At 60.8% G+C, this 57671-nt stretch carries 53 protein-coding genes (2 of these 53 only partly in view); 26 read left to right on the top strand and 27 right to left on the bottom strand.

All coding sequences use genetic code 11. The annotated features are described in order from the left end of the window. The 4 genes from BLV67_RS04140 to BLV67_RS04120 form a co-directional block, all read left to right on the top strand. Positions 1-2792, top strand: the 3' portion of a protein-coding gene (locus BLV67_RS04140; RefSeq protein WP_065929048.1) for an efflux RND transporter permease subunit. The gene continues 370 nt to the left of window position 1, outside the view; 2792 of the gene's 3162 nt are visible here — the last part of the coding sequence; the start codon falls outside the window, past its left edge; the stop codon is at positions 2790-2792. Then, positions 2789-4246: an AdeC/AdeK/OprM family multidrug efflux complex outer membrane factor gene (gene adeC, locus BLV67_RS04135; protein ID WP_065929047.1), complete on the top strand. Its 1458-nt coding sequence runs from the start codon at positions 2789-2791 to the stop codon at positions 4244-4246. The genes BLV67_RS04140 and adeC overlap by 4 nt, the downstream gene beginning before the upstream one ends. Before the next feature lie 172 nt (positions 4247-4418). Next, positions 4419-5669, top strand: coding sequence for an OprD family porin (locus tag BLV67_RS04125; RefSeq protein ID WP_056857453.1), 1251 nt, complete (start codon positions 4419-4421; stop codon positions 5667-5669). An 83-nt stretch (positions 5670-5752) separates the two neighbouring features. After that, positions 5753-6640 carry a polysaccharide deacetylase family protein gene (locus BLV67_RS04120; RefSeq protein ID WP_069786278.1) on the top strand — a complete coding sequence of 296 codons (888 nt, stop codon included), beginning with the start codon at positions 5753-5755 and terminating at the stop codon, positions 6638-6640. Positions 6641-6673: 33 nt separating this feature from the next. On the opposite strand, the gene pcaC is transcribed toward BLV67_RS04120, so the two are convergent. From pcaC to pcaR, 11 genes are all read right to left on the bottom strand, one after another. After that, the gene (gene pcaC, locus BLV67_RS04115; protein WP_056857455.1) at positions 6674-7072 is read right to left on the bottom strand and encodes a 4-carboxymuconolactone decarboxylase; all 399 of its coding nucleotides are present in this window, start codon (positions 7070-7072) and stop codon (positions 6674-6676) included. A 10-nt stretch (positions 7073-7082) separates the two neighbouring features. After that, on the bottom strand, positions 7083-7874 hold the full coding sequence (gene pcaD / locus BLV67_RS04110) for a 3-oxoadipate enol-lactonase (protein ID WP_069786277.1): 792 nt from the start codon (positions 7872-7874) through the stop codon (positions 7083-7085). A gap of 10 nt (positions 7875-7884) precedes the next feature. Beyond that, complete coding sequence (locus BLV67_RS04105) at positions 7885-9249, bottom strand: 3-carboxy-cis,cis-muconate cycloisomerase (protein WP_069786276.1); 1365 nt, start codon at positions 9247-9249, stop codon at positions 7885-7887. 9 nt (positions 9250-9258) lie between these two features. Next, entirely contained in the window at positions 9259-10554 is a 1296-nt protein-coding gene (locus BLV67_RS04100; RefSeq protein ID WP_065929041.1) for an MFS family transporter, read from the bottom strand. A gap of 191 nt (positions 10555-10745) precedes the next feature. Then, the gene (pcaG, locus tag BLV67_RS04090) at positions 10746-11312 is read right to left on the bottom strand and encodes a protocatechuate 3,4-dioxygenase subunit alpha (protein ID WP_069786275.1); all 567 of its coding nucleotides are present in this window, start codon (positions 11310-11312) and stop codon (positions 10746-10748) included. Between the two features lies 1 nt (position 11313). After that, positions 11314-12018 (bottom strand): protocatechuate 3,4-dioxygenase subunit beta, encoded by a 705-nt coding sequence (gene pcaH / locus BLV67_RS04085; RefSeq protein ID WP_065929040.1) that lies wholly within the window; start codon positions 12016-12018, stop codon positions 11314-11316. Between the two features lie 17 nt (positions 12019-12035). Continuing rightward, a complete protein-coding gene (gene pcaF / locus BLV67_RS04080) occupies positions 12036-13238 on the bottom strand; it encodes a 3-oxoadipyl-CoA thiolase (RefSeq protein WP_176727916.1) in 1203 nt (400 codons plus the stop codon). Then, the gene (locus BLV67_RS04075; RefSeq protein WP_065929038.1) at positions 13235-14014 is read right to left on the bottom strand and encodes a CoA-transferase subunit beta; all 780 of its coding nucleotides are present in this window, start codon (positions 14012-14014) and stop codon (positions 13235-13237) included. Before BLV67_RS04075 ends, pcaF begins: the two co-directional genes overlap by 4 nt. Further along, positions 14014-14871, bottom strand: a complete 858-nt coding sequence (locus tag BLV67_RS04070) for a CoA transferase subunit A (RefSeq protein ID WP_017137230.1) — start codon at positions 14869-14871, stop codon at positions 14014-14016. The genes BLV67_RS04075 and BLV67_RS04070 overlap by 1 nt, the downstream gene beginning before the upstream one ends. 295 nt (positions 14872-15166) lie before the next feature. Beyond that, positions 15167-16507: a 4-hydroxybenzoate transporter PcaK gene (gene pcaK / locus BLV67_RS04065; protein ID WP_065929036.1), complete on the bottom strand. Its 1341-nt coding sequence runs from the start codon at positions 16505-16507 to the stop codon at positions 15167-15169. A gap of 143 nt (positions 16508-16650) precedes the next feature. Beyond that, complete coding sequence (gene pcaR / locus BLV67_RS04060) at positions 16651-17493, bottom strand: pca regulon transcriptional regulator PcaR (RefSeq protein ID WP_065929035.1); 843 nt, start codon at positions 17491-17493, stop codon at positions 16651-16653. A gap of 502 nt (positions 17494-17995) precedes the next feature. Here pcaR and BLV67_RS04055 point away from each other — a divergent pair. Both BLV67_RS04055 and BLV67_RS04050 read left to right on the top strand, forming a co-directional pair. Then, positions 17996-18196: a hypothetical protein gene (locus BLV67_RS04055; protein ID WP_003189295.1), complete on the top strand. Its 201-nt coding sequence runs from the start codon at positions 17996-17998 to the stop codon at positions 18194-18196. Positions 18197-18530: 334 nt separating this feature from the next. Beyond that, on the top strand, positions 18531-20006 hold the full coding sequence (locus BLV67_RS04050) for an inorganic phosphate transporter (RefSeq protein WP_056857464.1): 1476 nt from the start codon (positions 18531-18533) through the stop codon (positions 20004-20006). Positions 20007-20231: 225 nt separating this feature from the next. Here the strand turns inward: BLV67_RS04050 and ccoM are convergent, their stop codons facing one another. The 3 genes from ccoM to BLV67_RS04045 form a co-directional block, all read right to left on the bottom strand. Further along, positions 20232-20348: a cytochrome c oxidase subunit CcoM gene (gene ccoM / locus BLV67_RS33465; protein ID WP_017137226.1), complete on the bottom strand. Its 117-nt coding sequence runs from the start codon at positions 20346-20348 to the stop codon at positions 20232-20234. 143 nt (positions 20349-20491) lie between these two features. Continuing rightward, positions 20492-20653 carry a hypothetical protein gene (locus tag BLV67_RS32880; RefSeq protein WP_099485822.1) on the bottom strand — a complete coding sequence of 54 codons (162 nt, stop codon included), beginning with the start codon at positions 20651-20653 and terminating at the stop codon, positions 20492-20494. A 101-nt stretch (positions 20654-20754) separates the two neighbouring features. Beyond that, positions 20755-21240, bottom strand: coding sequence for a lipocalin-like domain-containing protein (locus BLV67_RS04045; RefSeq protein WP_083221715.1), 486 nt, complete (start codon positions 21238-21240; stop codon positions 20755-20757). Between the two features lie 158 nt (positions 21241-21398). Between BLV67_RS04045 and BLV67_RS04040 the strand changes: the two genes are divergently transcribed. The 3 genes from BLV67_RS04040 to BLV67_RS04030 all read left to right on the top strand — a co-directional run bounded on the left by BLV67_RS04040 (position 21399) and on the right by BLV67_RS04030 (position 24010). Beyond that, positions 21399-22271 (top strand): LysR substrate-binding domain-containing protein, encoded by an 873-nt coding sequence (locus BLV67_RS04040; RefSeq protein WP_069786273.1) that lies wholly within the window; start codon positions 21399-21401, stop codon positions 22269-22271. Positions 22272-22361: 90 nt separating this feature from the next. Next, positions 22362-22832 carry a RidA family protein gene (locus BLV67_RS04035; RefSeq protein ID WP_065929033.1) on the top strand — a complete coding sequence of 157 codons (471 nt, stop codon included), beginning with the start codon at positions 22362-22364 and terminating at the stop codon, positions 22830-22832. Further along, positions 22829-24010: an aminotransferase class V-fold PLP-dependent enzyme gene (locus BLV67_RS04030; RefSeq protein ID WP_069786272.1), complete on the top strand. Its 1182-nt coding sequence runs from the start codon at positions 22829-22831 to the stop codon at positions 24008-24010. Before BLV67_RS04035 ends, BLV67_RS04030 begins: the two co-directional genes overlap by 4 nt. Here the strand turns inward: BLV67_RS04030 and BLV67_RS04025 are convergent. Continuing rightward, positions 24007-24348 carry an aspartate-semialdehyde dehydrogenase gene (locus BLV67_RS04025; RefSeq protein WP_065929031.1) on the bottom strand — a complete coding sequence of 114 codons (342 nt, stop codon included), beginning with the start codon at positions 24346-24348 and terminating at the stop codon, positions 24007-24009. The genes BLV67_RS04030 and BLV67_RS04025 overlap by 4 nt on opposite strands. A gap of 217 nt (positions 24349-24565) precedes the next feature. Between BLV67_RS04025 and rapA the strand changes: the two genes are divergently transcribed. Next, positions 24566-27412 carry an RNA polymerase-associated protein RapA gene (gene rapA, locus BLV67_RS04020; RefSeq protein ID WP_065929030.1) on the top strand — a complete coding sequence of 949 codons (2847 nt, stop codon included), beginning with the start codon at positions 24566-24568 and terminating at the stop codon, positions 27410-27412. Between the two features lie 160 nt (positions 27413-27572). Here the strand turns inward: rapA and BLV67_RS04015 are convergent, their stop codons facing one another. Then, entirely contained in the window at positions 27573-28919 is a 1347-nt protein-coding gene (locus BLV67_RS04015) for a spinster family MFS transporter (protein ID WP_069786271.1), read from the bottom strand. Between the two features lie 251 nt (positions 28920-29170). On the opposite strand from BLV67_RS04015, the gene BLV67_RS04005 reads away from it, so the two are divergent. Further along, positions 29171-29536 (top strand): YkgJ family cysteine cluster protein, encoded by a 366-nt coding sequence (locus BLV67_RS04005; RefSeq protein WP_065929028.1) that lies wholly within the window; start codon positions 29171-29173, stop codon positions 29534-29536. 138 nt (positions 29537-29674) lie between these two features. After that, entirely contained in the window at positions 29675-31939 is a 2265-nt protein-coding gene (locus tag BLV67_RS04000) for a putative bifunctional diguanylate cyclase/phosphodiesterase (RefSeq protein ID WP_069786270.1), read from the top strand. A 379-nt stretch (positions 31940-32318) separates the two neighbouring features. On the opposite strand, the gene BLV67_RS03995 is transcribed toward BLV67_RS04000, so the two are convergent. Then, positions 32319-32621 (bottom strand): DUF2288 domain-containing protein, encoded by a 303-nt coding sequence (locus tag BLV67_RS03995; RefSeq protein ID WP_069786269.1) that lies wholly within the window; start codon positions 32619-32621, stop codon positions 32319-32321. A gap of 341 nt (positions 32622-32962) precedes the next feature. Here BLV67_RS03995 and BLV67_RS03990 point away from each other — a divergent pair, with 341 nt between their 5' ends. From BLV67_RS03990 to BLV67_RS03970, 5 genes are all read left to right on the top strand, one after another. After that, a complete protein-coding gene (locus BLV67_RS03990) occupies positions 32963-34090 on the top strand; it encodes a branched-chain amino acid ABC transporter substrate-binding protein (protein WP_017137213.1) in 1128 nt (375 codons plus the stop codon). Positions 34091-34319: 229 nt separating this feature from the next. After that, on the top strand, positions 34320-35243 hold the full coding sequence (gene livH, locus BLV67_RS03985) for a high-affinity branched-chain amino acid ABC transporter permease LivH (RefSeq protein ID WP_017137212.1): 924 nt from the start codon (positions 34320-34322) through the stop codon (positions 35241-35243). Further along, complete coding sequence (locus BLV67_RS03980) at positions 35240-36493, top strand: high-affinity branched-chain amino acid ABC transporter permease LivM (protein ID WP_056857477.1); 1254 nt, start codon at positions 35240-35242, stop codon at positions 36491-36493. The genes livH and BLV67_RS03980 overlap by 4 nt, the downstream gene beginning before the upstream one ends. Next, positions 36490-37257: a high-affinity branched-chain amino acid ABC transporter ATP-binding protein LivG gene (gene livG, locus BLV67_RS03975; RefSeq protein WP_069786268.1), complete on the top strand. Its 768-nt coding sequence runs from the start codon at positions 36490-36492 to the stop codon at positions 37255-37257. Before BLV67_RS03980 ends, livG begins: the two co-directional genes overlap by 4 nt. Position 37258: 1 nt before the next feature. After that, positions 37259-37960 carry an ABC transporter ATP-binding protein gene (locus BLV67_RS03970; protein ID WP_017137209.1) on the top strand — a complete coding sequence of 234 codons (702 nt, stop codon included), beginning with the start codon at positions 37259-37261 and terminating at the stop codon, positions 37958-37960. A 49-nt stretch (positions 37961-38009) separates the two neighbouring features. Here BLV67_RS03970 and BLV67_RS33085 read toward each other — a convergent pair whose 3' ends face one another. After that, the gene (locus BLV67_RS33085) at positions 38010-38387 is read right to left on the bottom strand and encodes a hypothetical protein (RefSeq protein ID WP_176727915.1); all 378 of its coding nucleotides are present in this window, start codon (positions 38385-38387) and stop codon (positions 38010-38012) included. Then, positions 38324-39301: an MFS transporter gene (locus BLV67_RS03965; protein WP_176727914.1), complete on the bottom strand. Its 978-nt coding sequence runs from the start codon at positions 39299-39301 to the stop codon at positions 38324-38326. Before BLV67_RS03965 ends, BLV67_RS33085 begins: the two co-directional genes overlap by 64 nt. 223 nt (positions 39302-39524) lie before the next feature. Between BLV67_RS03965 and BLV67_RS03960 the strand changes: the two genes are divergently transcribed. From BLV67_RS03960 to BLV67_RS03945, 4 genes are read left to right on the top strand one after another with little or no spacing between them, the layout of a single operon-like run. Then, positions 39525-39833, top strand: coding sequence for a BufA1 family periplasmic bufferin-type metallophore (locus BLV67_RS03960; RefSeq protein ID WP_069786267.1), 309 nt, complete (start codon positions 39525-39527; stop codon positions 39831-39833). 23 nt (positions 39834-39856) lie between these two features. After that, complete coding sequence (gene bufB / locus BLV67_RS03955; protein WP_069786266.1) at positions 39857-40744, top strand: MNIO family bufferin maturase; 888 nt, start codon at positions 39857-39859, stop codon at positions 40742-40744. Beyond that, positions 40741-41517, top strand: a complete 777-nt coding sequence (locus BLV67_RS03950) for an HvfC/BufC N-terminal domain-containing protein (protein WP_069786265.1) — start codon at positions 40741-40743, stop codon at positions 41515-41517. The genes bufB and BLV67_RS03950 overlap by 4 nt, the downstream gene beginning before the upstream one ends. Further along, positions 41514-41999, top strand: a complete 486-nt coding sequence (locus BLV67_RS03945) for a DoxX family protein (RefSeq protein WP_065929020.1) — start codon at positions 41514-41516, stop codon at positions 41997-41999. The genes BLV67_RS03950 and BLV67_RS03945 overlap by 4 nt, the downstream gene beginning before the upstream one ends. On the opposite strand, the gene BLV67_RS03940 is transcribed toward BLV67_RS03945, so the two are convergent. Next, positions 41990-42904, bottom strand: coding sequence for a LysR family transcriptional regulator (locus BLV67_RS03940; protein ID WP_065929019.1), 915 nt, complete (start codon positions 42902-42904; stop codon positions 41990-41992). The genes BLV67_RS03945 and BLV67_RS03940 overlap by 10 nt on opposite strands. Positions 42905-43008: 104 nt before the next feature. On the opposite strand from BLV67_RS03940, the gene BLV67_RS03935 reads away from it, so the two are divergent. The 3 genes from BLV67_RS03935 to BLV67_RS03925 all read left to right on the top strand — a co-directional run bounded on the left by BLV67_RS03935 (position 43009) and on the right by BLV67_RS03925 (position 46097). Beyond that, on the top strand, positions 43009-43608 hold the full coding sequence (locus BLV67_RS03935; RefSeq protein WP_065929018.1) for a short chain dehydrogenase: 600 nt from the start codon (positions 43009-43011) through the stop codon (positions 43606-43608). 97 nt (positions 43609-43705) lie between these two features. Next, positions 43706-44377 carry a COG3650 family protein gene (locus tag BLV67_RS03930; RefSeq protein WP_069786264.1) on the top strand — a complete coding sequence of 224 codons (672 nt, stop codon included), beginning with the start codon at positions 43706-43708 and terminating at the stop codon, positions 44375-44377. 106 nt (positions 44378-44483) lie between these two features. Continuing rightward, a complete protein-coding gene (locus tag BLV67_RS03925; protein WP_065929016.1) occupies positions 44484-46097 on the top strand; it encodes an NAD(P)/FAD-dependent oxidoreductase in 1614 nt (537 codons plus the stop codon). Between the two features lie 75 nt (positions 46098-46172). Here BLV67_RS03925 and BLV67_RS03920 read toward each other — a convergent pair whose 3' ends face one another. After that, entirely contained in the window at positions 46173-47267 is a 1095-nt protein-coding gene (locus BLV67_RS03920; RefSeq protein ID WP_069786263.1) for a PLP-dependent cysteine synthase family protein, read from the bottom strand. Between the two features lie 215 nt (positions 47268-47482). Here BLV67_RS03920 and nhaA point away from each other — a divergent pair, with 215 nt between their 5' ends. Both nhaA and BLV67_RS03910 read left to right on the top strand, forming a co-directional pair. Then, complete coding sequence (gene nhaA / locus BLV67_RS03915; protein ID WP_065929014.1) at positions 47483-48658, top strand: Na+/H+ antiporter NhaA; 1176 nt, start codon at positions 47483-47485, stop codon at positions 48656-48658. Between the two features lie 212 nt (positions 48659-48870). Further along, entirely contained in the window at positions 48871-50493 is a 1623-nt protein-coding gene (locus tag BLV67_RS03910; protein ID WP_065929013.1) for a methyl-accepting chemotaxis protein, read from the top strand. Positions 50494-51200: 707 nt separating this feature from the next. Here BLV67_RS03910 and BLV67_RS03905 read toward each other — a convergent pair. The 6 genes from BLV67_RS03905 to dinG all read right to left on the bottom strand — a co-directional run. Next, positions 51201-51665: an outer membrane lipoprotein gene (locus tag BLV67_RS03905; protein WP_056857494.1), complete on the bottom strand. Its 465-nt coding sequence runs from the start codon at positions 51663-51665 to the stop codon at positions 51201-51203. Positions 51666-51927: 262 nt separating this feature from the next. Further along, on the bottom strand, positions 51928-52575 hold the full coding sequence (gene pdxH, locus BLV67_RS03900; RefSeq protein ID WP_069786262.1) for a pyridoxamine 5'-phosphate oxidase: 648 nt from the start codon (positions 52573-52575) through the stop codon (positions 51928-51930). A gap of 28 nt (positions 52576-52603) precedes the next feature. Next, a complete protein-coding gene (locus tag BLV67_RS03895; protein ID WP_069786261.1) occupies positions 52604-53776 on the bottom strand; it encodes an OmpA family protein in 1173 nt (390 codons plus the stop codon). 143 nt (positions 53777-53919) lie between these two features. Beyond that, on the bottom strand, positions 53920-55065 hold the full coding sequence (locus tag BLV67_RS03890; RefSeq protein WP_069786260.1) for a serine hydrolase domain-containing protein: 1146 nt from the start codon (positions 55063-55065) through the stop codon (positions 53920-53922). A gap of 82 nt (positions 55066-55147) precedes the next feature. Next, complete coding sequence (locus BLV67_RS03885) at positions 55148-57445, bottom strand: beta-galactosidase (RefSeq protein WP_069786259.1); 2298 nt, start codon at positions 57443-57445, stop codon at positions 55148-55150. Between the two features lie 98 nt (positions 57446-57543). Next, a protein-coding gene (dinG, locus tag BLV67_RS03880; protein WP_069786258.1) for an ATP-dependent DNA helicase DinG crosses the window boundary here: on the bottom strand, positions 57544-57671 show its end. The gene runs 2017 nt beyond the window's last position; 128 of the gene's 2145 nt are visible here — the last part of the coding sequence; the start codon falls outside the window, past its right edge; it ends in the stop codon at positions 57544-57546.

The raw sequence follows: 57671 nt of genomic DNA, 5'->3' as shown, positions 1-57671 counted from the left end.
AGCAGGGTATCCGCGTGACCAAGTCGGTGAAGAACTTCCTGATGGTGATCGGTCTGGTGTCCGAAGACGGCAGCATGACCAAGGACGACCTGTCCAACTACATCGTGTCCAACATCCAGGACCCGATTTCCCGTACGGCGGGTGTCGGTGACTTCCAGGTGTTCGGTTCGCAGTACGCCATGCGTATCTGGCTGGACCCGGCCAAGCTGAACAACTACCAGCTCACGCCGGTGGATGTCAGCGCCGCGATCTCCGCGCAGAACGTACAGGTGGCTACCGGCCAACTGGGCGGCCTGCCTGCCCTGCCCGGCACACAACTGAACGCCACAATCATTGGCAAGACCCGCCTGCAGACAGCTGAGCAGTTCGGCAACATTCTGATGAAGGTCAATACCGACGGCTCACAGGTGCGCCTGAAAGATGTCGCCCGTATTGAACTCGGTGGTCAGAACTACAGCATCGCTGCGCAGTTCAACGGCAAGCCGGCTTCCGGTATGGCGATCAAGCTGGCTTCGGGCGCCAACGCCCTGGACACCGGCAAGGCCATCCGCGCCACCGTGGCGTCGCTGGAACCGTTCTTCCCGCCCGGCATGAAGGCGGTGGTGCCGTATGACACCACCCCAGTCGTTACCGAATCGATCTCCGGGGTAGTCGACACCCTGGTCGAAGCGATCGTGCTGGTATTCCTGGTGATGTTCCTGTTCCTGCAGAACTTCCGCGCCACCATCATCACCACCATGACCGTACCGGTCGTACTGTTGGGTACCTTCGGGATCCTGGCCGCGTTCGGTTTCACCATCAACACCCTGACCATGTTCGGCATGATCCTGGCCATCGGCCTGCTGGTGGACGATGCCATCGTGGTGGTGGAAAACGTCGAACGGGTAATGGCTGAGGAACACTTGTCGCCCAAAGAGGCGACGGTCAAGTCCATGGGCCAGATCCAGGGCGCCCTGGTGGGTATTGCCCTGGTACTGTCGGCGGTGCTGTTGCCGATGGCGTTCTTCGGTGGTTCCACCGGTGTGATTTACAAACAGTTCTCCATCACCATCGTTTCGGCCATGGCGTTGTCGGTACTGGTTGCGCTGATCTTCACCCCGGCGTTGTGCGCCACCATGCTCAAGCCGATCGATCCGGAAAAGCACGGCCAACCCAAGCGTGGTTTCTTCGGCTGGTTCAACCGCACCTTCGACCGTGGCGTACTGAGCTACGAGCGCGGCGTGGGCAACATGATCAGGCACAAGATTCCTGCGTTCCTGGTGTACGCGCTGATCTTCGCCGGCATGATCTGGCTGTTCATGCGCATTCCTGCAGCGTTCCTGCCCGATGAAGACCAGGGCGTGATCTTTGCTCAGGTGCAGACGCCGGTCGGTTCCACGGCTGAGCGTACGCAAAAAGTCATCGACGACATGCGTGCGTATCTGCTCAACGACAAGGAAGGCGAACCGGGCGAAGGCAAAGGCGTGAAATCGGTGTTTACCGTAAACGGCTTCAACTTCGCCGGTCGTGGCCAAAGCTCGGGCCTGGCCTTTGTGATGCTCAAGCCGTGGGGCGAACGTGACGCCTCCAACTCGGTGTTCGAGATCGCCAAGCGCGCCCAGGGCTACTTCATGCAGACCTTCAAGGACGCCATGGTATTTGCCATCGTGCCGCCGTCTGTACTGGAACTGGGTAACGCCACCGGCTTCGACGTGTTCCTGCAAGACCAGGGCGGTGTCGGCCACGATAAATTGATGGCGGCGCGTAACCAGTTCCTCGGTATGGCAGCACAGAGCAAGATTCTGGCAGGCGTGCGCCCCAACGGCGTGAACGATGAGCCGCAGTACGAGCTCACCGTCGACGACGAGAAGGCCAGCGCCCAGGGCATCACCCTGTCGAATATCAACCAGACCCTGGCGATTGCCTTGGGTGGCAGCTACGTCAACGACTTCATCGACCGCGGTCGGGTGAAGAAGGTGTATGTGCAAGGTGACGCCGCCAGCCGCATGTCGCCTGAAGACCTGGACAAATGGTACGTGCGCAGCGACTCCGGGAAGATGGTGCCGTTGTCCTCCATCGCATCGGGCAAGTGGATTTACGGTTCGCCGAAACTGTCGCGCTACAACGGTGTAGCGGCGATGGAAATCCTCGGCACCCCGGCGCCGGGCTACAGTACCGGTGACGCCATGACCGAAGTCGAGCGTATTGCCAAGCAACTGCCGGCAGGTATCGGCTATGCATGGACCGGCCTGTCGTATGAAGAGCGTCTCTCCGGCTCCCAGGCGCCAGCGCTGTACGCCTTGTCGCTGCTGGTGGTGTTCCTCTGCCTCGCGGCACTGTATGAAAGCTGGTCGATCCCGATCGCGGTCATCCTGGTAGTGCCCCTGGGGGTTGTGGGCGCATTGATGGCGACCAGCTTGCGCGGGTTGTCCAACGACGTGTTCTTCCAGGTGGGCCTGTTGGTGACGGTGGGCTTGGCGGCGAAAAACGCCATCCTGATCGTGGAGTTTGCCAAAGAGCTCCACGAACAAGGCAAAGGCATCGTCGAGGCGGCTATCGAAGCGTCCCGCATGCGTCTGCGGCCGATCATCATGACCTCCATGGCGTTCGTCCTCGGCGTATTGCCACTGGCAATCTCCACCGGCGCGGGCTCAGGTAGCCAGCATGCAATCGGTACCGGCGTAATTGGCGGTATGATCACAGCGACGGTCCTGGCGATCTTCTGGGTACCCCTGTTCTTCGCGACCGTTTCGGCTGCGGGCGAACGCAAAAAGAAAGACACTACTGAAACTCCTAAAGAGGCTGGCCAATGAGCAAGTCGCTACTTTCCTTAGCCGTCACCGCATTCGTGCTCAGTGGCTGCTCGCTGATCCCTGACTACCAGCGCCCTGAAGCGCCGGTAGCAGCCCAGTTCCCGCAGGGGCCGGCGTACTCGTCGGCCCAGGCGCCGGGCCAGGCCGCTGCCGAGCAAGGCTGGAAGCAGTTTTTCCATGACCCTGCCCTGCAACAGCTGATTCAGACCGCGTTGGTGAACAACCGTGACCTGCGTGTCGCGGCCCTGAACATCGACGCCTATGCGGCGCAGTACCAGATCCAGCGTGCCGACCTGTTCCCGGCGGTTTCGGCCACCGGCAGCGGCAGCCGTTCGCGTACCCCGGCCAAGCTGTCGCAGACCGGCGAATCGAGCATCTCCAGCCAGTACTCGGCGGGCCTGGGTATCAGTTCGTATGAGCTGGACCTGTTCGGTCGCGTGCGCAGCCTCAGTGAAGAAGCCCTGCAAAAGTACTTCGCCACTGAAGAAGCACGGCGCAGCACCCAGATCAGCCTGGTGGCCAGTGTGGCGAATGCCTACCTGACCTGGCAGGCCGACAAGGAACTGCTCAAGCTGACCCAGGACACCCTCGGCGCGTTCGAGCAGAGCTTCAAGCTGACCTCGCGCAGCAACGAAGTCGGCGTGGCCTCGGCCCTCGACTTGAGCCAGGCACGCACCTCGGTGGAAAACGCCCGTGTTCAATTGGCGCGCTATACGCGTCAGGTGGCCCAGGACGAAAACAGCCTGACCCTGTTGCTGGGCACCGGCCTGCCGGCCAATATCGCCAGCAAGCCACTGTCGGATGACCTGCTCAGCGAAGTGCCGGCCGGGTTGCCATCCGACCTGCTGCAACGTCGCCCTGACATTGTGCAGGCCGAGTACAACCTCAAAGCCGCCAACGCCAACATCGGCGCGGCCCGTGCTGCGTTCTTCCCGAGCATCAGCCTGACCGCCAGCGCCGGTACCGCCAGCCCTACCCTGGGTGGCCTGTTCAAAGGCGGTTCGGGCACCTGGTCGTTTGCTCCGCAGATCAACATCCCGATCTTCAACGCCGGTAGCCTGCGCGCAAGCCTGGACTACTCGAAGATCCAGAAAGAGATCAACGTGGCCAACTACGAGAAGGCCATCCAGACCGGCTTCCAGGAAGTCTCCGACGGCCTCGCCGCCCGTGAGACCTACAAGCAGCAGCTGGATGCCCAACGTGGCTTCGTCGCGGCCAACCAGGATTACTACCGCCTGGCCGAGCGTCGCTACCGCATTGGTGTCGACAGCAACCTGACCTTCCTCGACGCCCAGCGCCAACTGTTCAGTGCCCAGCAATCGCTGATCACCGACCGCCTGGCGCAGCTCAACAGCGAGGTCAACCTGTACAAGGCCCTCGGCGGTGGCTGGAACGAGCAGACGGCCAAGAACGAGCCGTTGAAAGAAGAAGCACCGGCGCTGAAGTTGTTCTAACAGCAGCGCACTGAACAAAAACCGCTTCCCTCACCGGAAGCGGTTTTTTTATACCCGCCAACTTGCGTTCGATCATCGCCCACAACCCGCTCTCCCCCACTTTCATCGCCCCCGCACCGCCCCGCACCATGGCCCGCACCTGCATAACCCCAATAACAACAGGTCCAACACCATGAGCACGTTCCGCCCGCGCCAGCTATTGCTGGCAACCGCTGTCGCCAGCCTTGCCCTGCCCGTCGTCGCTGAAGAGCACGGTTTTCTCGAAGACGCCAGCGCCAACCTCAACCTGCGCAATTTCTTCTTCAACCGCAATTACACCAACCCGACCAAAAGCCAGGGCGGCGCGCAGGAGTGGACGCAAAGTTTCATCCTCGACGCCAAGTCCGGCTTCACCCAGGGCACGGTGGGTTTCGGTGTGGATGTGCTGGGCATGTACTCACAAAAGCTCGATGGCGGGCGCGGCACCGGTGGCACCCAGCTGTTGCCGCTGGACCGCGACGGCCGCCCGGCGGACAACTTCGGGCGTCTCGGGGTCGCGTTCAAGGCGCGGATCTCCAAGACCGAAGTCAAGGTCGGCGAATGGATGCCGGTGCTGCCGATTTTGCGCTCGGACGACGGCCGCTCCCTGCCGCAAACCCTGCGTGGCGGGCAGATCACTTCCAGGGAAATCGACGGCCTGACCCTCTACGGCGGCCAGTTCCGCGCCAACAGCCCGCGCGACGACAGCAGCATGACCGACATGTCGATGGTCGGTAAAACCGCCTTCACCTCCGACCGCTTCAACTTCCAGGGCGGTGAATACGCCTTCAACGACAAACACACCCAAATTGGCGTATGGAATGCCCAACTCAAGGACATCTACAGCCAGCAATACATCAACCTGACCCACAGCCAAGCTGTGGGCAGCTGGACCCTGGGCGCCAACCTCGGGTTCTTCTACGGCAAGGACGACGGCAGCGCCCGCGCAGGCGAGCTGGACAACAAGACCTGGTCCGGCCTGTTCTCCGCCCGTTACGGCGGCAACACCTTCTATGTCGGCCTGCAAAAACTCACCGGCAACAGTGCCTGGATGCGCGTCAACGGCACCAGCGGCGGCACCCTGGCCAACGACAGTTATAACTCCAGCTACGACAACGCCCAGGAAAAATCCTGGCAAGTGCGCCACGACTACAACTTCGCCGCACTCGGCATACCGGGCCTGACCTTGATGAACCGTTATATCAGCGGTAGCAACGTGCATACCGGCACCCTCACCGACGGCAAGGAGTGGGGGCGCGAGAGTGAAGTGGGCTACACGGTGCAAAGCGGCACCTTCAGAGACCTGAACGTGCGGTGGCGCAATTCCACGATGCGCAGGGACTACAGCAACAATGAGTTTGATGAGAACCGGTTGATCGTCAGCTATCCGATAAGTCTGCTGTAAACCGGCGTCGGACTTACTGTATGGTGCGCGCCTGCCGCTGCTGATCCGCCCAGCAGCGGCCTCTATTCGAGCACATGCACACCATGAAATCCTTCGTCATGCTGGTCCTGGCCCTGAGCCTTTGCGGCTGCATCGGCGCACCTGTCGTTCTGACGCCGCAGACCGAACAACGCCTGCAAACCCAGGCGCCGATCCGCTTCCTGTTGACCTTCGATGACGGCCCCAGCGCCTCTGGCTACAACAACCCCAGCCGCTCCGTGATTGCCGACCTCGCGCATAACCCGGTGCTGCCAGGCATCAAGGCGGTGTTTTTCCTGCAGACCGAAGCGTCCCGCTCCGGTGGCAGCCCGCGGGGTCGCAAGACCATGGCGCGCGAATACGCCGCCGGGCATGTGCTGGCGTTCCACACGGCCACGGCGTTTCACACCAACCATCGCTGGCTCAGTGATGCCGAGCTGGAAAGCACCCTCACCGAGGGCGCAGCCGACATTGCCTCAATCACCGGCACCGCACCGACGCTGGTACGCCCGCCGTTCTGGAACTATGACAAGCGCACCTTCGCCGCTTACCAGCGCCATGGCATGCAGGTATTGCTCACGGACCTGAGTGCCAATGACGGCAAGATCTGGGGGTTCAATGCCAGCCCACGCCGGCGGGCGAATTTGTATCGGCAACTGTCGGTGGTGCGCGAGCGCATTGCCGTGGGCGAACTGCCGACGGTGGACGGTGTGATACCGGTGGTGGTGACCTTCCACGATATCAATCGCTACACCGCCAGGCATATGCAGGAATACTTGCAGATCCTGATGGACAGCGCGCGGGTCAACGGCATGAAGGTCGCTGCCGAGCCGTTCTACACCGAGCATGCCGGGCTGGAACGCGCGGCATTGGCGCGCACGGTAAAGGATGTGAATGAAGCCGTGCATTTGCCGGGGGTGTGGAATTGGGTGTGGGATGCGGACTCACACTGACCTTGCACACACAGAAGGCTCCCACATTCAGGCTCAATCCTGCTGGCGTGACTCCACGCCCAGTTCATCCCACACCGACTCGGCCAGGTGGAACGTCGCATTCGCCGCCGGTATGCCGCAGTAGATCGCGCTTTGCATCAGCACTTCCTTGATCTCGGCGCGGGTCACGCCGTTGCTGGCGGCCGCGCGCAGGTGCAGCTTCAACTCTTCACTGCGGTTCATACCGATCAGCATGGCGATGGTGATCAGGCTGCGGGTATGCCGCGGCAGGCCGGGGCGGGTCCAGATATCACCCCAGGCGTGGCGGGTGATCATTTCCTGGAACTCGCTGTTGAACTCGGTCAGGGCATTGAGGCTGCGGTCGACATGGGCGTCGCCCAGCACTTCGCGGCGCACTTGCAGGCCATCGGCGTAACGTTGTTTCTCGTCCACAAAAAGCTCCTTAACGGGCCAGCAAAAATTCCACGACACGCTGGCTGAACGCCGCGCCGGCTTGTACGTTGGACAGGTGCGCCGCGTAGAACTCGGCGTACTCGGCGCCCTTGACCTGGTTCTGGATAAAGCGGCTGCCGGCCGGCGGCGTGACGGCATCTTCGGTGCCGGCAATCGCCAGGGTCGGCACTTTGATCCTGGACAGATGCTCGCGCAAATCCGCATCACGTACGGCCGCGCAGTTGGCGGCATAACCTTGAGGCGATGTGGCGGCGAGCATGTCAGTGATCTGCTGGGCCTGGTGCGGGTTGGCGGCGGCGAAATCGGCGGTGAACCAGCGTGCAATCGACGCATCGCGCAATGCAACCATGGCCGCCGCGCCGTCGCGCAGCACCATCTCGATACGTGGGTTCCAGATTTCCGGCGTGCCGATCCTGGCGGCGGTGTTACACACCACCAGACGCAGCAGACGATCACCTGCGTGAATGCCCAGCCACTGGCCGATCAGGCCACCCATCGACAGCCCGCAAAAATGCGCGCGTTGGATATCCAGCGCATCCAGCAGCGCGATCACGTCATGACCCAGTTGCTCAATGCTGTACGGGCCCTCGGTGACCAGGGATTTGCCATGCCCACGGGTGTCGAAACGCAGCACGCGAAAGTGCTTGATGAAGGCCGGGATCTGGATGTCCCACATATGCAGGTCGGTGCCCAACGAGTTGGACAGCACCAGCACCGGCGCGCCCTCAGGCCCGTCCAGTTGGTAATGCAATGGGCCATCGGCCAGTTGTACAAAAGCCACAGCGGTCTCCTTACGCGGTCAATGCAAAATGGTCGGTTACGGCGCGGGTGACCCAGGTGTGGGCCTGGCCCAGGTAATGGGCCGGATCGAGCAGGCGGTCCAGCTCCGCCGCCGACAACTCGGCGGTGACCTGCGCTTCATCCGCCAGCACTGCGCGCAGATGGCGCCGTTCGGCGACGGCGCGTTTACAGCATTGCTCCAAAAGATGGTGAGCGGTCTCACGGCCCAGGCGTTGGGCAAGCACGATGCTCACGGCTTCGGCCAGCACCAGGCCTTGGGTGAGGTCAAGGTTGCGCGCCATGCGCTCGGGGTCGACCTCCAGGCCTTGGCTTACCAGCAGCGCCTGTTTCAAGGCACCCGACACCAGCCGGCAAATCTCCGGCAGGGTTTCCCACTCGGCGTGCCACAGGCCCAGGCTGCGCTCATGCTCCTGGGGCATGGCGCTGAACATCGTCGCCACCAGCCCCGGCATGCGGGTGGCCGCGCTGATCAATACGGCGGCGCCCACCGGGTTACGCTTGTGCGGCATGGTCGACGAGCCGCCCTTGCCGGGCGCCGATGGCTCGAACAGCTCCGCTGCTTCGGTCTGCATCAACAGGCTGAGGTCGCGCCCCAGCTTGCCGAGGCTGCCGGCGATCAGGCCGAGCACGCCGGCAAACTCCACCAGCCGATCACGTTGGGTGTGCCAGGGTTGCTCGGGCAGGCCCAGTTGCAACTCCGTTGCCAAGGCCTGCGCCACCGGCATGGCGTGCTCACCGAGTGCCGCCAGGGTGCCGGATGCACCGCCGAACTGCAGCACCAGCAAGCGCGGCTTCAACTCGGCCAGGCGTTGGCGACTGCGCGTCACCGCGCCCAGCCAACCGGCGATTTTCATTCCGAGGGTGACCGGCGTCGCATGCTGCAACCAGGTTCGCCCAGCCAGGGGCACGTCGGCATAACGCTGTGCCTGCACAGCAAGCACCTCGCCCAATTGCGCCAGGTCCGCTTCAATCAGCGCCAACGCCTGGCGCAGTTGCAACACCAGCCCGGTGTCCATCACATCCTGGCTGGTCGCCCCCAGGTGCACGTAACGCTCGGCGCCTGCATCTTCAGCGGCAATCAACTTGCCCAAGGCCTTTACCAGTGGAATCGCCGAATTCCCCGCCGAGGCAATCGCCTCACCGAGGGCGTCCACATCGTAAAGCGACGCCAGGCACGCCTGGGCAATCGGCGCGACGGCAGCTTGCGGAATCAACCCGACCCGGGCCTCGGCCCGGGCCAGCGCCGCTTCGAAATCCAGCATGCCCTGCAAACGTCCCTGGTCGCAGAACACTTCGGCCATGCTGTCAGCGGTGAAGTAAGCGTCGAACAGTTGATTGCTCGTGCGCAGTGTCATAACTCATCCCTAGAGGTCGTGGTGTAGATAAGCCGCCTGTTTGGGCAGACGCAGACTGAACAGGAAGGCGACCGCCATCATCGCGGTGACGTACCAGTAAAAGGTATTTTCCATGCCGATGGATTTCAGGCTCAGCGCGACAACTTCAGCCGAACCACCGAAAATCGCATTCGCCACCGCATAGGCCAGGCCCACACCCAGTGCGCGCACCTGCGGCGGGAACATCTCGGCTTTGACCAGGCCGCTGATCGAGGTGTAGAAGCTGACGATCGCCAAGGCCAGGGTGATCAGCACAAAGGCCAGGAACGGGCTGGTGACGGTTTTCAGGGTCAGCAGGATCGGCACGGTGAACAGCGTGCCCAGGCCTGCGAACCACAGCATCGAATTACGTCGACCGATCTTGTCGGCCAACATGCCGAACAGCGGCTGCATGCACATGTACAGGAACAGCGCGCCGGTCATGATGTAGCTCGAGGTCTTGGCGTGCATGCCCACGGTGTTCACCAGGTATTTCTGCATGTACGTGGTGAAGGTGTAGAAAATCAGCGAGCCACCGGCGGTGTAGCCCAACACGGTAATGAACGCTTTGCCGTGGTCGCGGAACAACGCGACGATGCTGCCGGCGTCTTTGTCTTCACGCATTTCCTTGCTGGTGGTTTCTTTCAAGGTGCGACGCAGCAGCAGGGAGATCACCGCAGCAATGGCGCCGATCACGAACGGAATGCGCCAGCCCCAGGCGCGCAGTTCTTCTTCGCTGAGGATCTGTTGCAGGATCACCACCACCAGCACCGCCAGCAATTGGCCGCCGATCAGGGTCACGTATTGGAATGAGGCAAAAAAGCCGCGCTGGCCCTTGAGTGCCACTTCACTCATGTAGGTCGCCGTGGTGCCGTATTCGCCCCCCACCGACAGGCCCTGGAACAGGCGAGCCACCAGCAGCAGGGCCGGCGCCCAGGCGCCGATATCTTTGTAGGTGGGCAAAAAGGCGATGACCAGGGAACCGGCGCACATCATCAGCACCGAGATCATCATCGAATTTTTACGCCCGTGCTTGTCGGCCACTCGGCCAAACAGCCAGCCGCCAATAGGGCGCATCAGGAACCCGGCGGCAAATACACCGGCGGTGTTGAGCAGTTGGACCGTGGGATCGTCCGAGGGGAAAAACGCCGGGGCAAAATAGATCGCGCAGAAGGCATACACATAGAAGTCGAACCATTCGACCAGATTGCCGGAGGAGGCCCCGACAATCGCAAAAATCCGTTTGCTGCGTTCTTCTCCGGTGTAGTGACTCGTTGTTGTTGTCATGTTTTTTTACTCAGTGGGAACGGTTATAGCCTAGACATACTTTGCAACAACCATGTTCCGCAAGCAGACTTTTGGTGATCGTTCCCACGCTCTGCGTGGGAATGCCGCCGGGGACGCTCCGCGTCCGCTCTGTAAATCGTGACGCAGAGCGTCACAGGATGCGTTCCCACGCGGAGCGTGGGAACGATCACTCAATAGTCGAAGAACACCGTTTCCTTGTCTGTGCCCCGCAAAATCACATTCCACTGATGCACACCCTGAGCATCCGGCTTGGCAATCAACGTGCCGCGACGTTCAGCCGGCACACACGCCAGCAACGGGTCATCGCCATTCAACGCTTCACCGTCAAAATAAATCCGCGTCAGCAGGTGTTTCACCAAGCCACGGGCAAATACCAGCACCACCAGATGCGGCGCCTGGGTCGTGCCTTGCAGGCCCGGCACACTGCCCGGCTTGATGGTGGTAAACCGAAAACGCCCTTCGGCGTCCACCGGCACCCGGCCGAACCCTTCGAAGTTGGGATCGACGGCCTTGGCCTGCTCGTCTTCGGGGTGGTCGTACTTGCCGGCGGCATTGGCTTGCCAGACTTCGAGCATGGCGTCGTTGACGACATCACCGTTGCCGTCCACCACTTGCCCGCTGATTGCCACGCGCTCGCCCAAGGTGGCCGGCACGGTCAGGTCTTCGCGGTTCAGCCAGGTCAGGCCGATATGGTAATACGGCCCGACGGTGTGGGACGTGGTCGCATTAAGGGTCATCTCATTTCTCCATCGGCGTGGCGTCGCGGCCGCGCAAAACGATGTCCCAGCGATAGCCGAGGGCATAGGACGGAACGGTTTTTTCCAGATCAAAACGCGCGATCAGGCGCTGCTTGGCGCTGGTGTCCGGCACGCAGTTGTAGATCGGGTCGTATTCCAGCAGCGGGTCGCCGGGGAAATACATCTGCGTGACCAGCCGCGTCAGCACGCTGGGGCCAAACAGCGAGAAGTGAATATGCGCCGGGCGCCACGCGTTGTGGTGGTTGCCCCACGGGTAAGCGCCGGGTTTGATGGTCTGGAACTGGTACCAGCCGTCGGCGTCGGTGACGGTGCGGCCGGTGCCGGTAAAGTTCGGGTCCAGCGGCGCGTCGTGCAGGTCGCGTTTGTGGTTGTAGCGACCGGCGGCGTTGGCCTGCCAGATCTCCACCAGAATGCCCGGCACCGGCAGGCCGTTTTCATCCAGCACACGGCCGTGGATGATGATGCGCTCGCCCTGGGGCTCGCCTTCGTGCTGGGCGGTGAGGTCGTTGTCCTTCTCGTTGATCCGCTCGGCGCCGATGGTCGGGCCGGTTATTTCCGACAAGGAGTGCGGCAGAAACACCAATGGCTGGGACGGCGAACGCAGGTTCGTCGACTGGTAGGCCGGGTGCAGGTAATCAGGTTGGGTGCCCGCTTGCGGGCGCCGGTAACCGGGCTTGTCACTCATGGAGCAATCCTCTCTTATTAGACGCGTTCAATCGCCAGGGCCAGGCCTTGGCCGACGCCCACACACATGGTCGCCAGGCCTTTGCGGCCGCCGGTTTTCTCCAACTGATGCAGCGCCGTCAGCACCAACCGCGCGCCGCTCATGCCCAGCGGGTGGCCAAGGGCGATGGCGCCGCCATTCGGGTTGACCTGTGCGGCATCGTCGGCAATCCCCAGTTCACGCAGCACCGCCAGGCCTTGGCTGGCGAAGGCTTCGTTGAGTTCGATCACGTCAAAGTCGGTGACCGCCAACCCCAGGCGCTCCACTAGTTTGCGCACCGCCGGCACCGGGCCGATGCCCATCACACGCGGCGCAACACCGGCGCTGGCCATACCCAATACGCGGGCGCGGGCGGTGAGGCCGTGCTTTTTGACGGCTTCGGCAGAGGCCAGAATCAGCGCCGCCGCACCGTCATTCACGCCCGACGCATTGCCGGCGGTGACGGTTTTATCCGGGCCATTAACCGGCTTGAGTTTGGCCAGGGCCTCCAGGGTGGTGTCGCGTGGATGCTCGTCGTGCTCCACCAGGGTTTCGCCTTTTTTATGGGCGACGCGCACCGGCACGATTTCTTCAGCAAAGAACCCTGCGGCTTGTGCGGCAGCGGTGCGTTGCTGGCTGCGCAGGGCGAAGGCGTCCTGATCGGCGCGGGACACGTTGTAGTCGTCGGCGACGTTATCGGCGGTTTGCGGCATCGCATCCACGCCGTATTGGGCCTTCATTAACGGGTTGATAAAGCGCCAGCCGATGGTGGTGTCTTCCAGCTTCATGTTGCGTGAAAACGCCGCGTCAGCCTTGCCCATCACAAATGGCGCACGGGACATCGACTCGACGCCACCGGCAATCGCCAGCTCCATTTCGCCGCTGGCGATGGCGCGAAAGGCCGTGCCGATCGCGTCCATGCCCGAGGCGCACAGGCGGTTGAGGGTCACGCCCGGAATGCTGTCCGGCAAGCCCGCCAACAGCAACGCCATACGCGCGACGTTGCGGTTGTCTTCACCGGCCTGGTTGGCGCAACCAAGGAATACTTCGTCGACCGCGTTCCAGTCCACCGACGGGTTGCGCTCGATCAGCGCCTTGATCGGCAAGGCTGCCAAGTCATCGGCGCGCACCGTGGACAAACCACCACCGAAACGGCCGATGGGCGTGCGGATGGCATCACAGATAAAGACGTCGCGCATCAGGCTTCTCCCGGTGCTTGGCCGTGGGCAGCGGCAGTGCGCGCTTCGAGATCACGCAGGGCAGTCAGCTCAACGTCGGTCGGCTCGGCGGTGGTGCTCACGTGGTCGGCAAAACGAACCGCCCAACCAGTGGCCGCCACCACTTGCTCACGGGTGACGCCAGGGTGCAGCGCGGTGACCACGAACTCATGGCTGCCCTCCTCCGGCTCCATGATGCACAGGTCGGTAATAATCCCTACAGGGCCGGCGCCAGGCAGGCCCAGGCGTTTGCGTGAGTCACCGCCTTCGCCGTGGCCGACCGAGGTAATGAAGTCCAGCTTGTCGACAAACGAGCGCGCCGACTGCTTGAGGATGATCAACACGCTCTTGGCGGAGCCGGCAATCTCCGGCGCGCCACCGGCACCCGGCAGGCGCACTTTGGGTTGGTGATAGTCGCCCACCACGGTGGTGTTGATATTGCCGAAACGGTCGACCTGGGCGGCGCCGAGAAAGCCGACGTCAATGCGCCCGCCTTGCAGCCAGTAGCGAAAAATCTCACCGGTCGGCACTACCGTGTCGGCGGTTTCCGCCAGTTCGCCGTCACCGATGGACAGCGGCAATACGCTTGGCTTGGCGCCAATCGGGCCGGATTCGTAGATCAGCACCACGTCCGGCGACGAGGTCAGGCGTGCCAGGTTGGCGGCCTTGGAAGGCAAGCCGATGCCGACAAAGCACACCGAGCCGTTCTTGAGGCGGCGCGCGGCGGCGACGGTCATCATTTCATTGGTCGAGTAAGCCATTACTTGGCCTCCTGCGCGTGGGCCAGCTTGGCCTGGAATTCACTGAAGTCAGCGGTGCCGTGGATGTATTCGTCGATCCACGCGGTAAAAGTCCCACGGTCACGGGCGATTGGGTCCCACGCCTGATAGAAACGATTGTCGCGCTCGTTGTAGCCGTGGGCGTAGGACGGATGTGCGCCACCGGGCACGTGGCATACCGCGGTCAGGGCCCAGGTCGGCAATACGCAACTGTTCATCGGCGCATTCAGGTCATCGACGATTTCTTCGACGGTGACGATGCAACGCTTGGCCGCCAGAGCCGCTTCCTTCTGCACGCCGAGAATGCCCCAGAGCAGCACGTTGCCCTTGCGGTCGGCCTTTTGTGCGTGGATCACGGTGATGTCCGGGCGCACCGACGGCACCGCCGCCAGCACTTCGCCGGTGAATGGGCAGGTCACGGTCTTGATCAGCGGGTTGACCTTGGGCAGGTCGGAGCCGGCGTAGGCGCGCAGCACCGCAAACGGCAGGCCGGAGGCACCGGCGACGTAGGCATTGGCCAGGTCGGCGTGGCTGTGTTCTTCGATCTCCAGCGGCTGCGGCCATTGTTTTTCGACCGCATCACGCAGGCGATGCAGGGAACCCACGCCCGGGTTGCCGCCCCAGGAGAAAATCAATTTGCGCGCGCAGCCGGCACCGATCAACTGGTCGTAGATCAGGTCAGGCGTCATGCGCACCAGCGTCAGGTCTTTCTTGCCCTGACGAATGATTTCATGACCCGCTGCCGTAGGGATCAGATGGGTGAAGCCTTCGAGGGCGACGGTATCGCCGTCGTTCACGAAGCGCTTGACCGCATCACGCAGGGTGAGAATTTCAGCCATGGGGTTGGGCTCCCGGTGTTGATCGAAAAAGGCGCTGAAGTGGCGCCGAAGTGCTTGAAGATTAAGCCGGGCAAATGGGCCAAACAATCCGATAATCGACTCAGCGTTCGATTATCGAACAGATTGTTGTCTAGCTAATCTTTTGCCAAAACTCGATCAGTCTGAGGGTTTGGCTTATGTGGGAGCTGGCTTGCCTGCGATGCAGACACCTCGGTCTGTCAGGTAAACCGTGGTGATGCAATCGCAGGCAAGCCAGCTCCCACACAATTTAGCGCCCACTTGAATCGCGCGGGTATCAGGTAGCATCCGCATGGCTGACCATGCCCTTGATCACCACGGCGGCCGTGGCCAACGCCGCCGGAATCACCAGCGCCGTCAGCACCTGCTCGAAGTTCCAGCCCAGGCCCAGCAAGGTGGCGCCCATCCACGCGCCGAGGATCGCGCCGAAGCGGCCGATGCCAAGCATCCACGACACACCGGTGGCGCGGCCCTGGGTCGGGTAGAAGCGTGCAGCGAGGGACGGCATGGCCGATTGCGCGCCGTTGACGCACATCCCGGCGATCAACACCAAGGTCGCCAATAGCGTGATATTGCCCAGACTCTGCCCCACGGCGTAGGCAAACACCCCGGCCAGCAGGTAGAAGGTGCCGATGACCTTGTGAGGGTTGAAGCGGTCCATCGCCCAGCCCACGCCGACGGCACTGAGCACGCCGCCAAACTGGAACAACGCGCCGATAAAGGCGGCCTGTTCCATGCTGGCGCCGCTGTCGCGCATCAGGGTCGGCAGCCAACTGGTCAGCAGGTAAACAATCACCAGGCCCATAAAGTAGGTGAGCCACAGCAGCAAGGTGCCGGCGCTGTAGGTGCCGGAGAAAATCACCGCAAACACGCTGCGGGCCTTGACGGTTTTTTGCTCGGGCACGCTGAAGCTGCTCGCCTGGGCAACAATCGTGGGTTCAATGGGAGACAAGGTTTTACGCACCTTGTCGGTGCCGCGATTGCGCACCACCAGGTAACGCGCCGATTCCGGCAGCCAGACCAGCAGCACCACCGCCAGGATCAACGGCAGGATGCCGCCGATCAGCAACAGGCTATGCCAGCCGAACGCCGGGATCAGCTTGGCCGAGATAAACCCGCCGCCGGCCATGCCCAGGTTGAAACCGCAGAACATGCTGGTCACCAGCAACGATTTGTGGCGCTCGGGGGTGTATTCGGACAGCAGCGTCGTGGCGTTCGGCATTCCCGCGCCCAGGCCCAGCCCGGTCAGAAAGCGCAGCACCAGCAGTTGGTCGACGTTAGTGCTGTAGGCCGAAGCCAGGCTGAATGCGCCAAACACCAACACCGCACTCACCAGCACCACTTTGCGCCCGAAACGGTCCGCCAGCGGGCCGGAACCGAGTGCGCCGAAAACCATGCCGATCAGCGCGGCGCTCATCACCGGGCCGAGGCTGGCGCGGTCGATACCCCAATCCTGGGACAACGCCGGCGCAATAAAGCCCATGGCGGCGGTGTCGAGGCCGTCGAGGAAGACAATCAGGAAACACAGGATCACCACACGCCACTGGTAGCGCGACAGTGGCTGGGCGTTGATAAAGGACTGCACGTCCAGGGTGGTACCGACAGAAGGCTGATTCATTATTTTTATTCCACACCGATGGCGGGCTAACGACCTGGGGTCGTCATTATTATTGGCGGCTCTTCAGAGCGCTGCCGCACAGTAATAAGTCGGGGGAAACAGCGTCAATTGATCAAGCCGGGATCTGTGCGGTCACCGAACACTTAGGCAAACAGTTGCGCACTCAGCTCGCGGCTGGCGCTGAGCATGCTCGGCAGGAAACGCTGTTCCAGCTCGCTGCGGCTGACGCGTCCGGCGTGGGTGCTGACATTGAGCGCGGCCAACACCTGGCCGGACGCGTCGTACACCGGCACGGCGATGGAGCGCAGGCCCTGCTCCAGCTCCTGATCGACGATGCACCAGCCCTGCTGACGCACTTGTTGCAGGCATTCGAACAAGGCTTCGGGTGTGGTCAGGGTGCGGCTGGTCTTGGTTTGCAGCTCGGCGTGGTCGAGATAGTCCTTGAGCGAGGCATCGTCCAGCGCCGCCAGGAGGATGCGCCCCATCGATGTGCAATACGCCGGCAAACGCCCGCCCACCGACAGGTCCACCGATATCAGGCGCTGGGTAGTGGCCGAGCGGGCGATATACAGGATGTCGTCGCCTTCCAGGGTCGCCATGTTGCAAGCCTCGTGCAATTGCTCGCTCATACGGTCCAGGTACGGCTGGGCCGATACGGCCAATGGCGTGGAGGACAAATAGGCATGCCCCAGGGTCAGGACTTTGGGCAGCAGTGAATAGGTGCGCCCATCGGTGGTGGCATAACCGAGTTTGATCAAGGTGTGCAGGCAACGGCGCACGGCGGCGCGCGGGATTTCGGTGCGATGGCTGATCTGGGCGATCGTCAGGTGGCGCTTGCGCTCCTGAAATGCCTGCACCACCGCCAGGCCTCGGGCCAGGGAGGTCATGAAGTCCGGATCACCGGTAAACGCCTGGATACGTTTGGCCGGTGAAGCCACGATCGGCGGCGCCACTGACGCGAAGGAGTTGCGCAATTGATCGTTCATTTCAAGGGTCCTTTCTCTTGTTTTCAACCGCTGGGAGGGTTGGCCGCCATTACAAGCCGGGCCGGTCGGGATGTACAAGGCGGCGCCCGCAACATTGGGCGATTATCGGACGATCATGCGATTATCGCAATTCTCCTGGTGGAACCCGAAAGCCGAGATGACCACTACAGTAATGCGCCCAATGCCCAGGACTCACACCGCCATGTAACAAAAGCCTCACACGAAGTTGACGCTTTTTAACTTAATGCTGATAGTTTTATTCAAACGCGCCGCTATAATGCAGCTTGTGCAGAGGTCAGCCCGGTTTCTTTATCATCGGGAGTGGAGCTCACCAGGCGATGCGCATTGCAGGCATCACCGGTCACACATACCTGTTTATAAGATCTGCCCTTTGGTCCTTTTCAAACTTGAATGGTTTTACTGTTCAATTTCAAACAACCCGAGGACGACTTTCAGGCATGACGCTGCACCGTCAATACACTCAACTTAATTAGGTAACACTGTGACGAAAGACGAACTGCGCGCGGAACTTGAGCGCCAGGAACAACGTTACAAGGACGTTTACGGCGGGGAAGTCACCACCTACGCCGCGCAACCTGAACCCGAGCGCAAACCCTGGCGCAAACGGGCCAGTTTGCTGGATCAGGCATTTGCCCAGGAAATTCAAAAGATTGAACAGGAACTCAAAACCGAAGAGCCATAAGCCCTTCGCTCAGAGTTTCCAGGGTTTTGCTGTCTCTGCTGGCTCACCGCCAGCGGAGGGCACCGCGCATTGACACACCATTGGTCAGCGTCCTGCTGCAGCCAACGAAATTTCATACAAATGTTTCTGACATGACGTTTGCATGACAAATCCGTGTCTTTTCGGCCCCGCACTTTATAAATCAAAGACTTGCCAAAGCCCCGAAAACCCTGGGATGCGCCGCATTGCCCGGTATTTTTTCAGTGAAGATTGTTACCGATGAGCAGCTAATGCATCGATTACTGAGGTTTTCTGGCATAATCGCGCCCCCTTACGACCGGGTCAGAAAACCTTCATGATCGATTTATTCAGCGGACTGGATGCTTGGGTTCTAGTGAGCCTGTTGCTCGCCCTGGCCTTTGTCCTCGCCTTCGAGTTCATCAATGGCTTTCATGACACCGCTAACGCGGTGGCCACAGTCATCTACACCAAAGCCATGCCGCCGCATCTGGCCGTGTTCTTCTCCGGGGTGTTCAACTTCCTCGGCGTGTTGCTCGGTGGTGTGGGTGTCGCCTACGCCATCGTGCACTTGCTGCCGGTGGAGTTGCTGATCAATGTGAACACCGGCCATGGCCTGGCAATGGTCTTCTCTTTATTGGCAGCAGCGATCACCTGGAACCTGGGCACCTGGTACTTCGGTATCCCGGCCTCCAGCTCCCATACCTTGATCGGCTCGATCCTCGGTGTCGGCCTGGCCAATGCCCTGATCAACGATATCCCCTTGGCTGACGGTGTGAACTGGCAGAAAGCCATCGATATCGGCGCTTCCCTGGTGTTCTCGCCGATGGCCGGTTTCCTGGTCGCAGCCCTGGTGCTGATCGGCCTGAAGTGGTGGCGCCCACTGTCGAAAATGCACAAGACCCCGGACCAGCGCCGCAAGCTCGACGACAAGAAGCACCCACCGTTCTGGAACCGTCTGGTATTGGTGATCTCGGCCATGGCCGTGAGCTTCGTGCACGGCTCCAACGATGGCCAGAAGGGCATCGGCCTGATCATGCTGGTGCTCATCGGTATCGTACCGGCGCAGTTCGTACTCGACCTGGGCAGCACCACTTACCAGATTGAACGTACTCGCGACGCTACTGTGCACTTGAGCCAGTTCTACGAGCGCAATAACGCCACCCTCGGTGAGTTCCTGGCGCTGGGCAAAAGCGTCAAGGACGACCTGCCGGGCAAGTTCCAGTGCAACCCGCAGCAGACCGAACCGACCATCAATGCGTTGATGGACACCTTGAAAGGCGTTTCCGACTACCACTCGCTGACTGCCGAGCACCGCATTGAAGTGCGCCGCTACCTGCTGTGCCTGGACGACACCGCGAAGAAAGTCGGCAAGCTGCCGGGCCTGGATGCGCGTGAGAAGTCCGACCTGGACAAGCTGCGCAAAGACTTGACCGCCACCACCGAATACGCCCCGTTCTGGGTGATCCTCGCCGTCGCACTGGCCCTGGGCCTGGGCACCATGGTGGGCTGGAAGCGTGTGGTACTGACCATCGGTGAGAAGATCGGCAAGCAAGGCATGACCTATGCCCAAGGCATGTCGGCGCAAATCACAACGGCGAGCATGATTGGCCTGGCCAACATCTTCAGCCTGCCGGTGTCGACGACCCACGTGTTGTCATCCGGCGTGGCCGGCACCATGGTCGCCAACAAAAGCGGGCTGCAAGGTGGCACGGTGAAGACCATCCTGATGGCCTGGGTGTTGACCTTGCCGGCAACCGTGGGCCTGTCGGCCGGGTTGTTCTGGCTGGCGTCCAAGGCATTGGGTAGCTGATAGGCTGCGGCTTTTTTATCTACAGATCATTCCCACGCTCCGCGTGGGAATGCAGCCCTGGACGCTCCGCGTCTGCTCTTAAAGGCGTGACGCGGAGCGTCACATGAGGCATTCCCACGCGGAGCGTGGGAACGATCATCTGCACAACACATTAAATAGCAGGCAAAAAAAAGGGCGACCGAAGTCGCCCAAAATGCCTTGCGTGCTCATGTAACCCGGAAGAACTTACGGTTCTTTACGCTTATTAGCGTCCTTCCAGATAAAAATCCCGAACCCTACAAAAAACAGCACCATGAGGCTGACAGTCAGCACCCCGGCAAATACCACATTATCGAAAAACATGACCGGCCTCCTGCTCATGCCCTGTTGCGATAGGGCTAAGTTAATGGAGAAGGCGGATTGGAAAATTGACGGGGATCAATGTCGCCCGCAACGGGGCGTAAAGAAGGACAATAACTGACCTGCATCAACAGATGCAGGTTGTTTCAACGCTTTTTCGGTTTGTTCTTCGACTTCTTCCTGGTCTTGCCTAAAGGCATCGCCTGTTCAAACGCCTGGCGCACTTCGTTCAGGCGCTTGTCATTCAGGTCATGCACACGCTTGGCGCGTTCAGCATTCAGGTCAATCAGCTTGTCGTCATCACTCATGGCTGGGCATACGTCGTGGCGGGAATGGCTCAATAATGCGGCCTCTCCCGCTCGACGGCAAATACCAGAATGAAAATCCCCGTACTTCCCTCTCCTGGCGCTTATTTATCCCGCTCAAAGGTAATGATGGAACGGGTAGTCCCCGGCCAATTCGGCATTTGGCGCCAGGGCGTCAGCACTTCCAGGGTGTTGCCCCTGACCTGAAAATCACGGCATTGCACCGTCCCCACCCACGCCGGATTCCAGGCAGAATCAACCTCTGTGCACCATTGATTGCCCTCGACCCGCTCAATACCGGTATAAGCCACCAGCGTATTCAACAGCACTGATTTTTCAGCGTCGGAAGTGCCGGGCTTTCTTCCCTCGCCGGTCAACACGAAAGCCACTCGATGATCCGCGGTAAAAATAACGCGCCCGGAAGGACGGCTGCCCATTGCCGGGATTTTCTCGCGGGTATCCTGGGATTCAACCTGATAGCCGACCAGCTTCCAGGCCCCGACCAGCGGTGACTCATTCGCTGCTGCGCCTGCGCAAAGGCCCATTGAAACAGCCAACCCGATCACATTGGCCTTTATAAGGTTTTTCATCGCTCTACCGTCTCAAAAAAGACACAGAGCTTTGCGTACAGCTGCCCGGCGAGATGTAGGGCATATCCCCAAACTACGACAGAAGAATCTGCGGGCGACAAAAGGAAGCACATCACCCAAAATCGACACTTTCCCACTTACCCTGTAGGCGCACTCAGTTGGCACTGCACAATGACCTTCCGCCGCTGCTGGCCCTGCGCGCTTTTGAGGCGGTGGCGCGGCACTTGAGTTTTATCAAGGCCGCCAATGAGTTGTCGGTTACCCAGAGCGCACTCAGCCACCAAGTGCAAAAGCTCGAACAGTATCTGGGCAAACCACTGTTTATCCGACGCACCCGCGCGATTGATCTGACCACCGACGGCCAACACTACTACGACGAAATTCGCCCGGCCCTCGGCATGATTGCCGCCGCCACCCGCGCGCAGAAAGTCGCCCCCACGACCACAGTCCTGCGCGTAGGCCTGCTCGCCTCGTTTGCCACCCTGTGGCTGGCCCCACGCCTGGCCGGGTTTCTCAATCGCTACCCGCATATCCAGGTGGAACTGCTGCCGGCGATTCAATTAGCCAATGTCGCCGCCGCCGAGGTCGACCTGGCCATTCGTTATGGCAAGGGCGACTGGCCCGATGTACAGGCCACGCGCTTGATGGCGGAAGTCATTTCACCGGTGTGCAGCCCGGCCTTCAAGGCCAGCCAACTGCACAACGCGCCCTTGTTGATGGCCACCTCGCACCGCCCTTTCGAGTGGACGGATTGGTCGGCGCACTATCAGGTCAACCTCGACCACCACCCCCGCGTGCTGCTGCACGATTACAACATCGTGGTTGAGGCCGCCGTGGCTGGCCAAGGCATCGCCATGGGCCGTCATCGCCTGATAGCGCGCAGGCTCCAGGACGGCAGCCTGGTAGAAGCGTTCGACTGGCCGCCCTATCACAGTGAAATCGGCTACTGGCTGATCGCCGCCCAAGGCCCGGCCAGCGAAGCCGTGGAATGTTTCAGCGCCTGGCTAAAGGAAGCTTGTTGCGACACTTGAGTTATTTCGATACGTCCCGTGAGATCTATCCGTTTGTCGCCTCTCACTGCGTCCAACATGCTCACCCCTCTTCACCCAAGAGGATTGAACATGAGCGACTCCATCCGCCAACGCGTACTAGCCCTTGGCCTGACGCTGCCAACTCCCAGCCAACCCGCAGCCAACTACATCAACCACGTCACCAGCCAGAACCAGCTGTTTATTTCCGGGCAAATTCCAATGCTCGACGGTAAACCTGCCTACATCGGCCGGCTGGGCGAATCCCTCAGCGATGAAGAAGGCGCCCAGGCGGCAGAGCTGGCGGCGTTGGGGTTGCTCGGCCAGTTAAGCGCTGCCGTCGGCGATGACCTGTCGCGTGTAGTGCGCATTCTCCGCTTGGGTGTGTTCATCGCCAGCAGCGGCGATTTCACGCGCCAAAGCGGGGTTGCCAATGGCGCATCCAATCTGCTGGTGAATGCCTTGGGCGACAAAGGCCGGCATGTGCGCACCGCCGTCGGCGTGTCGAGCCTGCCCGCCGGCGTCGCCGTGGAGGTGGACGCAATTTTCGAGCTGCTGTCGTGAGCCCGCTGCAGGTCCAGCATCTGCGTGAAGATACACCCGGCTGCCAATCGGGCATCGTGCACTTCAACCATGCAGGTGCCTCGCTGCCGAGCCAAGCCACCCTCGACGCGATCATCGACCAGTTGCAACGCGAAGCCCGCGATGGCCCGATGGAGGCCGGCGAGCATGGCGCGATTCTGGTGGAAAAAGCCCGGCGCGCAGCTGGGCAATTGCTCAATGCGCCCGCCGCCTCGATGGCCTTTGCCAGCAGCGGCTCAACCGCCTGGAGCATGGCGTTCCAGGCCTTGGGGCCGTGGCAGCCGGGCGACCGCATCCTGGTGGGCCGCCATGAATGGGGCGGCAACCTGGCGAGTATGCAGTTGGCCGTGCAAGCGGGTGCACATGTGGAGGTCATTCCCTGCGATGCGACCGGCGCGGTCTGCCCGCTGGCGCTGGAAGCGATGATTGATACCAACGTCAAGCTGATCGACCTGACCTGGCTGCCGGCCAATGGCGGCCTGATCAACCCGGCCCAGGCCATCGGCGAAGTGGCCAGGCGCTACGCAATCCCCTACTTTATCGACGCCGGCCAGGCGGTCGGCCAGTTGCCAGTGGATGTGCAGGCGCTGCACTGCGATGTACTCAAGTCCGCCGGGCGTAAACACCTGCGCGGGCCGCGTGGCACGGCGCTGTTGTATGTGCGGCCGGACTTTCTGCAACGCCTGAACCCCGCCCAGCGCGACGTGTTCTCGGCGCCCTGGACCGCTCAAGGGTTCGACCTGCGTAACGATGCCCGCCGCTTTGAAACCAGTGAAGTGTCCTACGCCTTATTGGCGGGGTTGGGCAATGCGTTGCAGGAAATCAACCGACTGGGCGTGGAGCGGACATGGGAAAGGGTCCTGCAGCTCAGTGGACGAATCCGCGACGCGCTGCGGCAGATTCCGGGCGTTTCCCTGCACGATCTGGGCACGGCTCACTCCGGCCTGATCGCCTTCAACCTCGCCGGCTGGGAGGCGTTTGAACTCAAACGTCGGCTGGGACTGAAGCGCATCAACATCGGCGCCAACGGCGTGGCCTACACGCCGCTGGATATGCAGGCGCGGGGGCTTACAAGCATCGCGCGGGTTTCCGTCAGCCCGCTCAACACCGAACACGACATCGAGTTGCTGATCGCCGCGCTGCGCGAGTTGCGCGATTAAACCTCGACGTCCACCCACAAACCCTGGCGCGGCGCGTCTTCGATCAGCGGCGCCACCGGTACCGTGTTGTCGGCGTTGAGCTCATCGCCAGGGACCGCCAGATGCGCCTCGGGGTCTGCATCCGCTTCGCGCCGGCGTTTCTGTTGCTCCTGCTGACGGCGTTGTTCTTCGCGCAACAGCAGGGTCGACTGCTCGGCATCGCCCTTTTTCAGGTCGATGGTGCTTTCGTTCGAGCCGGCCTGCACGGGCACCACGGGCGGGATGTCCGGCTTCTGGCGCACCGGATCAAGTTGCGACGTGACCGGCACAACGCTCAAGGGCAGTATGGGTGGCAGCATGGTTTTTAGTCTCCTGTTGCGCAGACTGTCGGCTGCGGGAGGGACGACTTGAGTGCCAAGCCCCCAACTTGTGAACCAATCGTCATCTATCCGACGAACCTATCGCCCTTTTTCTTGCCGCTTGTAGCTTAAAGCATGAAGCTGCACCTATTCCTTTTGGTCTGGAAGCCGTGTTCCGTTAGAATAGTCGGCTTTTTCACGGCGGGAGTCAGGCAGCATGGCGCAGCAGTATCAACCGGGGCAACGCTGGATTAGTGACAGCGAAGCAGAGCTGGGGTTAGGCACCGTTCTGGCACAGGACGGGCGCTTGTTGACCGTGCTCTATCCGGCCACTGGCGACACTCGTCAGTATGCGCTACGGAATGCGCCCCTCACTCGTGTGAGGTTTTCGCCGGGTGACAGCATCACCCATTTCGAAGGCTGGAAAATGACCGTACAGGAAGTCGACGACGTCGATGGCCTGCTGGTCTACCACGGCCTCAATGGGCAGAACGAGCAGGTCACCCTGCCGGAAACCCAACTGTCGAACTTCATCCAGTTCCGTCTGGCCAGCGACCGTCTGTTCGCCGGGCAGATCGACCCGCTGGCCTGGTTCTCGCTGCGCTACCACACGCTGGAACACACCAGCCGTCAGTTGCAGTCCTCGCTGTGGGGCCTGGGCGGCGTGCGTGCGCAACCTATTGCTCACCAACTGCACATTGCCCGTGAAGTCGCTGACCGTATCGCGCCACGGGTATTGCTGGCCGACGAAGTGGGCCTGGGCAAGACCATCGAAGCGGGCCTTGTGATCCATCGCCAACTGCTGTCGGGCCGCGCCAACCGCGTACTGATCCTGGTGCCGGAAAACCTCCAGCACCAGTGGCTGGTGGAAATGCGCCGTCGCTTCAACCTGCAGGTTGCGCTGTTCGACGAAGAACGTTTTATCGAAAGCGATGCCGCCAACCCGTTCGAAGACACCCAGCTGGCGCTGGTGGCTCTGGAATGGCTGGTGGACGACGAGAAGGCCCAGGACGCGCTGTTCGCCGCCGGCTGGGACCTGCTGGTGGTCGACGAAGCCCACCACCTGGTGTGGCATGAAGAAAAAGCCAGCCCGGAATACGCGCTGGTCGAGCAACTGGCCGAAGTGATCCCAGGCGTGCTGCTGCTGACCGCCACCCCGGAACAACTGGGCCAGGACAGCCACTTCGCGCGCCTGCGCCTGTTGGACCCGAACCGCTTCCACGACCTGCACGCCTTCCGCGCCGAAAGCGAGAACTATCGCCCGGTAGCCGAAGCCGTGCAGGAATTGCTGGACAAGGGCCGCCTGTCGCCAAAAGCGCACAAGACCATCCAGGGTTTCCTCGGTGACGAAGGTGAAGCACTGCTCACCGCCGTCAACGATGGCGACACCGAAGCCAGCGCACGCCTGGTGCGTGAGCTGCTCGACCGCCACGGTACCGGCCGCGTACTGTTCCGTAATACCCGCGCCGCCGTGCAGGGTTTTCCGGAGCGCAAGCTGCACGCTTACCCGCTGCCGAACCCGGACGAATACCTCGAACTGCCGCTGGGCGAACACGCCGAGCTGTACCCGGAAGTCAGCTTCCAGTCGCAGCCGGATGTTGAAGAAGAAAACCGCTGGTGGCGTTTCGACCCGCGCGTCGAGTGGCTGATCGACCAGCTGAAAATGCTCAAGCGCACCAAAGTGCTGGTGATCTGCGCCCACGCCGAAACCGCCATGGACCTGGAAGACGCCCTGCGCGTGCGCTCCGGCATCCCGGCCACAGTGTTCCACGAGGGCATGAACATCCTCGAGCGTGACCGCGCCGCTGCCTACTTTGCAGACGAAGAGTTCGGCGCCCAGGTGCTGATCTGCTCGGAAATCGGCAGTGAAGGTCGCAACTTCCAGTTCTCCCACCACTTGGTGCTGTTCGACCTGCCGTCCCACCCGGACCTGCTGGAACAGCGGATCGGCCGTCTGGACCGGATCGGCCAGAAGCATGTGATCGAGCTGCACGTGCCGTACCTGGAAACCAGCCCGCAAGAACGGCTGTTCCAGTGGTACCACGAAGCGCTGAACGCGTTCCTCAACACCTGCCCGACCGGCAACGCCTTGCAGCATCAGTTCGGCCCGCGCCTGCTGCCGCTGCTGGAAAACGCCGACGACGGCGAGTGGCAAGCCCTGATCGACGAAGCCCGTGCCGAGCGCGAGCGCCTGGAGCAGGAACTGCACACCGGTCGCGACCGCCTGCTGGAGCTCAACTCCGGCGGCGCGGGTGAAGGCGATGCGCTGGTGGAAGACATTCTTGAGCAAGACGACCAGTTCGCCCTGCCGATCTACATGGAAACCCTGTTCGACGCCTTCGGCATCGACAGCGAAGACCATTCGGAAAACGCCCTGATCTTGAAGCCCAGCGAAAAAATGCTCGACGCCAGCTTCCCCCTCGGCGACGACGAAGGTGTGACCATCACCTACGACCGTAATCAGGCGCTGTCGCGTGAAGACATGCAGTTCATCACCTGGGAACACCCGATGGTGCAAGGCGGCATGGACCTGGTGCTGTCCGGCTCGATGGGCAACACCGCCGTGGCGCTGATCAAGAACAAGGCGCTCAAGCCGGGCACTGTGTTGCTCGAACTGCTCTACGTCAGCGAAGTGGTGGCACCGCGCGCGCTGCAACTGGGTCGTTACTTGCCGCCGGCGGCCCTGCGCTGCCTGCTGGACACCAACGGCAATGACCTGTCTGGTCGTGTGTCGTTTGAAACCCTCAATGACCAGCTGGAAAGCGTGCCACGCGCCAGCGCCAACAAGTTCGTGCAGGCCCAGCGCGATCAACTCACGCCACGCATCAATGCCGGCGAAGAGAAGATCACCCCGCGCCACGCCGAGCGTGTGGCCGAGGCTAAACGCCGTCTGGCAGCCGACACCGACGAAGAACTGGCGCGCCTGACCGCGTTGCAAGCGGTCAACCCGACCGTGCGCGACAGCGAGCTGGTGGCGCTGCGCAACCAGCGCGAGCAAGGCCTGGCCATGCTCGACAAGGCGGCGCTGCGGTTGGAGGCCATTCGGGTGTTGGTAGCGGGTTGATAACCGCCCTGCCCTGCTAAAGAAGAAGGCCCGCGCAATGCGGGCCTTTGATCGTTCCCACGCTCTGCGTGGGAACGCCGCCCTGGACGCTCTGCGTCCGCTCCTAGAAGCATGACGCAGAGCGTCACAGGATGCATTCCCACGCGGAGCGTGGGAACGATCAAGCTACAGCGGCAGCAGCCGGCACCTCCACCGCCCCCAGCCCATCCTTCATCTTCTTGGCATCGCGTACAAAACTGCGTGAGGCCTGGAACAGAAACAACATGGTCAAGAACAGCGCCACCGGAATCAGGTACATGGCGTCGTGCAACCCCACCGCTTTATACGCCTCGGTCATCTGCGAGGCGCCATCGGCATACATTGCCGAATGGGCAAAATGATCAGACAGGCCGCCCACCACCACCGGCCCCATGCCACCGCCCAGCAAGTACAAGCCGGCAAAAAACAGCGCCATCGCCGTGGCGCGCAGGCGCGGCTCAACCACGTCCTGGATCGCCGTGTACACGCAGGTGTAGAAGTTATAGGCAAACAACCAGCCCACACTGAACAGCGCCACAAACACGCCAATCTCAATGCGCCCGGCATGCAAGGCCCAGGCAGTGGTGATGGTCGAGATAATCAGGCTGCACGCGGCAAACAGCAGCCGGCCGTTGGCGACCCGCTGATGGACCTTGTCGGCAATCCAACCGCCCAGGGTCAGGCCCACCAGCCCGGTGATGCCGACAATTACGCCGGTGGCCACTGCGGCGTCCTGCAACGGCATCAGGAAATAGCGCTGCAACATCGGCACCAGGAACGAGTTGCACGCATAGGTGGCGAAGTTAAAGCACAACCCGGCCAGCACCAGCCACAGGAAGGTCGGTACCGCCAGAACGCGACGAATCGGGCGGTCGACGCGTTCCTGGGAGACTTGCACGGTTTCCGCCGCGCCGCGCTTGGGTTCCTTGATATAGAACATGAAGATCGCGAGGATCAGCCCCGGCACAGCCGCGATAAAGAACGGTGCGCGCCAGCTGTCGAACGCCTTGACCATCGCGCCAATGGTGAAGAACGCCAGCAGCAGGCCCAACGGCAAGCCCAGCATGAAAATGCCCATGGCCCGGGCGCGGCGGTGGGCGGGAAACAGGTCGCCGATCAGCGAATTGGCCGCCGGCGCATAGCTGGCTTCACCGATGCCGATGCCCATGCGCACCAGCAAAAAGGTCCAGAAGCTGCCGACCATGCCGTTGACCGCCGTCAGCCCGCTCCAGGCAAACAAGCCCCAGCCCATCAGTTTGCTGCGTGAACCGGTATCGGCCAGGCGCCCGAGCGGCAGGCCGGCGATGGCGTAAACGATGGTGAAGGCGGTGCCGATGATACCGAGCTGGAAGTCGCTCAAATGCCATTCCATGCGGATGGGCTCGATGATGATGGCGGGGATGGTGCGGTCGAAGAAATTGAACAGGTTGGCGAGAAACAGCAGGAACAGAATGCGCCAGGCATTCGCCGCTTGGGTCGAGTTCTGCATGGGTCCGTCTCTTTTATTGTTATGAGAGCTGCGATGCCCGATGCATCCTGCCCGGTACCTGCAACATAATCAGGCCAGGCACGCTTGTCTGTAATGATTCGTAAAGCTGATAGGGCATGATTTCGCCCGTAACCGCGGGACTTTCCCTACGAAAATATAAGTTCGCGCCCCCCTTCCCAACCGCCATGGCACGGATAGAATGGCGAGCCTTCCGTAACACCCCAATCCTGCTTTTCTTATCGATGACGCCCATGTCCGAAGCCAGTCCGTGTCTGAGTTGCGGTGCCTGCTGTTCACACTTTCGTGTGTCTTTCTTCTGGGGTGAATGCGCCTCATCGGGTGGCACAGTGCCCGATGACCTGGTGGTGCAGATCAACCCCACGCGCGTGGCGATGATCGGCACCGACCAGAAACCCGCAAGGTGTTGCAGCCTTGAAGGCGAGGTCGGCAAGGGCACCCGTTGCACCATCTATGAACAACGCTCAAGCCCCTGCCGTGAGTTCGACGCGTCGTGGAGCCAGGGCGAACACAACGTCGACTGCGACAAGGCGCGCGCCGCCTTTGGCCTGCCGCCGTTAGAGGCGCCTTTTGAACTGGACCTGCCGATCAGCGCTTAGCATCAAACGCTATGGCGGGCATGCCAAAATGGTTGAGAGCAAAGTGCCATTATCCCTGGCAAATCCCGCGAGGCTTCTATACTCGACTTCATAGGTCATCGCCGTAGGCAGTGACGTGACGCTATGACGGGGCTTGCTATGGAATGGCTGGGTCTGCATTTTTTTACCGACCTGCCAGAGAACGGGCACTTATTACTCAATTGCAGTCATAACCCTTTTCTGGTGCTACTGGCGTATCTGGTTGCTTGCGCGGCCGGTTTCGGCACGCTGGACATGGCTGAACGTGTCGGCCATGTCGACGACCCTACCGCCCGCCGTCATTGGCGCTGGTTGGGAGCGGGTTGCCTGGCGGGTGGCATCTGGTCGACGCACTTCATCAGCATGCTGGCCTTCCAGGCACCTATCGCCATTCATTATGAATTGCTCATGACGTTCGCCTCGCTGGTGATCGCCTTGATCGCTTCGCTGTTCGCCATGCAAACCCTGAGTCACACGCGCCTGCGATTCCATCAATATTTGCTGGCGTCGATTTGGATGGGCCTGGGTATCGCGCTGATGCATTACGTCGGCATGTCGGCCATGCGCTCCCAGGCCGATGTGTACTTCGCAACCGACCTGTTCATGGCCTCCGTGGCCATTGCCATCGGCGCCAGCCTGGCCGCGCTGTTGCTGTCGAGCTACCTGCGCACCGGCGCCGGCGTGTTCCATCAACTGCTCAAATACGCCGCCAGCCTGGTGCTGGGCGCCGGCATCCTGAGCATGCACTTTACCGGCATGGCGGCCATGCAAATGCTGGTGCCGGCCGGCGCTGACCTGTCGTTGCCACTGGATAACAACCCGATTCAACTGGGCTTGTCGGTGGCCGTGATCACCCTGTTGGTGATCGGCAGCAGCGTCAGCGCCGCTCTCGCCGACAAAAAACTGCAACACAAGGAGCGCGACCTGCGCCGGGTCAACGCCCTGCTCAGTGAGCTGGACCAAGCCCGCGCTTCGCTGCAACAAGTGGCGCACTTCGATGCGTTGACCAGCCTGCTCAACCGTCGCGGCTTCAACCAGATCTTTGCCGAGAAGGTCGCGGAAAAAACCGCCGGTAACGGCATGATGGCGGTGATCTTCCTCGATATCGACCACTTCAAGCGCATCAATGACAGCCTCGGCCACGATGCCGGCGACCAACTGCTCACCGTACTGGCCGGGCATATCAAGGGCTCGGTACGCAGCCATGACGATGTGGTCGCGCGGTTTGGCGGCGACGAGTTCTGCATCCTGATCAACATTCACCATCGCGACGAAGCGCGGCACCTGGCCCAGCGCATCATGCTGAAGATGAAAGAACCGATCGAACTGGCCGGCCGGCGCATGGTGATGACCACCAGCATTGGCATCAGCCTGTTCCCCGATGACGGGCTGACCTGCGAAGAGTTGCTTAAAACCGCTGACCTGGCGCTTTACCAGTCCAAGGACGCCGGGCGTAACAGCCTGAACTTCTTCAGCTCCAACCTTAAAACCCGCGCCTTTCTTGAACTGCAACTGGAAGAGGAGCTGCGCGCCGCGCTGCGCGGCCGCAATGAATTGGTGCTGTTCTACCAGCCGATCTTCGACATGAAACTGGGCAAGGTCACCCGCCTGGAAGCACTGGTGCGCTGGCAACATCCGCAACATGGGTTGCTGGCCCCGGACCGGTTTATCGGCATTGCCGAAAACAACGGATTAATTGCCGAGCTCGACCACTGGGTATTGCGTCAGGCCTGTCACGATTTGAGCCTGCTGTCTGACCGCGGTTACCCCGAGCTGACCATGGCCGTGAATTGCTCGGCCTTGAATCTGGCCCGTGACGAGTTGGCCGATGAGATCGAAGCCGCCCTGCGTTTTGCCGGGATCGCCGCCAGCCGCCTGGAACTGGAAGTCACCGAAAACGCGCTGATGGGCAATATCAGCAGCACCCTGGCGCTGTTGCGCCAGATCCGCGCCCTGGGCGTTTCGCTGGCCATTGATGATTTCGGCACAGGGTATTCCTCCCTGGCCTACCTCAAGCGCCTGCCGCTCAATACCCTGAAGATCGACCGGTCGTTTATCCAGGACATCCCCAAGTCCACCGCCGATGTCGAGATCGTGCAGGCGATCATCGGCATGGCCCACACTCTGCACTTGCAGGTGGTCACCGAAGGTGTGGAAACCCAGGCGCAATTTGAACTGCTGCTCAAGCACGGCTGCGACTTTATCCAGGGCTACCTGCTCAGCCCGGCGGTGCCTTTGAGCGATGTGGTGGGTGTGATCCAGGGCATCCACATGCGTAACCCGCTCTACCCGTTCAGCGTCGAGGGCAATAAGGACGCGATCACGCCTAAGGACCCTGGGCCAGGCCGCATCGGCCCGCCATCCATTGTCAGGCCCATTCGATAACGTCGTTTTTTGGGATTTAGCCATCATCTATTTGGATGAACGCCGACGAACGGCCGATTCATCGGAGTACGCCGGGTACACCTCTTGAAAAGGAAGAGTTGATCGTTCCCACGCTCTGCGTGGGAATGCCGTCCGCTCTTCGTGACGCAGAGCGTCACCGGATGCATTCCCACGCGGAGCGTGGGAATGATCTGCGGCTTTGCCACACCCGGAAACAATTCCCTCGATGTTTCGCCCGCTTTAAAACTGTTCCCGTGACGCTTACGTCACCGTCACCTGTGACCTTTCTCTACGGCAAGATGCCATCACCGCGTCAGCGGTTACTCCGCTACACACTCGATCGGCGAAAAAACACGCACCTTTTTTGTGCAGAGCTTTCTTACGCTGCCCTTTCCTGGATCAGAATCCACGGCGAAACCACCACCGCCCACAGGCCTGGATCGCGCTCAACCAAGTCCAGCGCCCGCGTCGCAGACACTTCGCCAAGGCTCCCTGCGGCCAGCCAACCAGCGACTTTGTCGCGGTTATCTTCGGCCATTGCTTCGGCCGCTTCGATCAAATCCAGGCCGGCGTCGACCCACAATAGGGCACCCTTGGCAAAGAACGGTTCAAGCTCCTTCCAGGAAATTTCGGCGGTTTCACCGAGCAGCTTGGCATAGAGGGTGCTAGGTTCTTGCGTCATGGGAATTCACCTGAATAAAAAATCGGCGCAATCATAGCGTCAGGCGTCAGGCAGAAAAACCCAGTTGCAAATGAGGCACCGAACGAAAGTGTCAGGAAAGCCAAGGATTGCCTGAAACTCTGGCATCAGCCCGCCGCGATTCTGTCTTTTTCTTTCATTAAAGCGACACACCCAGGGTTTGCCCCCAGCAGCCAGCTTTTCAAGCGATCAACCGGCGCTCTACACTGTACCGGTACAGTTGCCAGGGCAATGCCGGGGGGATATCCGCGATATCTGATCCGGTTCTGCAGCTCACAAGGCCGCTAGAACTATAAAAAATACAACAGTAAGAGTGGAGCACTATGAATAAGGCTACTAAGCAGATTTCCAAACTGTTTGCCGCTATGGTCCTGGCTGGGGTTGCCGGCCATTCGTTCGCAGCCGACACCATCAAGATCGGTATCGCCGGGCCTAAGACCGGTCCAGTGACGCAATACGGCGACATGCAATTCATGGGTGCCAAGCAGGCAATCGCCGACATCAACGCCAAAGGCGGTGTCGACGGCAAAATGCTTGAAGCAAAAGAATACGACGATGCGTGCGATCCAAAACAAGCCGTTGCCGTAGCGAACAAAGTGGTCAACGACGGCGTCAAGTTCGTAGTCGGTCACCTCTGCTCCAGCTCCACTCAGCCAGCGTCCGACATCTACGAAGACGAAGGCGTGATCATGATCACCCCGGCGGCCACCAGCCCGGAAATCACTTCCCGTGGCTACAAGCTGGTGTTCCGCACCATCGGTCTGGACAGTGCTCAAGGCCCAGCGGCCGGCAACTACATCGCCGACCACGTGAAGCCTAAAGTCGTTGCTGTTATCCACGACAAACAGCAATACGGTGAAGGCATCGCCACCGCCGTTAAACAGACCCTCGAGAAAAAAGGCGTGAAAGTCGCCCTGTTCGAAGGCATCAACGCGGGCGACAAAGACTTCGGCTCGCTGATCCAGAAGCTCAAGCAAGCCAACGTCGACTTCGTCTACTACGGCGGTTACCACCCAGAGCTGGGTCTGATCCTGCGCCAGGCCAAGGAAAAAGGCGTGAACGCCAAGTTCATGGGCCCAGAGGGCGTCGGCAACGACTCCATCTCGCAAATCGCCCAGGGCGCTTCCGAAGGCCTGCTGGTAACCCTGCCGAAATCCTTCGACACCGACCCGGCCAACAAGGCCATCGTTGAAGAGTTCACCAAAAACAAGCAGGACCCAACCGGCCCGTTCGTGTTCCCGGCCTACTCGGCTGTTGAAGTGATCGCCGGCGGTATCGCTGCCGCGAAAAGCGAAGACACCGCCAAAGTGGCGGCTGCCATCCACGCCGGCACCTTCAAGACTCCAACCGGCGACCTGAGCTTCGACGCCAAGGGCGACCTGAAGGACTTCAAGTTCGTGGTCTACGAATGGCACTTCGGTAAACCAAAAACCGAAGTTTCCCCTCAGTAAGCCAGGCGTTACTGGTCCAACAAGCCCACTGTGAGAGCAGTGGGCTTTGTTTTACGAGGTTTATGGGCCTGTCACCCGCGATCCGGGCGCGGGCTCACCTGAAAATCTTAAAACCGTCACCAGCGGTTCGCTGGCAAACGCTTTGTGCAAATGTGCTCACAGAACACAGTGCAGGGCCGGAACATGACTCCACCAGTGAAATGCGTATCGGGTTTTTAGGAGCGCTGTAATGCCTGAGATCTATCATTTTTTCCAAACGCTGGTTAACGGCATGACCGTTGGCAGCACCTATGCCTTGATAGCCATTGGCTACACAATGGTTTACGGCATCATTGGAATGATCAACTTCGCCCATGGCGAGGTGTACATGATTGGTTCCTACGTGGCCTTCATCGCCCTTGCCGGGCTGGCCATGCTGGGTATCCACTCCCTGCCGCTGTTGATGACCGCCGCGTTCCTGGCGTCGATCGTCGTGACCAGTGCCTATGGCTACAGTATCGAACGCGTCGCCTACCGCCCCTTGCGTGGCAGTAACCGTTTGATCCCGCTGATTTCCGCCATCGGCATGTCGATTTTCCTGCAGAACACCGTATTGCTGTCCCAGGACTCCAAGGACAAGTCCATTCCCAACCTGATCCCGGGGAGCTTCTCCTTCGGCCCAGGTGGCGCACAAGAAGTGCTGATTTCGTACATGCAGGTGCTGGTTTTCGTCGTTACCCTGGTGGCGATGCTCGGCCTGACCCTGTTCATTTCCCGCTCCCGTCTGGGGCGCGCCTGCCGGGCCTGCGCCGAAGATATCAAGATGGCCAACCTGTTGGGCATCAACACCAACAACATCATCGCCCTGACCTTCGTGATCGGTGCCGCATTGGCCGCCATTGCGGCGGTGCTGCTGAGCATGCAGTACGGCGTGATCAACCCCAACGCCGGTTTCCTGGTAGGCCTCAAGGCCTTTACCGCAGCGGTCTTGGGCGGCATCGGCAGTATTCCGGGCGCGATGCTCGGCGGGCTGGTGCTGGGTGTGGCTGAAGCCTTTGGCGCCGATGTGTTCGGCGACCAGTACAAGGACGTCGTGGCGTTCGGCCTGTTGGTTCTGGTGCTGTTGTTCCGTCCGACCGGCATCCTGGGCCGTCCGGAGGTTGAGAAAGTATGAGCAGATATCTTAAATCGGCGTTTTTCAGCGCCTTGCTGGTATGGGCCGTGGCCTTTCCGGTACTCGGCCTCAAGCTGAGCATTGTCGGCATCAACCTGGAAGTGCATGGCACCGGTCCCGTGACCCTGACCATCATCGCCCTGTGTTCGGTGCTGATGTTCCTGCGCGTGTTGTTCACCCAGCAGGTCGGAGCGTTTTTCAAGGGCAACCGTGGCCCGTTGGTGTCGCCCAAGGTCAGCCAGTTCCTGACGCTGCCGCGTACTCAGCGCTACATCATCATCGGTCTGATCGTGGCCGCGTTGATCTGGCCGTTCTTCGGCTCGCGCGGCGCCGTCGACATCGCCACCCTGATCCTGATCTACGTGTTGCTGGGCCTTGGCCTGAACATCGTGGTGGGCCTTGCCGGTCTGCTCGACCTCGGTTATGTGGGTTTTTATGCCGTGGGTGCCTACACCTACGCGCTGCTCTCACACTACCTGGGCTGGGGCTTCTGGATCTGCTTGCCACTGGCGGGCATGGCCGCCGCTACATTCGGCTTCCTGCTGGGCTTCCCGGTGCTGCGCCTGCGCGGTGACTATCTGGCGATCGTGACCTTGGGTTTCGGTGAAATCATCCGTCTGTTCCTGCGTAACCTTACCGATATCACCGGTGGCCCCAACGGCATCAGCAGCATTCCCAAGCCAACGTTCTTCGGGCTGACGTTCGACCGCACCGCTGCCGAGGGCATGCAGACCTTCCACGAATACTTCGGGATCGACTACAACCCGGTCAGCAAAGTGGTGTTCCTGTACCTGGTGGCGTTGTTGCTGGCATTGGCGGCTCTGTTCGTAATCAACCGCCTGCTGCGCATGCCGATCGGCCGCGCGTGGGAAGCATTGCGCGAAGATGAAATCGCCTGCCGTGCGCTGGGCATGAACCCGACCGTCATCAAACTCTCGGCCTTCACCCTCGGGGCAACCTTCGCCGGTTTCGCCGGCAGCTTCTTCGCCGCGCGCCAAGGCCTTGTGACCCCGGAGTCGTTCACCTTTATCGAGTCGGCGATCATTCTCGCCATCGTGGTATTGGGTGGCATGGGCTCGCAACTGGGCGTGATTCTCGCCGCGATCGTGATGATCCTGCTGCCGGAAATGATGCGTGAGTTCAGCGAATACCGCATGTTGATGTTCGGCGCCATGATGGTGCTGATGATGATCTGGCGTCCTCAAGGTCTGCTGCCGATGCAACGCCCACACATGGAGCTGCGCAAATGAGCCGCGAGATCCTGAAAGTCGACAATTTGAGCATGCGCTTCGGCGGTTTGCTCGCGGTCAACGGCGTGGCCCTGACCGTCAAAGAGAAACAGGTTGTGGCGTTGATCGGCCCGAACGGCGCCGGCAAGACCACGGTGTTCAACTGCCTCACCGGCTTCTACAAGCCGAGCGGTGGCAGCATCCTGCTGGATGGCCAACCCATCCAGGGCCTGGCCGGTCACGAGATCGCCCGCAAGGGCGTGGTGCGTACCTTCCAGAACGTGCGCTTGTTCAAGGACATGACGGCGGTCGAAAACCTGCTGATCGCCCAGCACCGTCACCTGAACACCAACTTCTTTGCCGGTCTGTTCAAGACCCCGGCGTTCCGCAAAAGCGAACGCGAGGCGATGGAATACGCCGAGTACTGGCTGGACAAGGTCAACCTCACCGAGTTCGCCAACCGCCCGGCCGGCACCCTGGCCTATGGTCAGCAACGCCGACTGGAAATCGCGCGTTGCATGATGACCCGTCCGCGGATCCTCATGCTCGACGAACCGGCCGCCGGCCTGAACCCCAAGGAAACCGAAGACCTCAAGGCACTCATCACAGTGCTGCGCGAGGAAAACAACGCCACGGTGCTGTTGATCGAACACGACATGAAACTGGTCATGAGCATTTCCGACCACATCGTGGTGATCAATCAGGGCACACCATTGGCCGACGGTACGCCGGAGCAGATCCGCGACAACCCGGAAGTGATCAAAGCCTATTTGGGGGAAGCGTAAAATGCTGCAATTCGAAAACGTTTCCACTTTCTACGGCAAGATCCAGGCGCTGCACAGCGTCAACGTGGAAGTGCGCCAAGGTGAAATCGTCACGCTGATCGGCGCCAACGGTGCCGGCAAGTCGACGTTGCTGATGACCCTATGCGGTTCCCCCCAGGCCCACAGCGGCAGCATCCGCTACATGGGTGAAGAACTGGTGGGCCAGGCCTCTTCCGAAATCATGCGCAAGAGCATTGCCGTGGTGCCCGAAGGCCGCCGTGTGTTCTCACGCCTGACCGTGGAAGAGAACCTGGCCATGGGCGGGTTCTTTACCGACAAGGGCGACTACCAGGAGCAGATGGACAAGGTGCTGCACCTGTTCCCACGGCTCAAGGAACGCTTCAGCCAGCGCGGCGGCACCATGTCCGGCGGCGAGCAGCAAATGCTCGCCATCGGCCGGGCCCTGATGAGCAAGCCCAAGCTGTTGCTGCTCGACGAGCCGTCACTGGGCCTGGCACCGATCATCATCCAGCAGATCTTCGATATCATCGAACAACTGCGCAAGGACGGTGTAACGGTGTTCCTGGTGGAGCAGAACGCCAACCAGGCACTGAAAATCGCCGACCGCGCCTACGTGCTGGAAAACGGCCGGGTGGTGATGCAGGGCACCGGGGAGCAGTTGCTGACGGATCCTAAGGTGCGTGAAGCCTATCTCGGTGGCTGAGCCATTGAGGTAAACAAAAACGGCCCTCGGGCCGTTTTTTTATCGTCGCTTAATGCGTCGCAACCCATTGCCCCTTACTCGCGCGCTGGCCTGCCAGCATCAATGCCCCGCCCAATAGCAACAGGCCCGCCGCCAGGAAGATATACGCGCCGTACACGTCCAGCGGCGCGTCTAAATAGCCGATGACGCGCTCTGCCCTATTCAATGTCTGAGAACACACCAGCGTACCGGTCAACGAGGCGATGGCCAGTACCGGCGTGACCGTTGCGGACACACGCCCCATGTAGCCTTTAGGCACGGCTTCCTGGAGCATCGGCCCTTGCACAATCGCAAACACCGAGAAGAACAACCCACAGCTGAACATCAGCGCCCAGGCCAGGTAAAACGGCGGATGCAGCGAATACGCCAGGTAACTGAACCCATGCACAGCAGCGCAAAGGTAAAGGCCTGACGCGTGCTCAGTGACTTCAACAGCGGCCGGACCAGCACGGCAGCGATCAACCCGCCGACAGGGAACGCTGCGAGAATCAGCCCGTATTCATAAGGGCTCAAGCCCAAGGTTTTGAATGCGTACAAGGACAACGCGACGTTATTGACCCCCAGGGAAAACCCGTACAACGCGACACCGATCAACAACGACCTGATCGAGGCGTGCCCCCAGGAAAACCGCAGCCCTGCGAGCACTCCATGCCAAAAGGGCAGCAGTGGTGGCTCGACCAGCAAGGCCCGGCGCAGGCCCTGGGTAGACGCGATGCACAGGGCCGAACAGGCAAAGGCCAGCACATTGATCAGCAGTGCCAGGGCGGGGCCCACCCAGACAAATAAGGCCGGCCCAAGGGACGCCGACAACACTGAAATGCCCGTCAGGGAAAACATTGCCTTGGCCGATGCTTCAACGCGTCGTGCCCAAGGGATGACCACTTGCATGATCGCCTGGCGTGACGGGTTGAAAAACTGTGCGGCCGTGCTGTTAACCAACAACAACAGCAGCACACCGACGAGCACTTGCATCGGGTCCAGGCCGGCCAGCGAATAGATCACAAAAAAGATCAGGAAGTTGAGCACCCGAATCCCGTCCGCCGCGATCATCACGTACAGCGGCGTCATCCTGTCCACCCAAGCCCCGGCCAGTGGCGCTACCAGTACACGCGGTATAGCCGAAGCCGCCACCGCCAGGCCTACGGCCGTCGGCAAGAACGCACTGTCGTGAAACAGGTCAGTCACCAGCCACACAATGACGGTGCTCTCGAAAACGAACTCGCCAAACGATGAGAGGGCTTGCCCCAGCCACAGGAATGAGAAATTTCTGCTGATGAAAAAATCTGCAAAGCGGTTCTTCACAGCCAAAGCTCCTTATTGGTCTTGCGCACATTCGCCCAGTGCCAGGCATTGCTTGATCGTACAGCACGCACCAACACAGCTAGCGAACACTAAGACCCACGGCCATTTGCCCGGCATCGAAAATTTATTTACTACCTGCTGTAACGCAAACTGATGCCCCAACTCTAGAGGGGTAAGCAAGCAAAAACGCTTCCTTACCCAACCTCACTGCTGGAGTTACACCATGACTACTAAATCCCGTTCGCTGTCCGCCGCTACCCTCGTTCTGGCCCTGGGTTCGGCCCTGAGCTTTTCCGCCCTGACCAACATGGCCCACGCTGACGAAGCGAAAATGGACAAGTGCTTTGGTGTCGCCGAAGCCGGCAAGAACGATTGCGCTGCAGGCGCCGGCACTTCCTGCGCGGGCACCTCGAAAGTCAAAGACCAGGCCAATGCCTGGAAACTGGTCCCGGCCGGCACTTGCGCCAAGACCCCAAGCTCCACCTCACCGACCGGTTTCGGCCAGGAAGCAGCCTTCACCGCCAAGTCCTGAAATCCTGCAAACCCTGAGTACTGATGATGACGCTTTTACCCCAGCACACGGTCTCACCGGCTCAGGTGCCCGGCCTCCCTTATCGGGCCGGGCTGGGGCTGAAGAACGAGCACTTTATTGAAGTGCTCGAGACCTCGCCCGATATCGGTTTTTTTGAAGTGCACGCCGAAAACTACATGGTCGCCGGCGGCCCGTTTCATCACTACCTGGGCTTGATACGCGAGCAGTACCCACTGTCATTGCATGGCGTGGGTCTGTCCATCGGCGGCGAAGGCCCGCTCAACCGTGAGCACCTGGCACGGTTGGCCACGCTGATCGAACGCTATCAACCCCACTCTTTTTCCGAACACCTGGCGTGGTCCAGCCACGGCCCGGTGTTCCTCAATGACTTGCTGCCGCTGGCCTACGACGCCGCAACCCTGCACCGGGTATGCGAACACATCGACCAGGTACAAAGCACCCTCAAGCGGCCAATGCTGCTGGAAAACCCTTCGACGTACCTGCAGTTCCAACGTTCGACCCTGGACGAGACTGACTTCATCAGCGAGATCATCCGGCGCACCGGTTGCGGGCTGTTGCTGGACGTCAACAACGTCTATGTGTCATGCATTAATCATCAGCGCGACCCACTGGCCTACCTCCATGCGCTGCCGTTGAAGGCCGTGGGTGAGATTCATCTGGCCGGTTTTGCCGAAGACACCGACAGCCTGGGCGACCGCCTGCTGATCGATGACCATGGCGCGCCCATCGATAACGCGGTGTGGCAGCTCTACGAACAGGTACTCAAACACACCGGCCCCGTCGCCACGCTGATCGAGCGGGATAACCAGGTACCCGCCTTGAGCGTGTTGCACGCCGAAGCCCAACACGCCGACTGGCATCTGTCACAGGCGAAGGTATTGAAGCTATGAGCGATCAAGCAGCATTTGCCGACGCCTTGCTCGACGCCGGGCAGGCTTGCCCCGAGGGTGTGTTCAGCAGCAACGGCGCCGACCCGGCCAGCCGTTTTGCGGTGTATCGAAACAATGTCCACAGCTCGCTGATCAACGCGCTCGCCGCCGCTTACCCGGTGACATTGCAATTGGTCGGGGATGAGTTTTTCCGCGCAATGGCCGGCCTTTACGTGCAAGCCAGCCCGCCCGACAGCCCGTTGATCAGCGAATACGGCAGCACCTTTGCCGCGTTCATCCAGGCGTTCGAACCGGCGGCGAGCGTGCCTTACCTGGCGGACGTCGCCCGCCTGGAACGCCTGCGGGTGCGTGCTTATCACGCCGCCGACAGCCGGCCACTGAATCAGCAGGCCATCCTTGAACAACTGCAAGGGCCGACCGACCTGGGGCAGCTAAGCCTGCACCTGCATCCGTCCCTGGCCACCATGCATTCACCCTACGCCGTGGTTGCGGTATGGGCCGCGCACCAGACCGAAGGCGCTATCGCCACCTTGAACCCCTGGTACGCCCAAAGTGCACTGGTGTTGCGCCAGGGCCTGGCGGTCAAGGTCTTCGCCATCGACAAAGGTTCGGTGGCGTTTATCAACAGCCTTAACCAGGGATCAGGCCTGGAAATGGCGGTGGCGCACGCGCTTGAAGCATCGGCCGAATTCGACCTCAACCACTGCCTGACGCTACTGATCAGCCACGACGCCATCACTCATTTGCACAAAGAACAAAAGGAATCGCCATGAACACTCACCCTACTTGCCTGGTAAAACGGGCCATCGCTCTGTTCGAAAAAATCCCCTACAGCCTGATCGCCTTTCTCGCACGGTTTTCCATTGCGGCGGTGTTCTGGAAGTCCGGCCAGACCAAGGTTGAAGGTTTTGCCATTGATATCATCAACGGCACCTTTCAATTGGGCGAACCCAAGCTTGCCGCCTCGACCCTGCCGCTGTTTCGCAGCGAGTACCACGTGCCGTTGCTGTCGCCGGAAGTGGCCGCGCACATGGCGGCATTTGCCGAGCACTTTTTCCCGGTCCTGATCCTGGTGGGTTTTGCCACGCGCTTCTCGGCCCTGGCGTTGATTGGCATGACCTTGACCATTCAACTGTTCGTCTACCCGCAAGCGTATCCAACCCACGGCACCTGGATCGCGTTGCTGCTGCTGTTGGTGGCCAAAGGCCCAGGCCGCCTGTCGATCGACCACCTGATCGCGCGCCGCTACCGCTGAAGACGATCCAGGGCTTCGCCGCTGCGTCTGAACCAGTCCACCAAGTAGTCGGCCAACACTTGGGTTCGGCGCGGCAGGCCACCTTGATAAGGATGCACCAGGTACATCGGCATGCTGCGCGTTTGATAATCACGCAGCAGCCAGCGCAAACGCCCGTCAGCCAGTTCCGCCGGCAACACGTAAGACGGCAGACGCGCGATGCCGGCGCCCACCAGGGCGGCTTTTTTCAACAGGTTGTAATGGTTGGACGCGAAGGTACCGCTGACCCGAACCCGCAGCAGTTCATGTTGCTGGTGATACAGCCATTCTTCACGCCCGCTGTAGTGGCTGTTGAGCAGGCAGGTGTGCGCGGCCAGATCCGCAGGCGTCAGCGGTTCGCCGTGCTGCTCCAGGTAGGCCGGGCTGGCGCAGGTCATCTCATGCCAGGCCAGCAGTGGCTTGGCCACCAGCCGCTCGTTGTCCATCGCCCCCATACGCACGCCCAAATCAAAGCCATCGCGCGCCAGGTCGCGGTAGCTGTTGTTCAGTTCCAGCTCGATCTGCACCTGCGGGTATTGCTGGGTGAATTCCAGCAACAAGCCATCAAAGAAGGTTTCTCCCAACGACACCGGCACCGTTATACGCACCGGCCCGGCCAGATCGTCCTTGAGCCGCGCCAACGCCTGACGGGCGCGTTCCACCTGGGCCACCAGCGCCTGGGCCTGGGGCAGCAACGCCGCACCGGCGGCGGTCAGGCTGAGTTTGCGCGTGGTACGGTGCAATAACACCACCGAAAACTGCGCTTCCAATTGGCTGATGCGCTTGGACAATTGGCCCTTGCTACAGCCCAATTGCTCTGCCGCCAGGGTAAAACTGCCCGCCTCGATCAGCACGGCAAAGGCCGCCAAGTCATCCATTTCGCTCATGGATTGTTTCCAATTGAAAACCAAAGGTTGCCTATTAGCGCGTTTATCCACTTAAAAAGCCATCCTAGACTGAACCCTCACTTAATCCCCGGAGGAACAGCACGATGAAAATCCTATTGATTGGTGCCAGCGGCACGGTCGGCTCAGCGGTCAAGGCGGAACTGGCGCAGCGTCACGAGGTGATCAGCATCGGCCGCAGCGGCGGCGACTTCCAGGTGGATATCAGCGACAGCGCGTCGATCCGCACACTGTTCGAACAGACCGGCAAGTTCGACGCGTTGGTCTGCGCGGCAGGCAGCGTGAATTTCGTGGCATTGGGTGAGATGAGCGAAGCCGACTTTGAACTGGGCCTGCGTGACAAGCTGATGGGCCAGGTCAACCTGCTGCTGATCGGCCGCGACTACGCCAACGACGGTGCTTCGTTCACCTTTACCAGCGGCATTCTCAACCGCGACCCGATCCGCACCGGCGCCTCGGCCGCCTTGGTCAACGGCGCATTGGATGCCTTCGTCAAGGCGGCGGCAATCGAACTGCCACGCGGCTTGCGCATCAACTCGGTGAGCCCGACCGTCCTGCTCGAAGCCATGGGCAGCTATGCGCCGTATTTCCGTGGCTACAAACCGGCTCCGGGTGCCGATGTAGCACTGGCCTACGCGAAAAGTGTCGAGGGCTTGCAGACCGGTCAGACCTTTATCGTTGGCTGAAATCTGATGTCTGTCAGAATCGCCTGAACCTGGCGAACGGGCTTGTGGTGCGGCGCCACCCTGAGTAACGTGGCGGCACTTGTTTGGAGACCCGATAATGCGCGCCGCCCGTACCCTTGCTCTGTTTGCCCTGCTGCCCCTGTTCACCGCTTGCCAGATGTTCGAGAACGAGCCGGCCAAACCGTCTACCGTCGGGCTGACCCGTATGCAGGGTGAACTGACGGCAGTGGGCGGCAAACTGTTGTTCCAGCCGTGTGGCGACAAACGCAATTACGTGGTCAACGACACCGGCGGCACCAGCGTACTGCAGGAAGCCGCGTCCCTGGCCGGCCAGCAAGGCGTGCTGTTTGCCGATTTGCGCGGCAAGTTTTCCGGCGTGGCCAGCGGCACCCAGGGTTCGGTCGACCTGCAACAACTGTATCGCGTAGAGCGCTCGACCTCGGCCTGCGACGACCCGGACTTCAAACGCATGATTCTGCGGGCCAACGGCCATAAGCCGGCCTGGGCGATGAACGTCACCGGCAAAGGCATGGTGCTGGAGCGCGAAGGCCAGCCGCCACTGGCGGTGCCGTTTGTCGAAGAGCAACTGGGTGACGGCCGTTTCAACCTGATGACCGAAGCCAATAACCAGCACATCGAACTGTGGGTAGCCCCACAGCGCTGCATCGATGCTGTGAGCGGCAGCTTGCAGCACATGACCGCCGAGTTGCGGGTCAATGGCCAGGTCCAGCGTGGTTGTGCGTCATTCGGCGGCTCGCGGGACGACTGATTCGGCCTTGGGCTGTTTTAACATGACGGGAATCAGCCTTTGGGGCTTATAATCGCCGGTTTGCAAAACCGCCGGCATCGAAGCCCGCCGCCCACCGGATCCTGTCATGTTACGAATCACCGAACTCAAGCTGCCCATCGACCATCCCGAAGAAGACCTGCGGCCTGCCATCGTGCAGCGCCTGGGCGTCGCCAGTGATGACCTGCTCGACTTCACCCTGTTCAAACGCAGCTACGACGCGCGCAAGAAATCGTCGGAGCTGTGCTTCATCTACACCATCGATCTGAACGTAAAGGGCGAAGCCGCCCTGCTGCTCAAGTTCGCCGATGATCGCAACATCAACCCGGCACCGGACGTCAGCTACAAGGTGGTGGGCCAGGCGCCGCAAGGCCTGGTTGAACGGCCGATCGTGGTGGGTTTTGGCCCCTGCGGCATTTTCGCCGGGCTGTTGCTTGCGCAGATGGGCTTCAAGCCGATCATCCTCGAGCGCGGCAAGGAAGTGCGCCAACGCACCAAAGACACCTGGGGCCTGTGGCGCAAAAACGTGCTCAACCCCGAGTCCAACGTGCAATTTGGTGAAGGCGGTGCCGGGACCTTTTCCGACGGCAAACTCTACAGCCAGATCAAGGACCCGAAGTTCCACGGCCGCAAAGTGCTGCACGAGTTCGTCAAGGCCGGCGCGCCGGAAGAAATCCTCTACGTCAGCAAGCCGCACATCGGCACCTTCCGCCTGACCGGCGTGGTGGAAAACATGCGCGAGCAGATCATCGCCCTCGGCGGTGAGGTGCGTTTTGAGCAGCGCGTCACGGATGTGCTGATCGAAGACGGCCAGTTGAACGGCGTGGTCGTCGACGGCGGCGAGCAGATCCTCTCCAGGCACGTGATCCTGGCCCTGGGCCACAGTGCCCGCGACACCTTCCGCATGCTGCACGGCCGCGGTGTGTACATGGAAGCCAAGCCATTCTCGGTGGGGTTCCGTATCGAACACCCGCAGTCGCTGATCGACGCGGCGCGCCTGGGCAAATACGCCGGGCACCCGAAACTGGGCGCCGCCGACTACAAACTGGTGCACCACGCCAAGAACGGCCGTTCGGTCTACAGCTTCTGCATGTGCCCGGGCGGCACCGTGGTGGCGGCGACTTCCGAGCCGAACCGCGTGGTGACCAACGGCATGAGCCAATACTCGCGCAACGAGCGCAACGCCAACTCCGGCATCGTGGTCGGCATCACGCCTGAGGTGGATTACCCGGGTGGCCCGCTGGCCGGTATCGAACTGCAGGAGCGGCTGGAGTCCCACGCCTATATCCTCGGCGGCAGCAACTACGAGGCGCCGGCGCAGTTGGTGGGCGACTTTATCGCCGGCAAGCCGTCCACCGCCATCGGCAGTGTGGAACCGTCCTACAAACCGGGGGTGGCCCTGGGTGACCTGGCCCTGGCTCTGCCGGATTTCGCCATCGAGGCGATCCGTGAAGCGCTGCCGGCGTTCGAAAAGCAGATCAAAGGCTACTCGCTGCACGATGCGGTACTGACCGGTATCGAGACCCGTACTTCATCGCCGCTGCGCATTACCCGTAACGAATCGATGCAAAGCCTGAACGTGAAAGGCCTGTTCCCGGCCGGTGAAGGTGCCGGTTACGCCGGTGGCATCCTGTCGGCGGGCGTTGACGGAATTCGGATTGCCGAGGCGCTGGCGCGGGATATGCTGGGTATCGAGGCTTAAGCACCTCTATTACAGCCGACCCGGATCAAATGTGGGAGCTGGCTTGCCTGCTCCCACATCAGTTTATGAGGTGTGTCAGATATTGGCGCGCAGGACGCTGGCCGGCAACGGTTCGCCCTTCTCTACACTGGCCGCCACGGCTGCAATCAAGCCGCCCAGCTCATACCCCTGCTGCGCCAACCACGCCTGATCGTAATAAGTACTCGCATACCGCTCGCCCCCATCACACAAGATCGCCACGATCGACCCCGACTCCCCCGCCGCTTTCATCTGCAGCGCCGCGACCAAAGCCCCCACCAGGTTCGTCCCGCTGGAGCCCCCCACCCGCCGTCCCAAACGCTCGGCCAGGTAATGCATGGCCGCCAATGACAGTGCATCCGGCACCTTGACCATCGCATCGATCACCTTGGGCAAAAACGACGCCTCGACCCGTGGCCGCCCAATCCCTTCGATGTGTGAGCCGCAGTCCAGTCGCAAGCTGGCGTCGCCCGTCTGGTAATAGTCAAAAAACACCGAACGCTCGGCATCGGCACACAGCACACGGGTGCAATGCTGGCGATAACGCACATAGCGGCCCAGGGTCGCCGTGGTGCCGCCGGTGCCCGGGCTGGAAATCAACCAGCTCGGCTCCGGGTAATGCTCAAAGCGCATCTGCTGGAAGATCGACTCGGCGATGTTGTTGTTCGCCCGCCAGTCCGTCGCACGCTCGGCGTAGGTGAACTGGTCCAGGAAGTGACCGCCACTTTCCTTCGCCAAGCGTTCGGACTCGGCGTATATCTGCGTCGGATCCTTTACCAGATGGCTCTTGCCACCATAGAAGGCAATCTGCTCGATCTTCGCCTGGGAGGTGCTGGCCGGCATCACTGCAATAAACGGCAGGCCAAGCAAGCGCGCAAAGTACGCCTCCGACACCGCCGTAGACCCGCTGGACGCCTCGATCACCGGCGCGCCGGGCTTGAGCCAACCATTGCACAGCGCATACAGAAACAGCGAACGCGCCAACCGATGCTTGAGGCTGCCGGTGGGGTGGCTGGACTCATCCTTGAAATACAACTCGATACCCGGCAGCCCCGGCAACGGCAGAGGGATCAGGTGCGTGTCGGCGCTGCGCTGGAAGTCCGCTTCGATGATGCGGATGGCTTCGCGAGCCCAGGTACGGTGGTCGTTCATAAGGTGGGTCTCTAAGGGTTTCAGTCCCGATTTTAGGGGGTTTCCTACAGCGCACACAGATACAGTGACGACGCAAATAGACACACAATTGCTAGGCTTCGAAGCAAGCCCCGTCCTGACCGTTGCTTATAACAAATAAGAATATAACTTTTGTTTTAACAACTAACAGTACGGGTTAGGGTACCCACCTATTGAACCTTATTGGAGAGCATCCCTTGCCTCTGCGTAGCACTTTCACTCGTTTCTTCCAGCTGGAAGCCGCCGGCGGTTTGTTATTGATCGCCGCTGCCGCTTTGGCGCTGATCATCAATAACTCACCGTTGTCGCATCTTTACGGCGCCTTCCTTGATACGCCGGTCGTGGCGCAGGTTGGCGCGCTGCAAATCGCCAAGCCGGCTCTGCTGTGGATCAACGATGGCCTGATGGCGCTGTTCTTCCTCTTGATCGGCCTGGAGGTCAAGCGCGAGTTGCTCGACGGCCACCTGTCCAAGCCATCGCAAGTGGTATTGCCGGGGGCGGCCGCGATTGGCGGCATGGTGGTGCCCGCGCTGATCTACTGGGCACTGAACAAGGACAACCCCGCCGCACTCGCCGGCTGGGCAATCCCGATGGCCACCGATATCGCTTTTGCACTCGGCGTCCTGGCCCTGCTGGGCAAGCGGGTGCCGGTGTCACTCAAGTTATTCCTGATGACCCTGGCGATTATTGATGACCTGGGCGCCATCATCGTCATTGCGGTGTTCTACTCCGCCGAGTTGTCGAATGCGGCCCTGGCGGGCGCGGCCACGTGCCTGGTCGCCTTGATCGCGATGAACCGCCTGGGCGTGGTCAAACTCGGCCCGTACATGATCATCGGCTTGATCCTGTGGGTCTGCGTGCTCAAGAGTGGCGTGCACGCCACCCTGGCCGGGGTGACCTTGGCGTTCTGCATTCCACTGCGCACCAAAAATGCCGAACCCTCGCCACTGCTGACCCTGGAGCACGCCCTGCACCCGTGGGTGGCCTACGCCATCCTGCCGTTGTTCGCCTTCGCCAACGCTGGCGTGTCGCTGACCGGGGTCACCCTGGACAGCTTCACTCACCACGTGCCCATGGGCATCGCCGCCGGCCTGCTGATCGGCAAGACCATCGGCGTATTCGGCCTGACCTGGCTGGCGATCAAGACCGGTATCGCCGCCCTGCCCAGCGGCGCCAACTGGGGCCAGGTGCTGGGGGTGGCGATCCTGTGCGGTATCGGTTTCACCATGAGCCTGTTTGTCGGCTCCCTGGCGTTTGTGCCGGGCGCCAGTGAGTTCGCGGGTGAGGATCGGATGGGGATCCTGACCGGGTCGATCCTGGCAGCCTGTATTGGTTATGCGGTCACAGCCCTGGCCAGCCGCAAGAAAGCCTGAGCGCTCTGAAAGCCCCACAAAATGAAAGCCCCACAAAAAACCCCAACCGGTTACCCGGTTGGGGTTTTTCTTTTGGCGAAGATGACACTTTTGCGCAACGCCTAAAGACTTTGCCCTGGCCGCCGACTAAGGATTGTGGCGATCCGCCTGCCCCGCCAGGGGCATCCGCCCGACACAGCTCTTCAACGCGTTCCCTGCCCGAGCGATAACCCATGTTCCTGAGAAATATAAGAATTGCAGCCAGAGCTTTCATCGGCTTCGCTGCCATTGCGTCGCTGAGTGTGTTTCTCGGCCTGTTCGCGCTCAAGCAGATCGGCGAAGTGCAGTCCCAGGCTGCCGACATCCAAAACAACTGGATGCAGCGCGTGAGGATCCTGGCCCTGGCCAATGCCTCGCTGGATCGTTTTCGCTTGGGGGAAATGGCGCACATCCTGTCCGCAAGCGACGCCGACATGCAGACCTACGAGGACAAATCCGCCGGGCGCCTGAAAAGCGTCAAGGAGCAACTGGCTCAATATGCCGCGCTGTTGCGCACGCCGGAGGAGAAATCGCGTCTGGAGGTGTTCAACCAAAGCCTGGAAGGGTACGCCAAGAACCACACCGAAATGCTCAAACGCTCGCGTTCGGGCGATAAGGCGGGCGCCCGTGACTTTCTCAACAGCATTCGAGAAAGCTATGAGCAGATGACCAAGAACTTCGATCAGTTGATCGACCTCGCCAATAAGGGCGCAGAACTTGCCGGCCAGACTTCCGTGGCCGCGTACCAGCATGCCGTGGGCGGTATCGCCATCGTCATCGTGCTGGTGAGTGGCGGCACGGTGCTGGTGGCCTGGCTGCTGACCCGCAGCATTACCGGCCCCATCATTGAAGCGGTCCGGGTGGCTGAAACCATCGCCAAGGGCGATCTCACCCAGCCCATCAACCCGACCGGCAACGACGAAGCCACACGCCTGTTGCGGGCACAAGAAACCATGCGCAACAACCTGGTGCAGACGCTGCGGCAAATAACCGGCTCGTCAAGCCAACTGGCGGCAGCAGCCGAGGAACTCAATGCCGTCACCGCCGAGGGCAGCCGCGACCTGCAGCAACAACATGGCGAGATCGAGCAGGCCGCCACGGCCGTCACCGAGATGACCACTGCCATTGAAGAGGTGGCCAGGAATGCCGCCACCACCTCCGACCTCTCCCAGGAATCGCGCAGCATCGCCTTGAAAGGCCAGCAACGTATGGTCGAGGCGCTCGACTCCATCCAGGCCCTGACCCGTGGCGTGCAAGTCAGCTCCGACCAGGTAGGCGGCTTGGCCGAGCAGGCCAAAGGGATCGGCAAGGTGCTCGACGTTATCCGCACCATTGCCGAGCAAACCAATTTGCTGGCACTGAACGCGGCCATCGAAGCGGCTCGCGCCGGTGATGCCGGCCGTGGTTTTGCCGTAGTCGCCGACGAAGTACGCGCCCTCGCCCATCGCACCGCGCAGTCGACCCAGGAAATCGAGCAGATGATTGGCAGCATCCAGACCAACACCGCCAGCACCGTCAATACCATGCTCGACAGCAGCACCATGACTCAGCAAACCATTGGCCTGGCCGAACTGGCGCAGCAAGCGCTGGCCGATATTCTTGCCGCCAATGACGAGATCAACAACCGCAACCTGGTGATTACCACGGCGGCGGCGGAGCAAGCTGACGTTGCCCGGGCGGTGGACCGCAACTTGCTGAATATTCAGCAGCTGTCGATTCAGTCCGCTGAAGGCTCGACTCAGACCACCGCCGCTTCGCAATCGCTTGCCAGCCTGGCGCATGAGTTGAATACGATGGTGAAGCACTTTCAGGTGTGAGGTGATTGCGTGAAAACCAAAAGGCCGCCTCGGTTTAAGCCGAGGCTGCCCCACTTCTCAGACCTTACAGGTCATCGAAGCTGTCCCGCAGAAATACCCATACGTGATAAACACGCACGGCATTCACTACGAGGTTCCACGTACGTCGTGCAAACTTGGACATACTCGGCCCTCCCTTAAGTTGGGCCTTACCTCCAGCTCACTTACCGGAACACGTGGGCCTTTGGATGCACGTCAGTGCTCCTGTGAGGCGGCTGGGTTTATGGTCCTCGTGCATGACTCCGGCACGGATTACTAGCCCGTGGCAGTCGGTCCAAAATTCGCGCGCTAACCCAGCCAACCTGCTTCACGACGAGTGCAGAACGAGAGCGATACTAGCTCAGCCGCCCATGCCAAGGTGTGACAAGCAACGACTAATCGCCCAGCAAGTTGTTGCTGTTTTTTACTGTTCTAAATTTACAGAATGGGCGAGTAAATCTTTGAAATTCCCTGTCGGTTGGCCTTGCATAAAGTCCTAAAGCGGCAGTAGTATCGCCAACACGTCAGTGCTCCTCGTGAGAACGCAAACCCAGTCGTAAATCGGGTTTGCAATAAAAACCGCCCTACTAAGGCGGTTTTTTATTACCTGCGATTTTTCAGAAAACCGCAGGCAATAAAAAACCCCAACCCGTCACCGGGTTGGGGTTTTGCGTTTCTACAACCAGCGCTTAGCGCGTTACACGGCTAGTACCGTTAACCGTCATGATGCGCACGCGGTCGCCAATACGGAAGATTTCATTTTCCTCCACGGCCTGAACGTAGGCGCGCATGCTGCCATCGTCTTCGCGAACGGTGATTTCCACGCCCTGGGTGCGAGTCAGGCCTTCTTCGGTGGCCGAGCCCAGCAAGCCGCCAGCTACCGCGCCGATCACCGCGGTGACGATACTGCCACGGCCGCCGCCGATGGCGCTGCCACCGACACCGCCGATAACCGCACCGGCAGCACCGCCGATTGGGGTCTTGGTGCCTTCGATTTTCACCGGACGCAGGGATTCAATGGTGCCCATGCGCACGGTCTGTACACGACGCGCTTCGTCACGGGAGTACGAGTCGCCGGTCAGACTCGAGGCGCAGCCACCCAACAGCAACGACAGGGTGGTAAAGCAGGCAACTAGTAAAACAGACTTACGCATAGCATCAACTCCAAAGGACAGGTATTCATTAGACGCCGCTGCTTGGCGCCTGTCACGGCAAGCACGCCAGAAAATTGCTTTCATTCAGCCTGAGTACAGACTGCCAGCACCAGAAAACTCGACGAACGGTAGCTCCCACCCTGATCCAAAAATCACCTGGAACCGCTCTTCATTGTAGTCACACAAGCAAAAACGCCGAAGCCTCTGTGTAGAGACTTCGGCGTGATGACCAACATTCAGCTGGAATGACGAAAGGTGAAGCTCAGGGCGCCAAGCGCTCGCGCGTCCACTCGCCCGCTTGCAGGCGATAGTTCAGGCGGTCATGCAGGCGACTGGCGCGGCCTTGCCAGAATTCGATGCGCTCGGGCAACAAACGATAGCCACCCCAGTGCTCCGGGCAGTCGGGCTGGGTATCGCTGAAGCGCTGTTCGGTGGCCTTGAGCAAATCCTGCAACTCCTGGCGGTCCCGAATAACCTGGCTTTGCGGCGAAGCCCAGGCCCCAAGACGGCTACCCAGCGGCCGGACCTGATAATAAGCATCCGACTCCTCAGGCGTGACCTTGACCACCCGCCCTTCGATGCGCACCTGGCGCTCCAGGGTCGGCCAGAAGAAGGTCATGGCCGCGAAAGGCCGTGCCGCAAGGTGTTCACCCTTGGCACTCTGATAGTTGGTGAAGAAGGTAAAACCCTGTGCATCCAGGCCCTTGAGCAGCAGGATGCGACAGTGCGGGCGACCATCCTGGTCGACAGTCGCCAAGGTCATGGCATTGGCCTCCACCGGCGGCTGCTCGGTTTTCACCGCATCGCCAAACCACTGGTGGAACAACGCAAACGGTTCGTCCGGGGCCTGGGCCTCGCTCAAACCGTCCCGTGTGTAGTCACGGCGCATATCGGCCAGTGCCTGGGTCATGCGGTTTTATCCTTTTTGTTTCAACGGATCAGTTTTTCGCCTGGTCGTTTGCTGCGGGCGCGTCGGCCTTGGGCGCCGCTTTCTTCGCGGCCGGCTTGGCAGCGGCTTTTTTCGCAGCGGGCTTGGCGGCGGCTTTCTTGGCCGGAGCCTTTTTCGCCGGGGCGGCTTTTTTCGCGGCCGGGGCCGGTACTGGGGCCGGCGCAGTTTGCACCGCGACCATATCGGCGACCGGTGGTTTGCCCGAGTTGTACTTGCTCAGCAGCGCCAACATAGTTGTACGCTGAGTGAACATGATTTCCATGCGACGGTTCAGCGCACGCCCCTGATTACTGTCGTTGGCGGCACGCGGCATAAGGTCGCCCATGCCGCGCAGCATCAAGCGATCCTGCTTCAAGCCGCTGAGGCTGAAGATAGACGCGATGGATTGCGCACGCTCTTTGGTCAACGCCTGGCTGGCCGGGGCGGTACCTGTGGCATCGACGTGACCCAGGACCAAAACCGCGGTCTTGGGGTCAGCTTCAACAGCCTTGGCAACACGTGTGAACGGGCCGAGTGTGACCGGCAGCAGCATTGCAGGGCGTTTCGGGTTGTAAGAGCCGTCAACCGGGGCAATCACCACCAATACGTTGTCACGACGTTCCAGTTGCAGGTTGCTGTCCTTGATGGCGGCGCGCAGGCGCGGCTCATAGTCGTCCAGCCAGGCTTGGGTGATTTTCGGATCGGGCATCTGCACGTTGGTCACATCGACCTTGGCCAGTGGCTTTGGCTTGCTTTCGAACGGCCACCACCATTTGGTTTCGGTGTCGGTCTTGGCGACGGCCGGCACGGCATCCGGCGCGGAAGCGGGGGTTGCGGCCTTGAGGTCGGCTTTCAGGTCGGCCTTGGCATCCGCCGCCTTTTCGTCGGCGCGCTTGGATGCGAATGGCCACCAGTTAAAGCCGGTGTCAGCCTTGGCTACCGGTGCAGACGCTGGAGCTGGAGCAGGAGCTGGAGCAGTGGCGGCTACAGGCTCGACAGGCTTGGCGCCGGCGGCAGGTTTGGCATCCGGCTTGGTGTCGGTTTGGGTCACTGCGTCCTTGGTAGCAGCCTTGTCAGATCCAAATGACCACCAGTGCCCACCTTCGGCATCACTTTGTGGAGTTTGTGCGCAGCCAGTAATAGTGAGGCACAGCGCCAGTGCCAAGGACTTGTTCGATAACATGAGGTATCCACAAAATGAGAAAAAAACGGGGGGCCTGGTTGACCCGTTAAACAGACGCTTAGAGAACAGTAAAGTTACACAATTTCGTTCAGCGCCTTCTTATACTTGCCTTTGTAACAAAAAAACGTGAAACAGCAAGCTCTTTACAGACAACCGGCCAATATTCCGACCAACTTCTGCGCACGCGGGTCCATAAGTACATAAGGGCCCAGTGTATTAGTCACGAAACCAAATGCTACATCGCGCTCAGGGTCGGAAAACCCCACCGAACCACCGGCGCCAGGGTGGCCAAACGCACGCGGGCCAAGGCCAAAGGTGGCATTGGGCAGTTGCGGTTGATCCAACATGCACCCCAAACCGAATCGGGTTTGAGTCAATAATGTTTTGTCTGGCCCGATACTGTGTTCGCGGGTCAATTGTTCAAGCATGTCGCTCTCAAGCAAACTACCGTCCAACAATCCGCTATAAAAACCCGCCAGGCTGCGCGCATTACCGTGACCATTTGCCGCCGGCTGCTGCATCCGCCGCCATTCGGGCTTATTAGTGCTGGTCAGAATAGACGGTGGGTTGGCAAATGCGCGGGTGGTCATGGCATTTGGTTCGCGCATCATTACTTGAAGTAACCGCTGCGCCGCTTCATCGCCCATATTGCCTTTGCTGCGCGCTATATGTGCCACCCGGTAAAACTCTTCGTCCGCCAAACCGACATGGAAGTCCAGGCCCAATGGCCGCGCAACCCGCGCCACAATCGATTCGCCCGGCCCGCGCCCGTCGGCGCGGCGCAGCAACTCACCGACCAGCCAACCGTAGGTGATGGCCTCGTAGCCGTGCCCTTCGCCCGGTGTCCACCACGGGGCTTCGGCCGCCAGGGTGTCGACCATCAATGGCCAGTCATACAGGGCTTCGGTCGGCAACATCTGGCGAATCGCCGGCAGCCCGGCCTGGTGGCAAAGCAACTGGCGCAGCGTGATGGTTTCTTTACCCGCCGCTGCAAACTCGGGCCAGTGGTCGGCAACCGGCGCATCCAGTTTCAGCTTGCCTTCGGCAACCAGCTGCAGGGCCGTGACGGCGGTGAAGGTCTTGGTGCAGGAAAACAGGTTGACGATGGTGTCGCTGTGCCAGGCCTCGGCACCGTCCTTATCGGCGGTACCGGCCCACAGGTCGACGACGGTTTCGCCGCCGATCTGGATACACAGCCCGGCACCACGCTCCTGCGGGTCATCGAACAACGCGGCAAACGCTTCACGTACCGCTTCGAACTGGAGCTCGTAATGACCCTGAATCTGCACCTAAGCCGCCTTGGAAAACACCGTAAGAAGTGGCCGACATTGTTCCAGTCATTACAGGTTTTGTGAACCCGTCAATGATCATTCAATGACCATTTCCAGAGTGCCCACCCGCATGTCCGGCGCCCTGCCCTGCGCCCTTGCCTTCATGCCCGGACTTGCCGCCTTCATTCTCTCGAACCGTGCTCGCCGCCTTGGCTTTTTCGGCCTCCTTGCCCAGTTGGTCGACCGCCGCCAGGTTGCTTTTACGCACACTGTCGACGAAGCCCTGGAACGGCACATCGGTGATGCCCACCAGCCCGAAGTGACCGTTCTCGCCATCCAGCAAGCGCCCGGTAACCGGCTGGTCCAGGTACTGGAACCAATGCACGCCGACAATCGACGGCTCGGCCATGGCCTGCTTGAGGAAGTTGCTGTACGCCACGCCACGGTCTTCTTCACGGGCCAACTGCGTCACGCCGCCCCAGAACGGGCCACGGTCGGCCGAGCCGAAGTTGAACTCGGTGATCAGTACCGGCTTGTCCAGCGCGCGCAGAGCGGCAAAGTCATAACCATCCTGTGGCTTCAAGGTGTACATGTTGAAACTCAGCACGTCGCAATACTGGGCGCAGGACGCCACGGCCTCCGGCGTGCTGACGGCATACCGACCGCCCAGCAGCAGTTGGTTGGGCGCGTGCCATTTCAACGAATCGGAGATGGTCTTGAAGTAGGCATCGGCGAAGGTCTTCTGGAAATATTTGAAGTCGGCTTCGATTTCCGGGTGCTCAGGGCTCGGCATCGGCGGCTCAAAGCCTGGGTCCTCCATCAACTCCCAACCCGCCAGGTGGATGCCCCAGGCTTTCGACAGGCCTTCTTCGTTACGGTACTTGTCGCGCAATTGCTTGAGGAACGCGCGTTTGGCCGGTACATCGGTGGTCATGCGCAAGGTGCCGTAAGCCAAGGCGTAACGGGATTTTGGATCATCGCCGGGGCCGGCCCAGGCCAGCTCGTTGTCGGCAAAATAGCCGATCAGCCACGGATCATCACGGTGGTCGCGGGCGGCAATGGCCACGGCGCGTTCGGTGGCCATGGCAAAGCGTGGGTCGAACGGGTCGGGCATGCCGCCCCACCAGTCGGTGCCGGTGCTGATGCTGGCGTAGTCACCAACAATCGACAGCGGCAAGGTGTACGGCACGCGGTCGGCGCGGGCCAGGGCCTCATCGCTCCAGTTGCCCACGGTGTTGAAGCCCCAGGCTTGCAGGCGATCAAGGGTGTGGCTGACCCAGCGTTTCTGGTCGAAACCTTCGCCGCCGTAGGTACGTTGCACGTTGGCGCCGTAAAAATCGTACCAACGCCCTACACTGAAGCCCCGGCCCTGATCGGCACCGTTGCCGCCCCGGTTATCGCCGCTGCCGTAATACTTGTCGAACGGTTCACCGGCCTTGGGCAACGCGGCGAACATCCACTCACGACCGGCCACGTAGGTCTGGTTGTTGTCCGGCGCCACGGTGTTAACACCCAGCGAATAGAACGGATGGCCTTGCGGCGTCACCAGGTACCAGCGACCGTCACGCTTCTCGGTGCGGAAAAAACCACTGGCGTCGAACGCCGGGCCTTTGTTCCAGCCGCCGTATGGGTCCAGAGCGGATTTGTCGCGCTCGGCCAGCCAGCCCTTGAGCTGCTGCTGCTCCTTGGCCGCGGCGGCTTTGAGTTGCTCGTCACTGCTGATTTTTTCCGGCCAGCGCGCACGGGTGGATTGGCCATATGCGTCCACCAGTTCGCTGTAGGCTGCCTTCAGTACCGGCTCGCTGTCCTGCACGCCAAAACGCTCAAGCAAAATGCTTTGGGCGGCGTTGGGTTTGAGCATCGACAGGGTGACCGAGGCCACCTGGCTGCGGTCGATCTCACCGGCACTGGCGGCCAGCAATACACGCTGACCGTCTACGGTGATCGGCATCGGCGGGCCGGCCTTCATGCCCTGGCTCAGCGGCGAGTTGGCCTGCAACGGAATCAACAGGGTCTGGGCCGGGCCGGCCGGCAGGTCGATGCGACTGACCAGGGTCTTGCCGTCAGTGCTCTGTACTTTGACATACAAGGTCAACGCCCAATCCATGGCGCTTTGGATACGCAGGCTCATGGCGCCGGACTGCGACCAGTCCCACACGCCAGTCTGCGGGCTGAGCACCAGGCTCGGCTCGGCCGCCGGGTTGAAGGTGATGCGGCGCAGCACCTCGCCTTCGGGGGTTTGTTCGGCGTTGTATTGCGGCAGGCTGGCGTCCTGAGTCGCCACCTTGACCACATCGGCAGGCCGGACGAAGTTGAACAGCGTTTGTTGCCCGGCAGGCGCGGCCATCAAGGGCGCAGCGAACAATAAGGCAAAAAGAGCGGGCAGCGTGCGAATCATACGAACAAGGTTCTCCCAATCGGCCGGTGACTGGCCTGATGACATAAAGCGTTGGCAGTGAGATAGACCACGAAGTGGGCGACTTCGCCCACAGCGGCTTAAGAAATTTCGCGCCTGAAGGGCGGCAAGGCATTAAGGATAGCTTTGCCATAGCGCTGCGTGACCAAACGGCGGTCGAGCAAGGTGATGGTGCCGCGGTCTTCCTCGGTACGCAGCAAGCGACCGC

Source organism: Pseudomonas salomonii (assembly GCF_900107155.1).
Taxonomy (GTDB): domain Bacteria; phylum Pseudomonadota; class Gammaproteobacteria; order Pseudomonadales; family Pseudomonadaceae; genus Aquipseudomonas; species Aquipseudomonas salomonii.
The sequence above is the reverse complement of the archived record's forward strand: the minus strand, read 5'-3'. Positions and strand labels throughout refer to the sequence as shown.

Coding starts and splice junctions, on each gene's coding strand:
- BLV67_RS03935 (WP_065929018.1), top strand. CDS start 43,009: ATGAAAATCCTATTGATTGGTGCCAGCGGCACGGTCGGCTCAGCGGTC.
- BLV67_RS04025 (WP_065929031.1), bottom strand. CDS start 24,348: ATGCTGCCACCCATACTGCCCTTGAGCGTTGTGCCGGTCACGTCGCAA.
- BLV67_RS03940 (WP_065929019.1), bottom strand. CDS start 42,904: ATGAGCGAAATGGATGACTTGGCGGCCTTTGCCGTGCTGATCGAGGCG.
- pdxH (WP_069786262.1), bottom strand. CDS start 52,575: ATGACCCAGGCACTGGCCGATATGCGCCGTGACTACACACGGGACGGT.
- BLV67_RS03945 (WP_065929020.1), top strand. CDS start 41,514: ATGAACACTCACCCTACTTGCCTGGTAAAACGGGCCATCGCTCTGTTC.
- BLV67_RS04105 (WP_069786276.1), bottom strand. CDS start 9,249: ATGACACTGCGCACGAGCAATCAACTGTTCGACGCTTACTTCACCGCT.
- BLV67_RS04035 (WP_065929033.1), top strand. CDS start 22,362: ATGAGCGACTCCATCCGCCAACGCGTACTAGCCCTTGGCCTGACGCTG.
- BLV67_RS04050 (WP_056857464.1), top strand. CDS start 18,531: ATGATCGATTTATTCAGCGGACTGGATGCTTGGGTTCTAGTGAGCCTG.
- BLV67_RS03930 (WP_069786264.1), top strand. CDS start 43,706: ATGCGCGCCGCCCGTACCCTTGCTCTGTTTGCCCTGCTGCCCCTGTTC.
- BLV67_RS32880 (WP_099485822.1), bottom strand. CDS start 20,653: ATGAGTGATGACGACAAGCTGATTGACCTGAATGCTGAACGCGCCAAG.
- BLV67_RS03925 (WP_065929016.1), top strand. CDS start 44,484: ATGTTACGAATCACCGAACTCAAGCTGCCCATCGACCATCCCGAAGAA.
- bufB (WP_069786266.1), top strand. CDS start 39,857: ATGATGACGCTTTTACCCCAGCACACGGTCTCACCGGCTCAGGTGCCC.
- BLV67_RS04120 (WP_069786278.1), top strand. CDS start 5,753: ATGAAATCCTTCGTCATGCTGGTCCTGGCCCTGAGCCTTTGCGGCTGC.
- pcaK (WP_065929036.1), bottom strand. CDS start 16,507: ATGAATCAGCCTTCTGTCGGTACCACCCTGGACGTGCAGTCCTTTATC.
- BLV67_RS03910 (WP_065929013.1), top strand. CDS start 48,871: ATGTTCCTGAGAAATATAAGAATTGCAGCCAGAGCTTTCATCGGCTTC.
- BLV67_RS03920 (WP_069786263.1), bottom strand. CDS start 47,267: ATGAACGACCACCGTACCTGGGCTCGCGAAGCCATCCGCATCATCGAA.
- BLV67_RS03970 (WP_017137209.1), top strand. CDS start 37,259: ATGCTGCAATTCGAAAACGTTTCCACTTTCTACGGCAAGATCCAGGCG.
- BLV67_RS03990 (WP_017137213.1), top strand. CDS start 32,963: ATGAATAAGGCTACTAAGCAGATTTCCAAACTGTTTGCCGCTATGGTC.
- BLV67_RS03950 (WP_069786265.1), top strand. CDS start 40,741: ATGAGCGATCAAGCAGCATTTGCCGACGCCTTGCTCGACGCCGGGCAG.
- adeC (WP_065929047.1), top strand. CDS start 2,789: ATGAGCAAGTCGCTACTTTCCTTAGCCGTCACCGCATTCGTGCTCAGT.
- BLV67_RS04000 (WP_069786270.1), top strand. CDS start 29,675: ATGGAATGGCTGGGTCTGCATTTTTTTACCGACCTGCCAGAGAACGGG.
- BLV67_RS04100 (WP_065929041.1), bottom strand. CDS start 10,554: ATGACAACAACAACGAGTCACTACACCGGAGAAGAACGCAGCAAACGG.
- BLV67_RS03960 (WP_069786267.1), top strand. CDS start 39,525: ATGACTACTAAATCCCGTTCGCTGTCCGCCGCTACCCTCGTTCTGGCC.
- BLV67_RS03895 (WP_069786261.1), bottom strand. CDS start 53,776: ATGTTATCGAACAAGTCCTTGGCACTGGCGCTGTGCCTCACTATTACT.
- pcaR (WP_065929035.1), bottom strand. CDS start 17,493: ATGAACGATCAATTGCGCAACTCCTTCGCGTCAGTGGCGCCGCCGATC.
- BLV67_RS04125 (WP_056857453.1), top strand. CDS start 4,419: ATGAGCACGTTCCGCCCGCGCCAGCTATTGCTGGCAACCGCTGTCGCC.
- ccoM (WP_017137226.1), bottom strand. CDS start 20,348: ATGTTTTTCGATAATGTGGTATTTGCCGGGGTGCTGACTGTCAGCCTC.
- BLV67_RS03980 (WP_056857477.1), top strand. CDS start 35,240: ATGAGCAGATATCTTAAATCGGCGTTTTTCAGCGCCTTGCTGGTATGG.
- BLV67_RS04045 (WP_083221715.1), bottom strand. CDS start 21,240: ATGAAAAACCTTATAAAGGCCAATGTGATCGGGTTGGCTGTTTCAATG.
- BLV67_RS03905 (WP_056857494.1), bottom strand. CDS start 51,665: ATGCGTAAGTCTGTTTTACTAGTTGCCTGCTTTACCACCCTGTCGTTG.
- pcaH (WP_065929040.1), bottom strand. CDS start 12,018: ATGAGTGACAAGCCCGGTTACCGGCGCCCGCAAGCGGGCACCCAACCT.
- rapA (WP_065929030.1), top strand. CDS start 24,566: ATGGCGCAGCAGTATCAACCGGGGCAACGCTGGATTAGTGACAGCGAA.
- BLV67_RS04005 (WP_065929028.1), top strand. CDS start 29,171: ATGTCCGAAGCCAGTCCGTGTCTGAGTTGCGGTGCCTGCTGTTCACAC.
- livG (WP_069786268.1), top strand. CDS start 36,490: ATGAGCCGCGAGATCCTGAAAGTCGACAATTTGAGCATGCGCTTCGGC.
- pcaG (WP_069786275.1), bottom strand. CDS start 11,312: ATGACCCTTAATGCGACCACGTCCCACACCGTCGGGCCGTATTACCAT.
- BLV67_RS04015 (WP_069786271.1), bottom strand. CDS start 28,919: ATGCAGAACTCGACCCAAGCGGCGAATGCCTGGCGCATTCTGTTCCTG.
- BLV67_RS04075 (WP_065929038.1), bottom strand. CDS start 14,014: ATGGCTTACTCGACCAATGAAATGATGACCGTCGCCGCCGCGCGCCGC.
- livH (WP_017137212.1), top strand. CDS start 34,320: ATGCCTGAGATCTATCATTTTTTCCAAACGCTGGTTAACGGCATGACC.
- BLV67_RS04070 (WP_017137230.1), bottom strand. CDS start 14,871: ATGGCTGAAATTCTCACCCTGCGTGATGCGGTCAAGCGCTTCGTGAAC.
- BLV67_RS03995 (WP_069786269.1), bottom strand. CDS start 32,621: ATGACGCAAGAACCTAGCACCCTCTATGCCAAGCTGCTCGGTGAAACC.
- BLV67_RS03885 (WP_069786259.1), bottom strand. CDS start 57,445: ATGATTCGCACGCTGCCCGCTCTTTTTGCCTTATTGTTCGCTGCGCCC.